The 41,234-nt window shown below is 59.1% G+C and carries 35 protein-coding genes (1 of these 35 running past the window's edge); 24 read left to right on the top strand and 11 right to left on the bottom strand.

The genetic code is table 11. The annotated features are described in order from the left end of the window. Window positions 1-1,078 (top strand): putative bifunctional diguanylate cyclase/phosphodiesterase (locus BW978_RS10760; protein ID WP_139330424.1); only part of this gene is annotated, 1,078 nt, incomplete at its 5' end. Between the two features lie 294 nt (window positions 1,079-1,372). Here BW978_RS10760 and BW978_RS10755 read toward each other — a convergent pair. Next, window positions 1,373-2,263 carry a LysR family transcriptional regulator gene (locus tag BW978_RS10755; RefSeq protein WP_076394826.1) on the bottom strand — a complete coding sequence of 297 codons (891 nt, stop codon included), beginning with the start codon at window positions 2,261-2,263 and terminating at the stop codon, window positions 1,373-1,375. A gap of 103 nt (window positions 2,264-2,366) precedes the next feature. Between BW978_RS10755 and BW978_RS10750 the strand changes: the two genes are divergently transcribed. The 6 genes from BW978_RS10750 (at window position 2,367) to BW978_RS10725 (ending at window position 7,471) form a co-directional block, all read left to right on the top strand. Continuing rightward, entirely contained in the window at window positions 2,367-3,089 is a 723-nt protein-coding gene (locus BW978_RS10750; RefSeq protein WP_076394824.1) for an SDR family oxidoreductase, read from the top strand. A gap of 46 nt (window positions 3,090-3,135) precedes the next feature. After that, entirely contained in the window at window positions 3,136-3,495 is a 360-nt protein-coding gene (locus BW978_RS10745; RefSeq protein WP_076394822.1) for an Atu4866 domain-containing protein, read from the top strand. Between the two features lie 108 nt (window positions 3,496-3,603). Then, window positions 3,604-4,107 carry a carboxymuconolactone decarboxylase family protein gene (locus BW978_RS10740; protein WP_076394820.1) on the top strand — a complete coding sequence of 168 codons (504 nt, stop codon included), beginning with the start codon at window positions 3,604-3,606 and terminating at the stop codon, window positions 4,105-4,107. Between the two features lie 76 nt (window positions 4,108-4,183). Beyond that, window positions 4,184-5,134, top strand: a complete 951-nt coding sequence (locus BW978_RS10735) for an alpha/beta hydrolase (RefSeq protein WP_076394818.1) — start codon at window positions 4,184-4,186, stop codon at window positions 5,132-5,134. Between the two features lie 349 nt (window positions 5,135-5,483). Next, window positions 5,484-6,158, top strand: coding sequence for a response regulator transcription factor (locus tag BW978_RS10730; RefSeq protein WP_076394816.1), 675 nt, complete (start codon window positions 5,484-5,486; stop codon window positions 6,156-6,158). Then, window positions 6,158-7,471, top strand: coding sequence for a sensor histidine kinase (locus tag BW978_RS10725; protein ID WP_083697556.1), 1,314 nt, complete (start codon window positions 6,158-6,160; stop codon window positions 7,469-7,471). Before BW978_RS10730 ends, BW978_RS10725 begins: the two co-directional genes overlap by 1 nt. A gap of 75 nt (window positions 7,472-7,546) precedes the next feature. Here the strand turns inward: BW978_RS10725 and BW978_RS10720 are convergent, their stop codons facing one another. The 3 genes from BW978_RS10720 to BW978_RS10705 form a co-directional block, all read right to left on the bottom strand. Next, window positions 7,547-8,227 carry a type II CAAX endopeptidase family protein gene (locus tag BW978_RS10720; RefSeq protein ID WP_076394812.1) on the bottom strand — a complete coding sequence of 227 codons (681 nt, stop codon included), beginning with the start codon at window positions 8,225-8,227 and terminating at the stop codon, window positions 7,547-7,549. 876 nt (window positions 8,228-9,103) lie between these two features. Then, entirely contained in the window at window positions 9,104-11,158 is a 2,055-nt protein-coding gene (locus BW978_RS10710; RefSeq protein ID WP_076394992.1) for a prolyl oligopeptidase family serine peptidase, read from the bottom strand. Between the two features lie 667 nt (window positions 11,159-11,825). Beyond that, on the bottom strand, window positions 11,826-12,437 hold the full coding sequence (locus BW978_RS10705) for a TetR-like C-terminal domain-containing protein (protein WP_076394808.1): 612 nt from the start codon (window positions 12,435-12,437) through the stop codon (window positions 11,826-11,828). Window positions 12,438-12,495: 58 nt separating this feature from the next. Between BW978_RS10705 and BW978_RS10700 the strand changes: the two genes are divergently transcribed. Then, window positions 12,496-12,936: a nuclear transport factor 2 family protein gene (locus tag BW978_RS10700; RefSeq protein WP_076394806.1), complete on the top strand. Its 441-nt coding sequence runs from the start codon at window positions 12,496-12,498 to the stop codon at window positions 12,934-12,936. Between the two features lie 12 nt (window positions 12,937-12,948). Continuing rightward, entirely contained in the window at window positions 12,949-13,800 is an 852-nt protein-coding gene (locus BW978_RS10695; RefSeq protein WP_076394804.1) for an NmrA family NAD(P)-binding protein, read from the top strand. Between the two features lie 204 nt (window positions 13,801-14,004). Here the strand turns inward: BW978_RS10695 and BW978_RS10690 are convergent, their stop codons facing one another. Further along, window positions 14,005-16,059: a 2Fe-2S iron-sulfur cluster-binding protein gene (locus BW978_RS10690; protein ID WP_076394802.1), complete on the bottom strand. Its 2,055-nt coding sequence runs from the start codon at window positions 16,057-16,059 to the stop codon at window positions 14,005-14,007. 45 nt (window positions 16,060-16,104) lie between these two features. Further along, window positions 16,105-16,716: a glutathione S-transferase family protein gene (locus BW978_RS10685; RefSeq protein WP_076394800.1), complete on the bottom strand. Its 612-nt coding sequence runs from the start codon at window positions 16,714-16,716 to the stop codon at window positions 16,105-16,107. Window positions 16,717-16,831: 115 nt separating this feature from the next. On the opposite strand from BW978_RS10685, the gene BW978_RS10680 reads away from it, so the two are divergent. After that, window positions 16,832-17,725 carry a LysR family transcriptional regulator gene (locus BW978_RS10680; protein ID WP_076394798.1) on the top strand — a complete coding sequence of 298 codons (894 nt, stop codon included), beginning with the start codon at window positions 16,832-16,834 and terminating at the stop codon, window positions 17,723-17,725. A gap of 94 nt (window positions 17,726-17,819) precedes the next feature. On the opposite strand, the gene BW978_RS10675 is transcribed toward BW978_RS10680, so the two are convergent. Further along, entirely contained in the window at window positions 17,820-18,869 is a 1,050-nt protein-coding gene (locus BW978_RS10675; RefSeq protein ID WP_076394796.1) for an aldo/keto reductase, read from the bottom strand. Window positions 18,870-19,074: 205 nt separating this feature from the next. On the opposite strand from BW978_RS10675, the gene BW978_RS10670 reads away from it, so the two are divergent. Continuing rightward, window positions 19,075-19,974, top strand: a complete 900-nt coding sequence (locus BW978_RS10670) for an AraC family transcriptional regulator (RefSeq protein ID WP_076394990.1) — start codon at window positions 19,075-19,077, stop codon at window positions 19,972-19,974. Here the strand turns inward: BW978_RS10670 and BW978_RS10665 are convergent. Beyond that, window positions 19,937-20,923, bottom strand: a complete 987-nt coding sequence (locus BW978_RS10665) for a LysR family transcriptional regulator (protein WP_244551926.1) — start codon at window positions 20,921-20,923, stop codon at window positions 19,937-19,939. The two genes, BW978_RS10670 and BW978_RS10665, sit on opposite strands and share 38 nt — an antisense overlap. Before the next feature lie 145 nt (window positions 20,924-21,068). Here BW978_RS10665 and BW978_RS10660 point away from each other — a divergent pair, with 145 nt between their 5' ends. From BW978_RS10660 to ggt, 4 genes are all read left to right on the top strand, one after another. After that, entirely contained in the window at window positions 21,069-21,863 is a 795-nt protein-coding gene (locus BW978_RS10660; protein ID WP_083697554.1) for an alpha/beta hydrolase fold domain-containing protein, read from the top strand. 61 nt (window positions 21,864-21,924) lie between these two features. After that, on the top strand, window positions 21,925-23,103 hold the full coding sequence (locus tag BW978_RS10655; protein ID WP_076394794.1) for an efflux RND transporter periplasmic adaptor subunit: 1,179 nt from the start codon (window positions 21,925-21,927) through the stop codon (window positions 23,101-23,103). 144 nt (window positions 23,104-23,247) lie between these two features. Beyond that, the gene (locus BW978_RS10650) at window positions 23,248-26,436 is read left to right on the top strand and encodes an efflux RND transporter permease subunit (RefSeq protein ID WP_076394792.1); all 3,189 of its coding nucleotides are present in this window, start codon (window positions 23,248-23,250) and stop codon (window positions 26,434-26,436) included. Window positions 26,437-26,913: 477 nt separating this feature from the next. Then, window positions 26,914-28,509: a gamma-glutamyltransferase gene (gene ggt / locus BW978_RS10645; protein WP_076394790.1), complete on the top strand. Its 1,596-nt coding sequence runs from the start codon at window positions 26,914-26,916 to the stop codon at window positions 28,507-28,509. A gap of 117 nt (window positions 28,510-28,626) precedes the next feature. Here ggt and BW978_RS10640 read toward each other — a convergent pair whose 3' ends face one another. Beyond that, on the bottom strand, window positions 28,627-28,905 hold the full coding sequence (locus BW978_RS10640) for an isochorismatase family protein (RefSeq protein ID WP_076394788.1): 279 nt from the start codon (window positions 28,903-28,905) through the stop codon (window positions 28,627-28,629). 171 nt (window positions 28,906-29,076) lie between these two features. On the opposite strand from BW978_RS10640, the gene BW978_RS10635 reads away from it, so the two are divergent. The 7 genes from BW978_RS10635 (at window position 29,077) to BW978_RS10605 (ending at window position 37,765) form a co-directional block, all read left to right on the top strand. Beyond that, window positions 29,077-29,808 carry a FadR/GntR family transcriptional regulator gene (locus BW978_RS10635; protein ID WP_076394786.1) on the top strand — a complete coding sequence of 244 codons (732 nt, stop codon included), beginning with the start codon at window positions 29,077-29,079 and terminating at the stop codon, window positions 29,806-29,808. 97 nt (window positions 29,809-29,905) lie between these two features. Beyond that, window positions 29,906-31,414 carry an ABC transporter substrate-binding protein gene (locus BW978_RS10630; protein WP_076394784.1) on the top strand — a complete coding sequence of 503 codons (1,509 nt, stop codon included), beginning with the start codon at window positions 29,906-29,908 and terminating at the stop codon, window positions 31,412-31,414. 70 nt (window positions 31,415-31,484) lie between these two features. After that, a complete protein-coding gene (locus BW978_RS10625) occupies window positions 31,485-32,432 on the top strand; it encodes an ABC transporter permease (RefSeq protein WP_076394986.1) in 948 nt (315 codons plus the stop codon). Beyond that, window positions 32,429-33,304, top strand: a complete 876-nt coding sequence (locus tag BW978_RS10620) for an ABC transporter permease (protein WP_076394782.1) — start codon at window positions 32,429-32,431, stop codon at window positions 33,302-33,304. Before BW978_RS10625 ends, BW978_RS10620 begins: the two co-directional genes overlap by 4 nt. Window positions 33,305-33,328: 24 nt before the next feature. Beyond that, window positions 33,329-35,113, top strand: coding sequence for a gamma-glutamyltransferase family protein (locus BW978_RS10615; RefSeq protein WP_076394780.1), 1,785 nt, complete (start codon window positions 33,329-33,331; stop codon window positions 35,111-35,113). 3 nt (window positions 35,114-35,116) lie between these two features. Then, window positions 35,117-35,875 (top strand): DUF1028 domain-containing protein, encoded by a 759-nt coding sequence (locus BW978_RS10610; protein ID WP_076394777.1) that lies wholly within the window; start codon window positions 35,117-35,119, stop codon window positions 35,873-35,875. 48 nt (window positions 35,876-35,923) lie between these two features. Continuing rightward, window positions 35,924-37,765, top strand: a complete 1,842-nt coding sequence (locus BW978_RS10605) for an ABC transporter ATP-binding protein (RefSeq protein WP_244551925.1) — start codon at window positions 35,924-35,926, stop codon at window positions 37,763-37,765. A gap of 147 nt (window positions 37,766-37,912) precedes the next feature. Here BW978_RS10605 and BW978_RS10600 read toward each other — a convergent pair whose 3' ends face one another. Continuing rightward, window positions 37,913-39,181, bottom strand: a complete 1,269-nt coding sequence (locus tag BW978_RS10600; protein WP_076394775.1) for an amidohydrolase family protein — start codon at window positions 39,179-39,181, stop codon at window positions 37,913-37,915. A gap of 79 nt (window positions 39,182-39,260) precedes the next feature. On the opposite strand from BW978_RS10600, the gene BW978_RS10595 reads away from it, so the two are divergent. After that, complete coding sequence (locus tag BW978_RS10595) at window positions 39,261-39,662, top strand: hypothetical protein (RefSeq protein WP_076394773.1); 402 nt, start codon at window positions 39,261-39,263, stop codon at window positions 39,660-39,662. Between the two features lie 20 nt (window positions 39,663-39,682). Here BW978_RS10595 and BW978_RS10590 read toward each other — a convergent pair whose 3' ends face one another. After that, entirely contained in the window at window positions 39,683-40,387 is a 705-nt protein-coding gene (locus tag BW978_RS10590; protein ID WP_076394771.1) for a GntR family transcriptional regulator, read from the bottom strand. Between the two features lie 221 nt (window positions 40,388-40,608). On the opposite strand from BW978_RS10590, the gene BW978_RS10585 reads away from it, so the two are divergent. Then, window positions 40,609-41,234 carry the 5' portion of an ABC transporter ATP-binding protein gene (locus tag BW978_RS10585; RefSeq protein ID WP_076394769.1) on the top strand. The gene runs 211 nt beyond the window's last position, so 626 of the gene's 837 nt are visible here — the first part of the coding sequence; it begins with the start codon at window positions 40,609-40,611; its stop codon lies beyond the right edge, outside the window.

The raw sequence follows: 41,234 nt of genomic DNA, 5'->3' as shown, positions 1-41,234 counted from the left end.
CCGCCTCGCCACAGGGCATGACATTGTCGCTCGGATCGGCGGCGATGAGTTTGTTCTTGTGTTGCACGAAAACAATGAGAGCTTTGACGAACGACTTCAGCGCATCAGAGCGGCAGTCGCGCAACCTGTCATTATACAAGGCATGGATTTCACGGTCAGTTGTAGCATTGGCGTCGCCTACTACCCATGGCACGGCCTTGTTGCGTCCGACCTCTTCAAGGCCGCCGATCTTGCGATGTATAAAGCCAAAGAAAACGGTCGAAACGCCGTCGAAACCTTTTCGCAGGAACTCCTCGATAGCGCACGGCAGAAGTTCCTTCGCGCCGAAGAACTACGCAAGGCGATCCAAAACGATGAATTTGTGCTTCATTTTCAGCCACAAATAGAACTGAAAACTGGCCTTTTCTCAGGCGTCGAAGCGCTCGTCAGATGGAATCATCCGCTGGAAGGTATGTTGCCTCCATCCGAGTTCATCTCTCTTGCGGAAGAAACCGGCGTTATCGTCGAGCTGGGTGAAGCAGTCCTCAGGAAAGCCTGTCACCAAGCCAAAAAATGGAGCACGAATGGTCACCCCCGCATTCCGGTGAGCGTCAACATGTCGCCGAAGCAGTTTCAGAACGCAGGTGTGATTGATCACGTGAAAACTGCACTGAACGAGAGTGGTTTGGACCCGTCGCTCCTTGAAATCGAGATTACCGAAAGTTCGGTCATGCGTGATATCGGTTCGGCCGCGGGCGTGATGAAAGAGCTGACCGAGATGGGAGTCACTTTCGCAATTGACGATTTCGGAACCGGTTACTCCTGCTTGAATATGCTGAAAAAGCTCCCGTTCTCCCGTCTGAAAATCGATAGATCGTTTATCACGAACACGCCAGACGGCGAACAAGACTGTGCCATTGTCACGGCCATCTTGAGCCTGGCGAGAAGTTTCAAGCTTCAGGTCGTGGCGGAGGGCGTTGAGACCATCGAGCAGGCGCGCTTCTTGCGTCTGGCGGGATGCGAACACGGGCAGGGCTATTTCTACAGCCGTCCCGTCTGTGACCGCGCAATTGATGCGCTTCTGGACAAGCAATATTAGGCCAATTCTGGCTAGATAGTCTATTCACAGCCCTCGTGCTGAGGCGCGCCTCGGGCGAGCCGGCATCCTCGGCGAAAAAAAGCGCTCGGCAGAGTGCCGAGGCGATGCAACTCGGGGCTGACCTCGTTCCTTTTCTTCCGCCAAACCTCGGAAGCACAATATTGCAACGCGTTAATCTGAGTTTGCTGAACCCAGTTGTAAATATTGCAATGTCCTGCAACTGGGGCACCCGCACCGTTAAGTAGGCAGGTATCGGCGCCCCGTTGCTCTCAGATCACTGATCTGGGCCATCCCCTAGCGAGGGCCACGCAGGTGCTCCACGAGAGCCCTGAGCTTCGGTGCCATATTGCGTCGGCTAGGGTAATACAGGTAGAACCCAGGAAAACGTGGGGAGAAATCTTCGAGCACCGGTACGAGTTCACCACGTGTAATTGCTGGCTTAAAGCTATCTTCCATACCAAAGCTGATGCCAGCACCGGCCACTGCGAGCTTTATCATCAGCGCCATATCGGTTGTCGTGAACGTATCCACCACCGCTACCGAAAACTCCCGCCCGTTTTCCGAGAACTCCCACCGATAAGGCGCAACATTCGCCGACCGACGCCAACCGATGCAACGGAGGCCTGCAAGCTCATTTGGGTGCTGTGGGATGCCGTGACGCTCAAGATAGGCGGGCGATGCCACAGCCAGTTGACGTTGCTCACCCGAGACCGGCACTGCGATCATATCCTGGGCGATCACCTCCCCCAGCCTCACACCGGCATCATACCCCCGCGCAACGATGTCGAACTCATCGTCGGTAACGGTAATGTGCAATTTCACCTCCGGATTCCGATCCAGGAAGGTCGCGAGGCGCGGGCCGGACAGAAAACTTTCGGCGATCGATGAGACCGCAAGATTAAGCCGTCCCCGCGGAGTAGAGCTTAGGTTCGCCGCACCGTCCAGCGCGCCTTGCACCTCAGCCAAGGCCGGCGCGGCCTCGGCATATAGTCTCTCGCCCGCTTCAGTCAGCGCGACGCTACGGGTCGTGCGATTTACAAGCGCAATACCAAGCGTCTCTTCCAGTTTGCGGATCGTTTGACTGACAGCTGAACGCGTAACGCCCATCCGATCTGCTGCGGCACGAAAACTGCGCTCTTCGGCAACGAGGGCGAAGACAGCAAGCGCGTTCAGGTCTGGTGGCATTGGTTAGTTCCTCTTCCCTCTGAGTTAAACAGAAAGCGGCTTATCGCGACAATGCGCCAAGTCTATTCTCATTTTCAACACTCAACAGCGAGGGAGAAAAGTCATGGACAAGGTTGTTCTCATCACCGGCGCCTCCAGTGGCATCGGCGTCGGGATTGCCCGCGAACTTGCCAGGGCAGGCGCGACCGTCGTGCTCGGTGCGCGTCGCACCGACCGCCTTGAGGACGTCGCCAAAGAAATTCTGTGGGCCGGCGGCAAGGTCAAGACCTGCAGGGTCGATGTGACCAATCGTGCGAATATTGTTGCTTTTGCAGATGAAGCGCGCCGGGAATTCGGCCGCATCGATGTGCTGGTGAACAACGCTGGCGTCATGCCTCTGTCGCTCATGTCGTCGCTCAAGGTCGACGAGTGGGACAGAATGGTGGACGTGAACATCAAGGGCGTACTCTACGGCATAGCTGCCGTGCTTCCGGAGATGAACGCACGCGGCTCTGGACATATCATCAACATTGCTTCTATCGGCGCGCTATCAGTATCGCCGACCGCGGCGGTGTATTGCGCGACGAAATTCGCTGTTCGGGCAATTTCCGATGGGCTTCGCCAGGAAAACGAAAAGCTGCGCGTAACCTGCATCCATCCGGGGGTCGTGGAAAGCGAGCTTGCAAACACCATAACCGACCCGGTGGCGGCTGAAGCGATGAAGTCGTATCGCGCCATTGCGCTCACACCAGATGCGATCGGCCGCGCCGTACGCTTCGCGATTGAACAGCCCGAGGATGTTGAAGTGAACGAAATGGTGGTCCGACCGACCCGGACCACATTTTGAGCAGGCGTGGAAAGCACGGCGAGACCCACCAAGCGGAGGCTATGTCATGAGGAATTTTGTCTCGGTTATCGTCCCTATCATCATCGCCAGTGCAGCCGTTTCAGGTGCACTGGCCCAAAACACAAAAGCTGAGGAAAACATGTCGGCCCATTCGACCTCCCCCCAACAACAGAACCACCCTTATGTCGGGATGTGGGTGACGGACGATGGTCGCATCCGCCACGAACTCCTACCAAATGGCCGGTACGACGAGGCCCGCGGCAGTCGCCAAAGTGCTTATCAAGGCCGTTATGTCGTCACCGGAAACCACATCGATTACTGGGACGATACCGGGTTCACCGCCGATGGAGTTTTTGTCGACGAGAACACACTTCATCACGCTGGAATGATCTTGCGCCGCCAATAACGCCCAAGACCCGCGAAGAGAGCTTCTTCCACGCTCTTCTCAGGATGCCGCCCAGGCAGGCACTTGAGCCTGCAAACCACATCAAATGAAACTGATTGGAGAACTGAAATGTCTGACGTGATCTGTTTGTCCCTTGCAGCATTTGGAACTTTCACGGTCCTTGCTACGACGCATCCAGCCCTTGCCGACACTGTCGAGGAGCGTCGCGCCAAAGGGGCGGCCGTCGTGAGCAAGCTTAACAACGGCGTACCGCAGAACAACCTGGAAAACATGCGGAGAGAGTTTCCGTTTCTAGCGGAGGCGACCGAGGCCTATGCGCTCGGTGATGTATGGTCGCGGCCAGGTCTCGATGATCGTACGAGACAGCTGGCAGCAGTGGCCACGTTCGCCGCCATGGGCATGACTGAGCTGATGACAGTGCACGCTCGGTACGCGCTGAACATCGGCGTGACGGAAGATGAGTTGAAGGAAGTCGTCTACATGATCACTGTGCCCGCCGGCTTTCCGCGAGCGATTGTCGCGTCGCAGGCATTATCTTCGCTTTTTGCTGAACGAGCGCAGGCTACCTGTAGTGTTGCTACATGCGAGACAGGAACCGCGGCGACGCCTTGATTGGTCATGGCACCATCGAAATGCCATGTCAGATCGGCAACAATGACAGGGAGCATTGATTGCAGGGAGAGAGTAGATGGTATCTGCAACGATCGGGGCAGGCATTGTCCTTGGCACCCAGGCAGAGGTGAAGGCACCAGGCCCCGATGGCCCGCTACGCGGAACGATGGTGCGTCCCACGAATGAGGCGCCGACAGTACTGATGATACCTGGTTCCGGTCCGACGGATCGGGACGGCAACAATCCGCAAGGGGTGCGTGCGGCACCCTACCGATTGCTGGCCGAAGGCCTGGCCGGGCACGGAATTGGCAGTGTCCGTATCGACAAACGGGGTATGTTCGGGAGCCAGGCTGCCGTGGGCGATCCCAACTCGGTGACAATCGACGATTATGTTCGAGATACAGCGGCCTGGATTGAAGTCATTCGCTTTCAAACTGGAATTGAGCGTGTCTGGCTTCTGGGGCATAGCGAGGGCGGCTTGGTGGCATTGGCAGCCGCCACCGTACTGGAGAATGTCTCCGGCTTGATCCTCGTCGCGACCCCGGGCCGACCTCTCGGAGACATCCTCAAGGAGCAGCTGCGCGCCAATCCAGCCATCGCACCACTTATGGACGCGGCTGATCATGCGATAGACGAGTTATCGGCAGGGCGTCGCGTTGATGCGGCAAAGATTGCCCCCGAACTTGCTCCACTTTTCAGCGCCGACGTGCAAGGATTCCTGATCAGCGCATTCTCGCTAGACCCTGCAGACTTGGCGAGCAAGATCAACAAGCCAGTCCTTATCGTCCAGGGTCAACGTGACCTTCAGGTATCGGTCGCGGATGCCGAACGGCTGCACAAAGCTGCGCCAAATTCCATATTGGTCACCCTTACGGATACCAACCATGTCCTGAAGCGAGTGACCTCAGATGATCGAAACGCCAACATCGCAACTTATCTCAGTGGGGATGTGCCATTGGTTCCAGAAGTGGTGGAGACCATAAGTCACTTTGTGAAAACTCATGACGACTTGCATTCTGAAACCTAAGCGACCGGACTGTTGCCCGACGCACGCGGACATTTCCCGCCAATCCTAGTCCGGCGGCCGTCTTCATATCGCTACGAATCGTCGCTAAAGCGCCCGTACCGCTCTCCCATGTTTTGCTGGCTGAAGGGTGGCGTTGGTCGCCGTTTTCATCCGCGTTCAATTCTCGGAAACGCGCGAGGTGGCCCAAGTTTGGCCAGACCCTGTTGGCAGGACCATGCAACTCACAATGCGCAACAAGGACCATCATGACGGCCCGGGAAAGTGATTTCCAAAAGCTCTCTGTTACGGCTTGTTGGCTGAAGAATCGCCTTCCCGAGCATGATACCGCCGACGGTCCATGGAGGTTAGAATGAGAGTACTTCTCGTTGAAGACGAGGTTCGGCTCGCAGATGCACTGGCTTCAGTCATGCGCCGCGAGCGGTTTATTGTCGATCAAGCAGACAATCTGGGGGCAGCAACGGAAGCTGCAGCAATCGGAGAGTTCGATCTGGTCCTTCTGGATCGCACATTGCCGGATGGAGAAGGGCTGAGCCTCGTGCCCCATCTGCGCGCTCGCAATCCCGGAGTTCACATTATCATCCTCAGCGCACGCAGTGCTGTCCAAGACCGTGTAGTGGGACTTGACGAAGGTGCCGATGACTATTTGGTCAAGCCGTTTTCTGTCGACGAACTCTTGGCACGCATAAGGGCAGTTCGGCGCCGCCCTGCCCAGTTACAGGGCGAGCAGATTAGAGCGGGAACCGTCATCTATGACCTGTCCAATGAGGAAGTCGAGGTGAACGGTGCTCGCATCGATCTACCTCGTCGCGAACTACGGGTTCTAGCAGCCCTCATGAAACGTCGCGGCAGAACGGTACTGCGGGAATCGCTCGAACAGGCTGTCTTCGCTTTCGATGACGAGATACAGTCTAACACACTGGACTCTCACATATCCCGGCTGCGCCGACGGCTCAAAGACTCCGGCGCTGGGATAGAGATTCACGCGATTAGAGGGGTTGGCTACCTGCTCCGGGAAGCCGCCTGATGAAACATAGCTCTCTCAAGCGAGCACTGATTATCTACCCGCTGACGTTTCACTTCATAACCTTATACATAGCTTTCGCGATCCTTGTTTCTGTCGCGATACGACTTGATAGTGGTGGTCCTTATGCTGACCAACAAATCACGTCGGTGATCGCTCAAGCAATTGCACGCGACGAGGCGGGGCGTCTTTCTATCGTTATGACGCCCGAGTTAGAGCAATTGCGTGCTAGTTCGCCAACACTCTGGTTCGTTGCGGAAGACAGCAACCGACAAACCGTGTCGCTTGGCAATGTCCCACCACTTTATCAATCGTTTGTCGGACACCTGAGCGAGCTGTCCTATGCTCAAATGCGCGATCGTGACGCTCCCTATGAACTGGCAGCAGTAATTCGCAGGGAACGAAGCGATATCGGCGAGCTTACCATTATGGGACATGGAGCACTCTCTGAACTAAGCTTCATGGTTTTGATGGCCTCGAACACCTTTGCCATTCCAATTTTTCTGATGCTCCTCCTTACGTCGTTGATTGTGACGCCCTGGATAGTGAAGCGCGCTCTAGGCGGTGTCCTTCGGGTGGCGCAGGAAGCTGAGCAAATTGATACCAACAGCCGAGGACTCAGACTTAACACCCGAAATGTACCGCGAGAAATCCTGCCCTTGATCAGCGCCGTAAACCAGGCGCTCGCCAGGCTCGATGATGGGTATGAGCGCCAGCGGCGCTTCATCGCTTCAGCGTCGCATGAATTGCGTACACCGATTGCCATCCTGCAAAGCAAGATCGAGAGCTCGACACATCAGCCAGTTCAGGAACTCGGCCAAGATGTATACCGGCTGGCAACCCTGACCGAGCAACTCCTCGACCTTGAGCGGCTCCAAGACGACAGACATTTCAAAAAGCTCGACCTTTCATCCCTTGTCAGAAATGTGGTCGGCGAACTTGCTCCGCTTGTGATCTCTAAAGGCGGAACAATCGAGGTTCAGGTGGCGCGGAGTGGAGCGTGTTTCGGCGATCGGGGAGCACTTGAGCGCGTGATCATGAACTTGGTCCAGAACGCCATCGATCATGGGGGTCGATCTGTTACCGTCAGGGTCGACGGACCTGACTTCGAGGTGGAAGATGATGGTCCAGGGATCCCCCCTGACGAGCGGGAGAGCGTATTTGAACCATTTCATCGATTGCGTCCTCGACAGACAGGTAGCGGTCTGGGCCTGAACCTCGTGAAAGAGATAGTCTCTCGGCACAGAGGCCGGATACGAGTCCGCGAGGGCTCGAAAGGGGGCGCTCTGATCCGCGTTCAATTGCCGGAAGTGTGAAGGCGACCGCAGAGCCGTTTGGCCGATCTGCGAAGCTGCGCAGGTAAAACATAACGTCAATTGAGGCATTTGGAACTAGCCAGAGAGCGCTGAGCCGACACTGTGCAAGCCATTGTAGATGGCATGAAGAACCACGCACGGCCAAACGGAACCTGACATTCGGAATATCATGCCGCACATCAAGCCCATGAAAATCGCGATGGGCAGGATTACTCCCACACCATGGGCAATGCCAAAGATCACCGAACTCAGGCCGACGCCTGCCCACGCGCCATAACGGTTGAGGGCATTCGCGATGACACCTCGAAACAGGAGCTCCTCTCCCAAAGGGGTCAGTACGGCGCCGCCAACAAACGAGAGCACGAAGGGTATGACGCCGCCCCGCGCTGCGGCATGAAGTATCGCCTGAGGATCGTTGCCGCTGCTGCCGGACAACTCTCCGAAGCCATGGAGAATGATCAGGCTTACAGCGTAGCCAAAAACTGCCAAAGCCGCGGCGATCACAAACCAATGCAGGCTGCCCGATGTCATGCCATATGCTGACAATGCGCGGCAGCGCATCAGATAGGCGACTGCAAATCCGCCGAGGCCTGCCACCCCTCCGCCATATGAACCGATCACGCCCTGCCATACAGGATCGCCGGGCGCCAGGCCGCCAACGGCAAGCGCCACCAGAACGAGAATGAACTGAAAGCATGCAATGCCGACACCCAGTTCTGCCCAAGTCGGCCGGCTCAGTGTTTTCCATTTATGCATCGCGGCTCCTGTCGAAAAGGCTCGCAAGCGACGAAGGCGCATCTTGTTTGGGGATAGAGAGTTGGCGCCACCCATGCGTGGGCGCCCTGCAAAGCGCCACCCCCAAACGAGCGCCGGCGCGACCGTCAACTCGACAATTAAGGTCATCGTGAAACCGGGATCACCAACCGACTTCGCGCAACAAGTCCGCCGGTGATCCCAACTCAGTGCTAGTAGCGAGGGCCGCATTCGCGACGGCTTGGATCACGCCGGCAGCGCTGATCCCGGGCTCGGTCGCTTATGATCTGGGCGTTGAGAGCAGTTTCGCTGGCGAGATTGGCTCTGTACGCGTTTTCCATAGATCCGCTGTCTGAGACACATCCTGCCGTAGACAACCCCATAAGGGTTACCATGAGGACGCTCTTCATTGCGTGAGTGCTTCGTAGGAGTGGTTGAAAGAACATTTGTATACCTCAGTTGTTCGACGTCTCGAACTCTAGGATTGCGAGGTCTGACGTCGAAGCTGACGATACGGTCGAAGATTGCAGCAACATGGAGCGGTCGCAAAATCGGCAAAATGCGCCTTGCCTACAGCGGTAATTCACCAAGATCAGGAGCGATGCATACTCGAAATGATTGTTTGGGTGGTCTAGCCGAATTCAGGCGGAGGCCGGCTTCCCACGCTGCCAGCCTCCAAACCTCGTCGTCCGTCTGCTGCCAATGCTTCGATAAGTTCCATGGCGGCTTTAACGCGAACTTCGCCTGGGTAGTTCTCGTTGGTGAGTACAACGACACCCATGCTCTCGCTCGGCACCACCGCGACATAAGGCCCCTGAATTGGACCGTGAGGGTGCACAACGACAAGACCTCAGAGGAGTGACACCGCTTCATCGACGTTTACCGGAGTCCAGTCCAATGCGCAGCAAAGGACCATCTGTCGGCATATTCGTCGATGATCTTCTGAGTTGGCGTGCCATCACCATGGCCGGCGTTTCGTTCCACCCTGAGCAGCTGTGGTCGCGGTCCGACTTCTGCAGCTTGAAGCGTTGCCACGTATTTCAATGAATGCGCTGGAACCACTCGGTCGTCGGTGTCTGCCGTCGTGACGAGGATGGCCGGATAATCATCTCCAGTCTTGATATTGTGAAGCGGTGAGTAAGACCGGAGGTAGTTGAAGCTGTCCTCCATCGACGGTTCTCCGAATTCAGAGACCCACAGTTTCCCTGCGGTGAAGCGATCAAAGCGCAACATATCCATAACGCCGACGCCAGGGAGCGCGACGTCGAACAAGTCGGGACGCTGATTGACGACTGCGCCGACGAGCATGCCCCCGTGCGACTCGCCGTGAATGGCAAGCCCGCCCTCACTGCTAATGCCTTCACGCTTCAAGAATTCGGCAGCAGCGATGAAATCATCGAAAACAGTCGTCTTCGACTGACCTTTGCCGGCCTCATGCCAGGCCTTTCCGTATTCGCCCCCACCGCGAATGTTGGCCACGGCATAGACGCCGCCCTCTTGAACCCAAGCGACCGCTTGTGGCGAGTAAGCCGGCAGCAGCGGAATGCCGAAGCCCCCGTAGGCGGTGAGCATCGTTGGCGCAGCAGCTTCGGCTCCGGCGCGTCGAATGATCGAAATTGGGATGAGAGCACCATCCTTGGCGGTGTAGAAGCGCTGCTCTACTTCAATATCGCCTGGCGAACGATCAGCACCAACGAAACCATCCGGCCCAGCCCACAAGGTAGCTTCGTTGGCGTTGACATCATAGCGGTAAACGGTCTTGGGAGTGACGTAATTGGTAAACGTAAAGAACGCTTCGTTGTCACCTGGGCGGCCACTGAACGTTCCCGCGCTGCCGGCTTCTGGCAAGTTTACAGCGCCAGCCGCCTTTCCATCCAGGTCATAACGCTCGACTTCAATTCTTGCGTCCACCATGTATGACAAGAGAAGTTTATCGCCGACCAGAGAGGCAAGGCGCAAATATGCACCAGATTTCTCCTCAATGAGATCGGTGAAGACCAGCTTCGGCGCGGCGAGATCTACGGTAACGATCTTTCCTCGTTCGGCTCCATCAGTCGTCAGAATATAAAGTTTCGTACCGACATTGCCAACTAACGTGGACAAATGGTCGAAGCGCTCGATCACGGGCCGCACCTGCCACTCAGAAACAGACAGGTCCACCACGGAGAGTGCGCTTCCTCCCATGAGTGCGGTTGAATAGATGGCCAAAAATCGTCCATCCGCCGTGATATCGACAGCATGGAGAAGCGGATTTTCGGCCGCAGGAGAATGGACGAGGCGATCGTCGGACTGCCGTGTGCCAAGCCGATGGAAGTAGACGGCATGGTTGACCACTTGCGCGTCAGATCGACCACTGTCGTCTGGCTCCGGGCTGCCAGAATAAAAGAAGCCGGAACCATCAGCCGCCCAGGCAATCAGGGTAAAACGGGCCCAGGCAATCTCATCGGCGAGAACTGTGCCGCTTTGCACATCAAGAACACGAATGGTACGCCAATCCGAACCGTTCTCCTGGATTGCATAGGCCACAAGCTTTCCGTCTTCGGAGGGAGCCCAGACGGCTAGCGCTTTTGTCCCATCTTCGGACCACTGGTTGGGATCCAGAATGGTTCGCTCAGCACCGTTCTCCCCGTCTCGAATGACCAGGACAGGTTGCTCGTCGAGCCCCCGCCTCCGGGTGAAGAAGTAGTCCCCTCCCCGTTTGAACGGACTCGTCAATTGCTCATGATTAAACAACGCCGCCAGACGGTCGCGGAATGCATCCCGACCAGGGAGGCTCGCGATAGGGCGACTAGATGCTGTGTTCTGTGCTTCAACCCACTGGGCGACTGCTCTATCCTCTTTGATATCGTTTTCCAGCCAACGATAGGGGTCAGCAATGGCAGTACCGAAGTACTCATCGATGACTTCGACCTCTTTGGTTTCAGGATAGGTCATCGGCATCTCCTCGTTCGAACGTCCCTGCCCCGCCGCGAGCAGAAGACAAAAAATCGTCGTGGCAAAACGGAAGCCTGCATGATGCCGGTCAGATCGGTCATGACTGTCATCAGGATCCTCACCCCTCATGGATGCTTGGCATACGGCTCGTTCAGTGCTTGCCCGCATCACCCTGCAGGCTCGGGCGCGCACGGTCGCTGACCAATTATGATTTGCCGTTCGACATCCTGACGATGTGGCTCTTGGCCGAAATCTAGCCGTCAAGTTCATGGTGACTTAAGCTCCGATTACGTAAAATCTCGGCTCAACGGATCCTGTTGTAAGCCGGGCCGCTGACGCAATTCGTTAAGCCATCGTGCGCGAACTTGAGTAGCTCTCATGATGCTCAGCTCAGACTTACAAAGGACCGAATGAAGCCAGTTTGTAGTGGGTCGCAAGCTATGGCCGAAGATTGCGAGAGCATGGAGTTTTGAAGATCGGTTCTGATTTTTGGTCGATTTCGTCGCTTGATTGCCTTGGCGCACGGATTTTGCAGGCCTGAAACCAACAGCGCATGATTCAATTCCGGCTTCATCTTCCAGGTCGGATTGACGCCAGCCTGTACGGCACCTGCTCCGGCTTTCAGCCGATGGAGGACTGAATCGTAAGCGCCAAAGGGGATGGCGGTCTAAATGGCTTGAAGGCCGGCCACCAGCCCATCGACCTGCCGCTGAATTTGTACTCGTGTAATGCGACGTCGTGTAACGATCATGCCCCAATACAGAGATGCCGGTATCATATCCATCGCGAGGTCTCGGTCGATCCCGACGGGTAGTTCGCCGCGGCCAATGGCCCGGTCGATCAGGCTCATTCCGCCGCGCCGACGCGATACGGACAGATCCTTCAACAGGGGCAGGAGCTCCGAGCCACGAGATGCCTCAGCATAAAGATCTGGAAGTATCTTGCGCACGAGGCGATGGCGCAGGGCACGCCTCAACATAAGCAGGTATGCTTGCAAGTCGTCCCTGAGTGTCCCGTAGTCGGCGACATCGGTCAGCACCATCCCGAACTTCTGCACCGCTTCGCCCGCAATCGCAACTTTGGAGGGCCACCTGCGATAGATGGCGGCTTTACCGGCTCCCGCACGCGCGGCGACGCGTTCCAAGCTGAGTGCGGCATAGCCATGAACGGCCCATTCCTCGAGAAAGGCGCTGAGGAGAGAACCCGTTACTTCGTCACGCATCACGGCCGCGCCGCTCGGACGCCGTTTACTTTTTTCGTCGATACGCTTGCGTTCCATTCATTTTATCCCATATTCGTCGGAACGGTATCGTTCCATCGAAAAGGAGTAAAGCAGAATGTCAGATTCTATCGATCAGTTTCCCAGTCTATCGGCCTTGTTGCGGCAAGCTCTGGGAGATGCCTTGGCACCAGATGCGAAAACGCTTCTTGACATGTGTGCGGAGGACGTCGTGTTCGAATTCCCCTATCATCCGCCCGGCTTCACTGAGCGTCTGGAAGGGCGAACGGCACTCGCGGAGTATCTTCCGACAGTGTCGAAACTCATTTCGATTGAGTCAATGACGCTCCATCAAGCGTTCATTTCGGCAAGGGGCGACATGGCCGCCATCGAGTTCAGCTGCAAGGGTCACTCGCCCGAGACTGGTGCCCGCTATGATCAGGATTATGTGTCAATCCTCGAGCTCAAAGACGGTCGAATTGCCCGTTATCGAGACTACTGGAACCCGCTGATCGCTCTCTCTGCAATCGAGCGCGCGCCTTCGGCTGACACGCATTGAGAGGACTTGATCATGTCAACGCAGATCCTCGTCATTGGCGGCAAGGGAAAGACGGGAAGGCTCGTCGGTCAGGACCTCCTGACCAGAGGCGTACGAACAAGAATTGCCACTCGCTCACCCACCGAGGGCGGTGATGTCGCCTTCGACTGGCAAGATCCTCGTTCAGCAGACGCAGCCTTCGACGGCGTAACTTCCGTCTATATTGTTGCGCCCACCAACAACAGCGACCACGGCACGATCGTTCCTCCCATTCTCGAAATCGCGCGAAAGCGTGGCGTCCAGCGGTTCGTCCTGCTCAGCGCATCTTCGCTTGAAGCGGGCGGGCCGATGATGGGGCAGATCCACGCCTATTTGCGCGATGAGGTTCCGGAATGGACGGTGTTGCGGCCCACTTGGTTCATGCAGAATTTTTCGGAACAGCAGCATCTCAAGACGATACTGAACGAGGATGCAATCTACTCCGCAACCGGTGCAGGTCGGGTCGGTTTTATCGATGCGGCTGACATTGCGAAGGCGGCGGTCAGCGCACTCCTGGCAGAAACGTCGTGGAACCGGGACTTTATTTTGACCGGCCCGGAAGCACTTTCCTATGCGGATTTTGCGGAAAAGATCAGCAATGCGATCGATCGGAAAATCAAGCATGTCAACCTGACGACATCCGAACTGGCTGACCGGTATGCAAGGGGTGGGCTCAACGCAGCCTATGCCAAAATCCTCGCTGAAATGGATGCCCGAATAAGCGAAGGCAGTGAGGACCGGCTTAGCGATGGCGTGTTCGATCTGACGGGACAACCCCCTACCTCGGCTGCAGAATTCATCAGTGCGCATAAAAACGCCTGGGGTCGCAAGCCTGAGCAGATTTGACGGAGCTGCGCGATCCTCCCGTCGCCCTCGTGCAAACCGATGCGCCTCCTTAAGTCGAACAAATGAATGAACCAGCGCGCCCAGCAGGAAGGATCCGAACCCATTGGGCGCGCTGGCTTCAGCCTTTGAGGCTTCAATGCTCCATCTCTTTGTTCTCATGCAATTCCAGACGCAAAGCCGCTTCGCACTTTTGCTGGAACTGCTCTAGACATCGATCTGCAGGTTACCACCCTCTGAAGGAACCGAGCAGCAGATGAGGGCTTCGCCTTCCTCGACCCGATAACTCGGCTCGAAGAGATAACTCACGTCACCCCTGATGACTTTGACCTTGCACTCGCCGCAGTTGCCGGCGCGACAGCTGTAGGATGGTGAAAGCCCGTTTTGTTCTGCAAGGTCCAGCAGGGTTCCGCTTCCCGGGCTCCAAGAGGCCTCCCTGGCAGATCGCGCAAACTCGACCTTTGTGACCTCCGTTGCGGGAGCCGGACCCGGCCGTCTGGCGGGTTTGCCGTTCACCTGATCGCGCCGCAGTGCGGCTGGACCGAATGTTTCGGCATGGATGCGATCATCGTTTACCTGCAAAGCGCGCAGCCCGGCGTACAAAGACTGCATGAAGGCTGGCGGACCACAGAGATAGAAATCGTAGTCGTCGAACGGCAGATGCGCCTTCAGCAGACTGACATCAATGCGTCCGACAGCATCATACTTCCCCTCATCCTGCACATCCGGCGCGCTCAAGACGCGGACTTGTCGAACACTGCCTTCACCGCGCTCAACCAAGGCCGCCATCTCCTGGTCGAAAGCACGCTCGGCCGATGTCCGAGAAGACCGGAAAAGCCATATCGGTCTGCGGTAGCCAGTGTGGTCACCTACGTTCACGACATGGTGCAGCATGGACAGCATCGGCGTGACGCCAATGCCGGCAGCCAGCAGAACAGCGGGTCGGTCATGCTCCATCGGATCGATGCAAAACCTGCCTCCAGGCGCAAGTGCCTCGATCTCGTCTCCGGGCTTCACGCTGTGCAGCAGCTGTGATCCCTTGCCCTCTCGTTTGACACTCAGACGATAGAACTCTTCCGAGGGTGAGCTTGATATCGTGTAGCTGCGCCGAACAAAGCTTTCCTGGTCGGCAATCCGGATTGGAAGGTGCTGGCCGGCCTTGTGCCGGATCAGTGCCTTTCCGTCTGCGGGGCTGAGATGGATCGACCTTATCGTCTCGCTTTCGACAACAACCTTGTCGACCCTCAGGCGCCTCCAGGCCTTGGCTGTTCGGGCAGCCTCCATACGCTGCTCCGCTTCGGTCCAGGTCCCCGTGATCAGACTATCGGGTGAAAATCCGTCTTCTGCGACAGTCCAGCGCAGCGGCAACGCATCGCGCCGCCACACGACCTTTTCCGGAAAGACCCGCCAAAAGCGCTCTGCACCCTCGAACCCCGCAATTTCAGAGGGATCCATGATGATTTCGACCTTGCCACTGATCTGCAGCATGCCGCCGGTGTGGTGATCAACGAACAACAGACCAGCGCGCGGGTTGACGACAAAGTTGCCGAGGGTGTTGAAAAACAGGTTACCGTTGAAGTCCGGTACGGTCAGCGCTCCATCTGCATCGATGCGCACGAAACCGGGCCGACCGCCCCGATGCGATACATCCACCTGGCGCCCCTGCCCACCCTGATCTGCAAAGGATGCGACGAAGAATGTGTCCGCGTTTGCGATGAGCGCACACGCCTCTTCGTTCAGTTCATCGGAGATGATCGCTGGTGTGGGCGTGTTTCCCGCCGGATCGCGAACGAATTCGAAATGACGGCTCTGGATGTAGCGCGGACAGTTGCCGAAACTCTGAACGACACCAACCTCGAAGCGTCCGTCGCTCTGGCGTTGAACAGTACCGTTCAGACGATTCCGGCGCCGGGTGACGAGGTCGACCCCCACCAGACCAATGGGGTCGCCGTTTTCCATCCCACGTTCGGCAGGATCGGCCCAGTCGCGTCCTGCCTCGATTGCAAGCAACAGCGGATCGGGAGAATGCAGGAAGCCTGGTCGCCCGGCGCGGATGGTTGCCCAAGGCAGGCCATCAGGATCGACAACACCGATCGCGATAAAAGGCAGAAGGGGAAAGAACTCACGATGCTGGTCTAGCAGGAAGGGCCGCAAAACTCTGCGACCGATTCCGTCCATCTGATCGACGACCCCGAGGCTCCGCTGCAATTCAAGTTCGCCTTCATGCCACGGCGAAGCGACACGTTCCGCATCTTCTGACATTGTCACCTCCGTGAATATGTCGGTCGTACCACCAGCCCGTGGTCTTCAGGCTCTCAGGCCTGCGACAGTCTTGGGAAATTCGACAAAACCGGGGAGCGCCTCGATGCGAGCCAGCCACCGGCGAACATTTTCATAAGGCATCAGGTCCACATTTCCTTCCGGCGCCCCGACGATGTAGCTGTAGAGAGCCACGTCGGCGATTGTCGGCGTGTTCGCGATCATGAACAAATGCTGCTCCAGCTCCTGCTCGATCAACGTCAATATGCGGTGGGCGCGCGCGATAACCTCCTCGGCCCGGAAATCGGCGCCGAATACGGTGATCAATCTTGCGGCACAGGGACCATAAGCAATCTCTCCGGCGGCCACCGAAAGCCACTTCTGTATCCTGGCCACAGTTTCCAGATCGTCCGGCAACCAGTCTTTGCGACCGAGCTTCGTCGCGAGATAGACGAGGATCGCGTTGGAATCATTCACGACAAACCCGTGGTCATCGAGCACGGGTACCTGGCCGAACGGGTTCAGCTTCAGGTATTCCGGGGTGCGGTGCTCTCCGTTGGCAAGGTCCACTTCGATGAGCTCGGCCTTCTGACCAAGCAGCGAGAGGAAGAGGACAGCCCGGTGGGCGTGACCCGAAAGGGGAAGATGGTAAAGCTTCATCTCAGAACTCCTGGTTTCAACAATTGCTTCAAGCTGAGCACCACCCTATTGCCTTCCACAAAATTGGAGTAGACAGAGTTCTCGATAGACAACCTCTCAATTTCTGGAAGGAAGCATGGATCGTATCGACGCAATGCGAGTCTTCATCAAAGTCGTCGAGACAGGCAGTCTGTCGGCTGCGGCCAGAGCTCTTCACGCGCCGTTGCCCACTGTCAGTCGCAAGATTTCCGACCTCGAGAAGCTGCTTGGTGTGGCCCTGCTTACGAGAACGAACCGCAACGTTGCGCTGACGGATGCGGGGCGGCAGTACTTCAGCGCGGCTCAGGATATTCTGGAGCGTGTCGAAGAGGCTGAGCGACAGGTTTCAGGCGAATATCTTACCCCCAAAGGCGATCTGAACATCACCGCTCCAATCGTCTTTGGTCGACTGCACGTGCTCCCCGTGGCCATCGATTTTCTGAAGGCCTTTCCCGAGATCAATTTGAGATTGACCCTCAACGATCGGAACAACAATTTGGCGGAGGATCATATCGACGCCGCTTTGCGTATCGGTGAGCTCGCGGATTCCAGCTTGATGGCGCTCCGTCTCGGGCTTGTGCGATACACCGTCTACGCCAGCCCAGAGTATCTGACCAAACATCCCGCACCCATCAGGCCGGCCGACCTCAATGCCCATCAATGCATTGCATTCGAAGGCGTACGATCATCGAATGCGTGGCTGTTCCGGGATGGGAAGAAGAGCCTTTCGGTAGAAATCAATCGCCGCTTGTCAGTCAATACCGCCGAGGCTGCGGTTGACGCAGCGGTTTCTGGTCTGGGGCTGACACGGGTCATGTCCTATCAAGCCAAAAGCATGGTTGAGCAAGGACTGCTGGAGCCTGTCCTGGAACAGTTTGAGCTTCCGGCGTCACCTGTGCAGTTGCTGTACCTGCCAAACGCCGTGCTTCCACTCAAGCTTCGCGCTTTCCTGGATTTCGCCGCGCCCAGGCTGCGTGCAGCGCTAAGATGACGCCGACAATAGTCCGACAACCAGCTGACGCTACAATTCTTGCCGGAAGGCTGGTTGCCCACCAGCCTTCCCTCTGGAGCTGTCAGAGGCTACGTCAGCGACGGTTGCGCTGACCCAACGAGGCGATTTGCTCACTCCGTCCGCCGTCGAAAATCTGCTGCATCCATTGTGGATAGATCGCGGCGAGATTGCTCACCGCGTCCAGTCGATCAAGATCAGACGGCTCCAGCTCGACCTTCGTCGCACCGAGATTATCTTGCAGTTGCTCGACCCGCTTCGCGCCTAGAAGCACCGTTGAAACAGACTTTCGGTGCAGCAACCAGGCCAAGGCTATCTGTGCCGGCGATGCGCCATGTGTATCCGCTATGCTGCGCAGCTCGTCGATCACGTGGTAGGCCCGGTCGCTATCGACGGGTGGGAAGGACAGCGTCGTTCGACGAGCTTGCTTGTCACCTTCGGAGTTGCGATCGAATTTGCCACTCAGCATGCCGCCTGCCAATGGGCTCCAACAGACGAGGCCCAACCCGGCGGCTGAAACAAGGGGGGCGATTTCGTGCTCGATTTCTCGTCCTGCAAGCGAATAGTAGGCCTGCACGCTTGAGAGTGGAGCAAGCCCAAGGCGCTCCGTCACTCCCATGGCCTGCGCGATCTGCCACGCAGCCCAATTGGAAACGCCAATGTAGCGCACGGCACCTTGCCGGACGAGATGGTCGAGCGCGCGCAAGCTTTCGTCCACAGGGGTCAGTGGATCGAAGCCATGCAATTGATACAGATCGACATAATCGAGTTGCATACGCTTCAGACTGGCGTGAAGGCTATCCAGGATATGCGCTCGTGACGCTCCACGGTCGTTCTGCCCCTCACCTGCTTGCCCAAATGTCTTGGTAGAGATCAAGACGTCGTGCCGTCGCACTCCGAGGTTGCGAAGTGCCGCACCGGTGATTTCCTCTGACTGGCCGTTCGAATATATGTCTGCTGTGTCGAGCAGGTTCACACCGGCATCCAAACCGCATTGAAGAATCTGGTTAGCGCCAGTCTGGTCAACCCCGCCGAGACCACCCCATTGGCTGACCCCAAAGGTCATCGTGCCGAGGCTCAATTCAGACACGAGCAAGCCCGTTCGTCCCAACATGTTGTAGCGCATCTCATCTCTCCTTCGGCGCGGCAGGAGTTGCGCGCCGTTCGGAAAACTATTCGGATGCGACCTAAAGGCAGTAGCACGTTTCAATCGTATGATTGCACAATCCTCTCTCGTCGGCGAGTTTCTGATTGCCCAATGAGAGCGGCTGGCCTAGCCAAGGATCCTCTCTTCAAAACAGCCCTGCGCAGCGGCTTTGGTATTGTTTAAGATGATCGAGCATTTGCGACAGTCTCTTGTGAATGGTTTCAACCGCTGGGCAGCGAACGAGGGCGCGACCTCGACGCAGGTGCCTGGACTTACGTTCCACCGTCACACATCACCGACGCCCCCTCATATCGGCATGATGCAAGCCAGCCTGTCTCTCGTCATTTCAGGCCGGAAGCGCGTTGTGCTTGGCGGCAACACCTACGACTACGGCAGCACGCACTTCCTCCTCACGTCAATTGATCTTCCAGTGGCAGCTTGGGTCACGCAGGCCAGTGTGGGCGAGCCCTATCTCGGAATCTTGCTGAAGATAGATCTCAGCGTTGTTCGCGCCTTGATATCCGAGATCCCGCACGAGACGCGTGGTGAGGCTCCGCTTCTCGGGATCGCCAGCTCAGCTGTAACCCCTGATCTCCTCGAAGCATTGTCCCGCTTGTGCCGGTTGACGGAGCGACCGGACGAAATCGGCCTCTTTGCGCAGCCGATACAACGAGAGATAATCTATCGTTTGATCATGAGCCCCGTCGGTCAACGGCTCGTTACCCTGGCTTCGATGGAGGGAGCCTCAAGCCGGATCGTCCGGGCGCTCGACTGGCTCAAGCAGCACTTCCGCGAACGTCAATCCATCAATGACCTCGCCGATATCGCTCACATGGGCGTGTCGACGTTTCATCGGCATTTCAAAGAAGTAACCGGCGTGAGCCCCGTGCAATATCGCAAGCGTCTGCAACTCAACGAAGCGCGCCGCCTGATGATTGTGTCCGGACTTGACGCAGCATCATCAGCCTATGATGTCGGTTACGAAAGTGCTGCCCAATTCAGCCGCGAGTACCGTCGAGAGTTCGGCCAGTCGCCTATTGCCGACATTATCCGTTTGCAGAGCGCGGGTCCGTTTGGAGCTTGACCGACCGAGCCCCCCCTGCCAACTGGCCCAAATGCGCCTGCGCCTCTTCGTTCTGGGCTTTCTGCAGTTTCGTCGCCAACCAGTCGACGAACACACGTACTTTGTTGCTCAAATGTCGCGTCTGCGGATAGACGATGTACAAGGGTATTGGATCACGCTGCCAATCGGGCAAAATCTCGATCAGCTCGCCGCGATCAACATAGTCGCGAACGGTAAAGGCGATTGCCTGGGCCACACCGATTCCCGCGACAGCTGCGGCCATGTAACTCCGGAACTCGTTGACCGAAATCACGTAGTCGAGCCTGACCTCGACCTTCTCTTCTCCCCGCCGGAATTCCAGCGGAAAAACACGCCCCTCATACGCCTTCATGTATCCGACGCCGAAATGTTCGTTGTCTAGATCCCGCGGATGACGGGGAATGCCCATACGTTCGAGGTAGATGGGTGCAGCATAGGTCCGCAATTCGAGATCCGCCACCTTGCGTGCGACGAGCGATTGATCGGTCGGCGTCCCTGCCCTCAGCGCACAGTCGATATTCTCGGCAACGTAGTCGACGATCCGGTCGCCGATGTCGAACTCCAGCTGGATTTTCGGGTAGCGCGTGTGGAAATCACACAGCGCCGGCATGATGATGCGGTCCGCGAAGGCCCCGGACAAGGCAACGCGCACCTTTCCGGATGGCTGCGCCTGGGAGCTGGAGAGGCTGCCGTCGAGTTCGTCCAATTCGGAGAGGATCCGCGCGGCCCGTTCATAGTAGAGCGCACCATCGGTCGTTACCACCACCCGACGGGTCGTCCGATTGAGTAGCTTCGTCGCCAGATGCGCTTCCAGCGCCTGGACAGCGGTCGTGACCGTGGTCTTGGGCATTTTCAGAGACGTTGCCGCCTTCGAGAAATTGCCGGTCTCGACCACTCTGGTGAAGACGCGCATGGCCGATAGCTGATCCATGAATTCGGTACGCCTTATAAAAGAGGCTCATTATTCCGCAGATCGGAACAGAGCTCTCAGAAATGGATGCCTTGTGCGCAATGACAGGACAATACTATAAATAGGTTATGAACGAAAGCAATTTCCAGAAGCGGCGAGCAGGTCCATGACCAGGATTTGGCAAAAGGCCGAGGACGCAGAGACGCGGTTTCCCCTACCGTTCCGCATCTACGAGGGATGCGGCAACGGCAAGCCCCGACCGCTGGTCCTCTACCTGTCTGGTCACGCCTTCGGGTCGGCCCCGGCGCGATCGACCGATGCCCCTGCCGCCCTGGCCATGGCGGCGGCTGGAGCACTGGTGGTCGAGGCCGATTGTGGGGGACCATCGCAAAACAGGTTTCCCGGAACCCTGGAGCGCGGGTTCGAAGCCTTGAAATATCTGTTCGCCAAACGGAAGCGTTTTGCGAACCTCCGCTCTCCGGTGCTGGTCGCCGGAGACGAAGCCGGTGGAAACGTGGCCGCGAGCCTGGCGCTCAAGGCGCGTGACGCCATGCCGGGCGAGCTCGCGGGGCAGGTTCTCCTGTCTCCCATGCTGGATCCCCGCATGGTGACGGTGTCGTTTCGCCGGGCGGACGATATCGGCCTGCGGGAACGTTGGGCGGACGGTTGGGGTCACTACCTGGCCCTCGCCTGCTACGGCCAGCATCCTTACGCCGCACCGTGTCTCTGCTCACGGCTGGCGGGTGTGGCGCCGGCACTTGTCGTGACATCGGATGACGATCCGCTGCGCGACGAAAGCCTCGACTATGCGGAACGGCTGCGAACTGCAGGCGTGCCCGTAAAAACCCGGTCCTTAGCCGACAATCTCGGCTGGACCGGAATTTATGACGGCAAGGATGGCGAATGGCATTCGCACTTCTCGACCGAATTCTCGCAGTTCCTCGGAGAACTGCCAGTCTGACGGCGGGCCTCAAGCCCGCTCCCAACATATAGCGGTTCAAGGCGAACCGAAGGAGACGATCATGACCGCAAGGATCAGGAGCGCAGCCCTGTGGGGTTCTGCGATGGCAACGGCTTTGGCCATAACCGGCGCCGTATTGTATTTTGAACCCTCCTGGGACGCCCAGGCGGCCTCGACCGAGGTTGCAGCGGCACCGCCAGCCGTGCCGGTGACAGTGACCACAGTCCAACCCCATCCGGTGCATATTTGGCGCGAAGTCTCCGGACGCTTCGAGGCGGTAGACAGGGTCGAACTCCGGTCCCGCGTCGCCGGCGCCATCCAGGCGGTGCACTTCCGCGAAGGCGGGCTCGTCAATCAGGGCGATCTCCTGTTCACGATTGACCCCGAGCCCTACCGCGCCGTCGTTGACCGCGCTCGCGGTGCCGTCGCATCGGCCGAAGCGAGACTGACCCTCGCGACGACCGAACTCGATCGCGGCACGGCTCTGCTTGCCCGCAACACGATTTCCGAGAGCGAAGTCGCACAGCGAAAGAGTACAAAAGCCTCGACCGAGGCGGAACTCCAGTCTGCAAAGGCAGCCTTGAAACTCGCCGAGCTCGATCTTGCCTATACCGAAATCCGGGCTCCGATTGCAGGCCGCATCGGCACCCTCGACGTCACGGTCGGCAACCTCGTCGCTGCCGGCCCCTCGTCTCCGTCGCTCGTCACCCTCGTCTCGGTCGATCCGATCTATGCAAGCTTCACCATCGATGAAGACCATCTACGCGAAGTGCTCTCGACGCTGCCGGCCAATGATGCAGGCCTGCTCCTGGAGCAGATCCCGGTGGAAGTAGACGCAAGCGCCGATGCAGCACCCATCCCAGGGCGGCTGCAGCTGATCAACAACGAGATCGACGCATCGACAGGAACGATCCGCGTTCGCACCGTTTTCGACAACCCCGGCGGTCGCCTCATCCCCGGCCAGTTCGCCCGAATCCGGCTGGGCCAGGCAGAAGCACAGGAGCGCCTGACGATCAGCGAACGTGCCGTGGGCACCGACCAGGACAAGAAATTCGTCTTCGTCGTCGCAACCGACAACACGGTCAGCTATCGGCAGATCCAACTGGGGGCTGCGGTCGATGGTCAGCGCGTCGTCGAAACCGGCCTGGAAGCCGGAGACCGCATTGTCGTCAGCGGCCTGCAGCGCATTCGTCCAGGAGCGGTGGTCGCACCGCAGGAACAGACGGCGTTGAAGAACTGATCCGCCGGGTGCCGGCAGCGGCCCGCTCCATGCCTTCGGCATAAAGCGGCGCCAGCACCTCGGCTCCACACATGAAACCTAAGTCGCCTCCCGCAATCTTCGTTGCGGGATCGCTCCTCCCTTGTCTGCCTTATGGGGCCTCAGATGAATTTCTCCCGCTTTTTCGTCGACCGGCCGGTCTTTGCCGCCGTGCTTTCGATCCTCATTCTTGTCGCTGGCCTGATTGGCCTCAGGGCCCTTCCGATTTCGGAGTATCCAGAGGTCGTGCCGCCGTCTGTCGTCGTGCGTGCCGTCTATCCGGGCGCCAACCCGACCGTGATTTCGCAAACGGTGGCAACGCCACTGGAAGAGCAGATCAACGGCGTCGAAAACATGCTCTACATGTCGAGCCAGGCAACCTCCGACGGCGTGCTCACCCTCACTGTCACCTTCCGTCTCGGCACCGATCCGGACAAGGCTCAGCAACTGGTGCAGAACCGCGTCGCCCAGGCCGAGCCGCGACTGCCGGCAGAAGTCCGGGCGCTCGGTGTGACAACGGTCAAGAGCTCACCCGATCTGATGATGGTGGTGCATCTCGTCTCGACCGGTGATCGCTACGACCTGACCTATCTGCGCAATTACGCAACGCTGAACGTCAAGGACAGGCTGGCCCGCATCGAAGGCGTCGGCCAGGTCCAGGTCTTCGGTGCCGGCGACTATTCCATGCGCATCTGGCTCGATCCGCAAAAGGTGGCGGAGCACGGTCTGGCAGCAAGCGACATCACCAGCGCCATCGCCCAGCAGAACGTCCAGGCCGCCGCCGGCACGATCGGCGCCTCGCCGTCGCTTGAAGGCGTCGATCTGCAATTGAACGTCAATGCACGGGGCCGCCTTCAGACCCCGGAGGAATTCGGTGCGATCGTCGTGAAGTCCGGTCCGAACGGTGAGATCACCCGACTTGCCGATCTCGCACGCATCGAGCTGGGGGCCGCGGAATACTCGCTTCGTTCGCTTCTCGACGGTGAGCCCGCCGTCGCCATTCCGATCTTCCAGGCGCCTGGCTCCAACGCCATTGCCATATCCGATGCCGTGCAGCAGACGATGGCCGATCTGCAGCAGGCGATGCCTGACGGTGTGCGCTTCGAGATTGTCTACGACACGACGGAATTCGTGCGGGCCTCGATTGACAAGGTCGTCGATACGCTGCTCGAAGCGATTGCGCTCGTTGTGCTCGTGGTCATCCTGTTCCTGCAGACCTGGCGTGCCTCGATCATCCCCTTGATCGCTGTCCCGGTCTCGATCGTCGGCACCTTCGCGGTCATGTATGCCTTCGGCTTCTCGATCAACGCCCTGACACTGTTCGGCCTGGTGCTGGCGATCGGGATCGTGGTCGATGACGCGATCGTCGTCGTGGAGAATGTCGAGCGCAACATCGAAAACGGGCTCTCCCCCCGCGAGGCCACGTACCGCGCCATGAGAGAAGTCTCAGGACCAATCATCGCGATTGCGCTGGTACTCGTCGCGGTCTTTGTGCCGCTCGCCTTCATCACCGGGCTTTCGGGCCAGTTCTATCGTCAGTTCGCCCTGACGATTGCGATATCGACGGTCATCTCGGCGATCAATTCGCTGACCCTGTCGCCGGCGCTGGCGGCTCTGCTGCTCAAGGACCATCGCGCGCCTAAGGACCGGCTCACCCGCATCATGGATAGTCTCCTCGGCTGGTTCTTCCGGGGCTTCAACCGCGCCTTTGGAGCCGCGTCCAACGGCTATGGCCGCACGGTCGGCGGCCTGCTTGGCCGCAAGAGCCTGGTGATGGTGATCTATCTCGCGCTGGTCGCCGCAACATACGGCATGTTCACCACGGTACCCGGCGGTTTCGTGCCAGCACAGGACAAGCAGTATCTCATCGGTTTTGCCCAATTGCCGGATGGCGCAACGCTCGACCGCACGGAAGAGGTCATCCGCCGAATGAGCGATATCGCGTTGCAGGAGCCGGGTGTGAAAAATGCGCTCGCATTCCCGGGCCTGTCGATCAACGGCTTCACCATCGGCTCCAATGCCGGGATCGTCTTTGCTGTTCTCGACGACTTCGAGGAGCGTAAAGATCCGTCCCTGTCAGGTGGCGCGATCGCCATGGCCCTCAATCAAAAGTTCGCAGCCATCGATGGCGCCTTCATCGCCATGTTCCCGCCGCCACCCGTCAACGGCCTCGGCTCGACCGGCGGCTTCAAACTGCAGATCGAGGACCGGGCCGGCTTTGGCTATGAGACGCTCGACGAAACGACAAAGGCAGTCCTCGCCAAAGCCTATCAGACACCAGAGCTTGCGGGCATCTTCTCAAGCTTCCAGGTCAACGTTCCGCAGCTGTTTGCCGATCTCGACCGGGTCAAGGCACAGCAGCTCGGCGTCTCCGTGACTGACGTCTTCCAGACGCTGCAGATCTATCTGGGCTCGCTCTATGTCAACGACTTCAACGCCTTTGGCCGTACCTACAGCGTGCGCGTCCAGGCCGATGCTCAGTATCGCGCCAAGCCGGAAGACATCGGCCAGTTGAAGGTGCGCTCGGCAAGCGGCGAGATGATCCCGCTCTCCGCCCTCCTGAAGGTCGAAACGTCAACGGGCCCCGAACGCACCACACGTTACAACGGCTTCCTGGCCGCCGATATCAATGGTGGCCCCGCCCCTGGCTTTTCTTCAGGCCAGGCACAGGTGGCGATGGAAAAAATCCTGGAGGAAACCATGCCCGCCGGTATCGATTTCGAATGGACGGATCTGACCTACCAGCAGATCCTGGCAGGCAATTCGAGCATCATCGTATTCCCGCTTGCACTCCTGCTCGTCTATTTGGTGTTGGCGGCGCAATACGAGAGCCTGACCCTGCCGCTATCGATCATCATGATCGTGCCGATGGGCGTGCTCGCGGCTCTGGTGGGTGTCTGGTACACGGGCGGGGATAACAACATCTTCACGCAGATCGGCCTGGTGGTGCTGGTCGGTCTGTCTGCCAAGAATGCGATCCTGATCGTCGAATTTGCGCGAGAGCTCGAGTTCGAGGGCCGGACGCCGCTCCAGGCAGCAGTAGAAGCCAGCCGCCTGCGACTCCGACCGATCCTGATGACCTCGATGGCCTTCATCATGGGCGTAATCCCGCTCGTCGTGTCGACAGGCGCGGGTGCGGAGATGCGCTCCGCCATGGGTGTCGCCGTCTTCTCAGGCATGATCGGCGTTACGCTGTTCGGGATCTTCATGACGCCGGTCTTCTATCTGCTGGCACGCTCGCTTTCCGGTAATAGGCCGCTGCGTCAGCACACCATCGGGGAAATCGAGGAGATCCCCGTCTCGCCATCTGGCTGAGTGCCTTGCATCTTTGTCGGGCTACCGGTTTGTCTGGTGTGTAAGCTGGGCCAATCGTTGAAACACTGCCGATTGGCTTGAGGCGTCTCAGCTTTGGCGCCCTGAAGTCGATTAGGGTCCACAAAGAGGAGCCGAACCCTTGCCATGTAGGCTAAGCCGCGAGGGGCAGGTTGGTTGGATGACAACCCCGAGGCATCCGTTTGGGGGGTATGCATTGGATGCAAAGGATATCGATCCGGACCGAGCGATTGAGGAAATCGCTCATTTCCGGAGCGGATTGATAGGCCTGAGGTTCGCCATCTAGGTTTAGGCTGGGGCTATCGCTTTCTGCGGGTGGCCGCATCGCGGCCCGTGCAATCTATCTTTTCATCGACTTTCTGATCGTCCGGGCACTAGCCTTCCTGCAGATCCTCATGACACCATACGGATCCCGCGGTTGAAGCCGTGGCACAAGAACATGCGAGGAGACTGCCAAGGATGCGCAATTTCGAGAAGCCGACGCGGTCGGTGGCTGTGTCTGCCAAGGCCATGGCTGCGACTTCCCACCCCTATGCCACGCTCACGGCCATCAACATCCTGCAGGCCGGTGGCAATGCCATGGATGCAGCGATTGCCGCCTGCGCCGTGCAATGCGTGGTGGAACCGGGATCCACCGGCATTGGCGGCGATTGTTTTGCGTTGTACGCTCCAAAGGGCGGCGCAGAGGTCGTCGCCTACAATGGTTCAGGCCGCACGCCCAAGGCGCTGACGATCGAATGGTTCGAAGAGCGCGGCTTGACCGAAGTCCCGCGCCAGTCCCCATCCGCCGTCACCATCCCCGGCGCCATTGACGCCTGGACCCGACTGCATGCCGACCACGGGCGCTTATCCTTCGCCGAGGTTCTTGCACCCGCCATTCGCTATGCCGAAGAGGGCTACGCCATCTCGCCGCGCGTCCATCGCGACTGGAAGAGAGAAGAGGAGCTTCTCGCCGCAGATAAGGCAGCAGCTGAGATCTTCTTACCCGGCGGCCGCGCACCGCGTATCGGAGAAACGCACCGCCAGCCGAAGCTTGCCGCAACGCTCCGCAAGATTGCCGCCGAAGGCCGCGACGGCTTCTACAAGGGCTCCGTCGCCGAAGACATGGTGGCCCATCTCAACGCCCATGGCGGCCTCCACACACTAGAGGATTTTGCGGCAGCCCAGGGCGAGTACGTGACCCCGGTTACCACCGATTTCCGCGGCTACACCGTCCACGAATGCCCGCCGAACGGCCAGGGCATCATTGCGCTGCTGATCCTCAACATCCTCTCCTGCTTCGACAACACGCTGGAACCGCACTCCGCCGATCGACTGCATCTGGAAATCGAGGCCACTCGCCTCGCCTATGCCGCGCGCGACGCCTGGATCGCCGATCCGGCAAAGGCCAGCGTGCCGATCGATGAACTCCTTTCGGCCGACTTCGCGCGCGGACTGGCCGAGAAGATCGACCTGACCCGGGCGCTGACCGAACTGCCGGATTTCGAGATGCCGCTGCATCGCGACACGGTCTACATTTCGATCGTTGATGAAGAGCGCAATGCGGTTAGCTTCATCAACTCGATCTTCGACAGCTTCGGCACCGGCCTCGTTGCGCCGGGCTCGGGCGTCATCCTCCACAACCGTGGTCAAAGCTTCTCGCTCAAGCGCGGTCATCCCAACATGATCGCGCCGGAAAAGCGTCCGCTGCACACGATCATTCCCGGCATGGTGACACGCGACGGCCGCACGGAAATGTCCTTCGGCGTTATGGGCGGCTACTATCAGGCCATGGGCCATGCCCATCTGATTTCGAAGGTGGTCGACTACGACATGGACATGCAGGATGCGATCGACCTGCCTCGTCTTATCCCCGTCGGCGGCAAGGTCCCGCGCGTTGAAGCCGAGCACACTGTCTCAGCGGAGACCGTGGCCGAACTCACCCGCCGTGGTTTTGAGATCGTGCCGGCTGAAGATCCGATCGGCGGCGCGCAGGTCGTGCGGATCGACTGGGAGAACGGCACCCTGACGGGCGCATCTGAATCGCGCAAGGATGGGATTGCTCTGGGCTATTGAGAGCCCCAGGCCATCTGATACCAAGTGTCATCATCCGCAACGGATCGCAGAATACCATAAGGCCGGGGATACCCCCGGCCTTCTTCATGCCTCAGCCGCTGAGAAACTCATGCGCGCTCACGACAGTCGCATAGGCAAATGCAAGAGCCACGATGAAAGACGCATGGACGTCGGTGGCGGAGACGTCCTGCCGCCAAACTCCAGATCACGAGTTGTGACGGCATCATGGACGACGATCACGCCATAGCCGAGGTCGGATGCGGCACGCGCCAGCGCATCGAGGCACATATGGCTCATCGCGCTAACGACCATGAGGTTCGTCACACCCTCAGCATCGAGGATCAACTTGAGTTCGGCTCCCAGGAAGCCTTCGATGTTCGCCTTGCAGGATGCCATTCCGTGAGCTTCGGCCGGCTTTCCTCGAGATCCCCTCCGAGTCTAAGCCCCCGTCTTTTTCGCATCATCCTGCCGCATTATTGAGCACTTTCATATCTGCACAAAAAGCAGCTTGACGAGCGGCGGATTTCGACGTTCACTGAACCAATCGCTAATTGGTTCGAACCTTTCATGTCAGAGATATCACCCCAGGAAAACTCCAATTATGCCCTGGAAAGGCTACGGGAGCTTCTTCGTCACGGCGACGTCGGTTCGGATGGAAAACTGCCAACCGAACGGACACTCTGCGAAAAGCTCGGCTTGAGCCGCAGGGCGATCCGTCGCGCGCTCGAAGTCCTGGAGGCCGAGGGCGCGATCTGGCGCAAGCAGGGTTCGGGCACGTTTGCCGGTCAGAAACCTGACGAATGGAGCGACCGACTAGAGACCATCGTCGCCGGAACCAATTTCATGGAGATCATGGAAGTGCGACTGCGCATCGAGCCGCAACTCGCACAACTGGCTGCCCTTCGCGCCAAGGGCAGCGACATCGACCGCATGCGCGAGCTCGCCCAGAAGATCCTCGGCAGCGAGGATGCCGATGCCAAGGAACTCTGGGACGGCGCACTACACCGCCAGATCGCGCAGGCCGCCGGCAACCAGCTTTTCCTGTCCATCTTCGACGTGATCAACCGGGTGCGTCAGGACGACGCCTGGCAGTCGATCCGCGAGCGCGCCCGCAGCAACACAAACACCATGAGCCTGTCGAACGCGCAGCATGCCGCGATCATAGACGCGATTGCCTCACGCGATCCGGCGAAGGCCGGCGAAGCCATGCGTCAGCACCTTCTGATGCTGCAGGAGCGGCTGATCCGCCAAACATCCATGGACCATCTGGAGGGCGACCCGCTGGGCGAGGTTTCCTGACAGACGCATTCCGGCGAGCGCCGGCCAGACCTGAACGCCGGAGCCATAACCGGCGACACCCATGAAAACAGAGAACCAGACCAGAGGATTTTCGACCATGAAGATAATGTCGCGTTTATCCACCATTCTCCTGGCGAGCGCCATGCTTGCCGGCCCCGCACTGTCTGCCGAACTGCGCATCGGCCTGCAGGACGACGCCGACGTGCTCGACCCTGCCCAGTCGCGGACCTTTGTCGGCCGCATCGTCTACACGGCAATGTGCGACAAGCTTGTCGACGTTTCACCAGACCTGAAGATCGTGCCGCAACTTGCGACCGAATGGGCCTGGTCCGCCGATGGCAAGGAACTGACCATGAAGCTGCGCGAAGGCGTCAAGTTTCATGACGACACACCACTCGATGCTGCCGCCGTCGTTGCCACCATTGAGCGCAACATGACGATGCCGGAATCGCGTCGCAAGAGCGAGCTGAGCTCGGTCTCAAAGGTGGAAGCCACCAGCGACTACGAAGTCAAATTCACGCTTAAGGCGCCCGATGTCACGCTCCTCGCGCAGCTCTCGGACCGCGCCGGAATGATCGTCTCACCGAAGGCTGCCACCGAACTGGGTGCCAATTTTGGTTCCGCCCCGGTCTGCGCCGGACCGTTCAAATTCGTCGAACGCATCCAGCAGGATCGCATCGTGCTCGAAAAGTTCGCCGACTACTGGGACAAGGATAAGGTCTTCATCGACAAGGTGACCTACCTGCCGATCCCCGACACCACGGTGCGGCTGGCCAACCTGCGCTCCGGCGAACTCGATATGATCGAGCGACTGGCCGCAACCGATGCGGCATCCGTCAAGGCTGACGACAGCCTCACCTATGCCGACGTCGTCAATATTGGCTACATGGCGCTCTATGTGAACATCGCCAATGGCGCGCTTGCCGACAACCCGTTCGGCAAGGACAAGCGCCTGCGCCAGGCCTTCTCGCTCGCTATCGACCGCGAAGCGCTGAACCAGGTCGTTTATGAAGGCACAGCCGTCGGCGGTAATCAGCCGTTCCCGCCGAACAGCCCGTGGTTCAACAAGGAACTGCCAGTTCCGGCCCGCGACCTCGAAAAGGCAAAGGCCCTGATCAAGGAAGCTGGTTTCGAGCGGGTGCCGATCGAAATGCAGATCCCCAACAATCCGGTTGCTGCCCAGATGATGCAGATCGTCCAGGCCATGGTGGCCGAGGCCGGCTTCGATGTCAGCCTGAAGACCACCGAGTTTGCCACGCTGCTCAGCGAACAGACGGCCGGCAACTATCAGCTCAGCCGCTCCGATTGGTCCGGCCGCGTCGACCCTGACGGCAACCTGCACCAGTTCGTCACCTGCGAGGGCGGGATCAACGACACCAAATACTGCAACCCTGAAGTCGATACGCTCCTCAACGAAGCCCGCGCTTCAACCGACGATGCCGTCCGCAAGCAGAAATACGATGCCGCCGGCAAGATCCTCAACGACGACCTGCCGGTGATCTATCTCGGCCACCAGTCGTGGATTTGGGCCACGAAGAAAGAAGTCACCGGCTTCGTTCCGTCGCCCGATGGCATGATCCGCCTGCTCGGCGTCAAGAAGGGCTGATCCGCCTCGATCTCTCCTGCGGAGCGCATGGCGCTCCGCAGGCACCCGCTGAAATCAGGACCGGATGTTCATGCATATCTACATCGGAAAACGGCTGTTGGTCGCCATACCGACGCTTCTGATCGTGTCGATCTTTGTCTTCTCGCTGCAGAAGCTGCTGCCGGGCGATCCGATCCTCGCCATGGCCGGCGAAGAGCGTGACCCGCAGGTGATTGAATTCCTGCGAGATAAATATCGTCTGAACGACCCTGTGATCTACCAATACGGCTACTGGATCGCCAACGTGCTGCAGGGTGATTTTGGCATATCGCTGCGCACCAACCAGCCCGTACTGGAACTGATCGGCGAGAAACTACCCGTCACGATCCAGCTGGCGATCATGTCGATGATCTTCGCCTTTGTCATCGGCGTTCCCATGGGCATTCTGGCTGCCGTCAAGAAGAACACCGTCATCGACTATATCGCCAATATCGTCGCACTGTCCGGTCTCTCCATCCCGAATTTCTGGCTCGGCATCATGCTGATCCTGCTGGTCTCGGTTAAACTCGGCTGGCTGCCGGCTTCGGGCTATGAATCGATCTTTGTCGATCCGGTGCGCTCGATCGAAACCATGATCATGCCGGCCTTCGTGCTCGGCACAGCACTCGCCGCGACCTTGATGCGCCACACCCGATCGGCCATGTTGAGCGTGATGAAGTCCGACTACATCCGCACGGCGCGCGCCAAGGGCTTGTCCGAACGGGTCGTCATTCTCAGCCACACATTCCGCAACGCGCTGCTGCCGATCGTGACGCTCAGCGCCCTTCTGTTCGGCGAGCTTCTCGCCGGCGCGGTACTGACCGAGCAGATCTTCACCATTCCGGGTTTTGGCAAGCTGATCGTCGATGCCGTGTTCAACCGCGATTATGCGGTGGTTCAGGGTGTCGTGCTGTGCACCGCCGTCGGCTTCATCCTGATGAACCTCGTGGCAGACGTGCTCTATGTCATCCTCAATCCGCGCATGAGGGCCAGCCTATGACGACGCTTAATCCGACTGTGGCAGCGAGCGTTCCGGCCAAAAGCGGCAACCGGGCATGGCGCAAGCTGAAAGCCAATCGCAGCGCGCTTGTGGGGCTCTGCATCATTCTGTTCTTCGCGATCCTGGCCTTGTCGGCACCGCTTCTGCCAATCCCCGATCCGCTGGCCACCAGCTGGACCGCCATCCGCAAGGCGCCATCTGCTGAGCACTGGATGGGAACGGACGACATCGGCCGCGATATCCTGTCCCGGATGATCTGGGGCGCACAGGCTTCGCTAATGGCCGGCATATTTTCGGTTGCCATCTCGATCGTCATCGGCGTGCCTTTCGGCCTGATTGCCGGCTATTTCGGCGGCTGGGTCGATCAGGTCATCTCGCGCATCACCGAGGCATTCCTCGCCCTGCCCTTCCTGATCATGGCGATCGCGCTGGCAGCCTTCCTCGGCCCCAGCCTCACCAATGCGATGATCGCCATCGGGCTCTCGGCCATGCCGGTCTTCGTGCGGCTGACCCGCGGCCAGGTTCTGGCCGTCAAGACGGAAGATTATGTCGAAGGCGCCCGCTCGATCGGCCTTGGCCATCTCGACATCATGCTGCGTTACATTCTGCCCAACATCACAGCACCCATCATCGTTCAGGCCACGCTGACAGTGGCAACCGCCATCATTGCCGAAGCGAGCCTATCCTTCCTTGGGCTTGGCCAGCAGCCTCCCGCGCCAAGCTGGGGTTCGATGCTCAATGTCGCGAAGAATTTCCTCGATCAGGCACCCTGGATGGCCATGTGGCCGGGGGCGGCGATCTTCCTGGTCGTGATCGGCTTCAATCTGCTCGGCGATGGTCTGCGCGATGCGCTCGACCCCCGGGAATCCTGACGAATACCTGCGAAGGAACATTGCATGACTGAGTTTACCACCCGCCCGGAGATCCTCGGCACATTCGGTGTCGTCACCTCCACCCACTGGATCGCCTCTGCCGTCGGCATGAGCATTCTGGAAAAAGGCGGCAATGCTTTCGATGCGGCGGTCGCGACCGGCTTTGTGCTGCAGATCCTGGAGCCGCATCTTGTGGGCCCGGGCGGCGACATGCCGGCGCTGATCTATTCGGCGAAGACCGGCAAGGTCGAGGTAATCTGCGCGCAGGGGCCTGCCCCGGCCGGCGCGACCATCGAGCACTATACGTGCGAGGGGCTGTCGATTATCCCTGGCGATGGCTTGCTCGCCACCGTCATTCCCGGCGCCTTCGACGGCTGGATGCTGATGCTGCGGAACTATGGCACGATGACCGTGCGCGAGGTGCTGGAACCGGCCATCCACTATGCCAGAGATGGCCACCCGATGCTGCCGCGCGTCTCGGCCACGATTAAGGGCCTGGCCGAGTTCTTCGAGAAGGAATGGCCGACGTCCTACGAGACCTGGCTGCCGGGCGGCGTGGCGCCCGAACCGCATGCGCTGTTTTGCAATCCGGTTCTTGCCGCCACATACACCCGCATCATCAATGAGGCAGAATGCGCGACCGGTCGCGAAAACCAAATCGATGCGGCCCGCGACGCCTTCTACCGGGGCTTCGTCGCCGAGGCGATCGAGGACTATCTGAAGACCGCCGACGTGATGGATGCCAGCGGCAGCCGCCACAAGGGCGTGTTGACCGCTGACGACATGGCCGGCTGGTCGGCCACGGTAGAAGCACCGCAAACGTTCGACTATCACGGCTGGACCATCGCCAAGACAAGACCATGGGGCCAGGGGCCGGTGCTGCTGCAATCACTGGCGCTTCTGAAGGGTTTTGATGTCGCGGCCATGGACCCGCTGGGTCCGGATTTCGTCCACACCGTTGTTGAGACCATGAAGCTCGCCTATGCCGACCGCGAGGTCTATTACGGGGACCCGGCCTTTGCCAGCGTGCCGATGGAGCAACTGTTGTCGGATGCCTACAATGACGCGCGCCGCAAGCTGATCGGCACCACCGGGTCCATGGATCTGCGTCCAGGCCGATTGCCGGGTTTCGAAACCCAGCATGACCTGACCATGGAGATGCTTGCATCCATGTCCGGCACGGGCGCTGTCTACGAGCCGACCATGTCGCATCTGACGGAAAAGCGAGGCGACACCGTCCACATCGATGTCATCGACCGCGAGGGCAACATGGTATCGGTCACGCCATCAGGCGGCTGGCTGCAATCCTCGCCGATCATTCCCGGCCTCGGCTTCTGCCTCAATTCCCGCGCCCAGATGTTCTGGCTGAAGCCGGGTCTTCCGACTTCGCTGGCCCCTGGCAAGCGCCCGCGCACCACGCTGACACCATCGATCGCGCTCTATGAAGGCCGCCCGACCCTGGCTTTTGGAACGCCTGGCGGCGACCAGCAGGACCAGTGGCAGCTGTCCTTCTTCCTCCGCTATGTGCATCACAAGCAGAACCTGCAGGCGGCGATCGACATGCCGCTCTTCCACACCGCGCATTTCCCCGGCTCCTTCTATCCGCGCACCAGCCAGCCGGGCAATGTGATGATCGAAAGCTCGATCGGCGCAGAGACCATCAAGGCGCTGAAGGCCATGGGACACGACATCACGCCGGCTGATCCCTGGACCGTCGGCCGACTGACCGCCGCACGCCGCGATGCTGACGGTTTGCTACGAGCAGCCGCGACGCCAAGGCTCATGCAAGCTTATGCGATCGGGAGATAATTCATGACCTGGTCAATCGTTGCACGGGATCCTGAAACCGGACATCTCGGCATCGCCGTCGCCAGCCGCTTTTTCGCGGTCGGCGCCATCGTACCCTCCATGCGCGGGGGAATCGGCGCCATTGCCACTCAAGCATTCATCAGCCCGCTCTACGGCACCGACGGCTTGATGCTATTAGCCGATGGCCAGTCACCCGAGTCGATCATCGCAACTCTGACCGATCGCGACGATGGGTGCCAACAACGACAAATGCATCTGATTGACGGGCAAGGCCGGAACGCTGCCTTCACAGGTCAAAAATGCATCGACTGGGCCGGGCACATCATTGATGACGATGTATCGGTCGCCGGGAACATGCTGGTGGGCCCCAATGTCATTGCCGAGACCTTGCGGGTCTACAAGGAGACCGAAGGTACGCCCCTCCCCGAACGGCTTTTGGCGGCGATGGATGCCGGCGAGGCGGCCGGTGGCGACAAACGGGGACGGCAGTCGGCAGCCCTCAAAATCTGCCGCGACCAGGACTATCCGTGGCTCGACATCCGCGCCGACGACCATCCCGATCCGCTGGGTGAGTTGCGACGGCTTTATGCCGTGGCTCAGGAGCGTTTCCTGCATGTCGTGGAAACCATGCCGACACGCGCCAATCCGCATGGCCTGACTGATCGCCGCCTGATCGACGAGAAGATTGCCGCCCTTGAAGCGGCCCGCATCGCTGATGGCCGCCCCTCGCCTTCCTTTGCCACGCCCCTGAAGCCTGCCTGAACGCGACTGCATCAGAACAGCACCTTTCAAGGATCGGATCCGGAAACCATGAACGCCATGACGACAGCCGCCGCCAAACTTGAGACACCCGCCGTTCTCTCGGTCGAGAATCTGACGACGTCCTTTCTCGTCGACGGTCAGTGGCGGACAGTCGTGCGCAATATTTCCTTCGACGTGAAACCCGGAGAAACCGTCGCTATTGTCGGCGAATCCGGCTCCGGCAAGAGCGTCACCTCGCTGTCGATCATGCGCCTTCTGGCCCGTGCACAAAGTCGCGTCGAGGGACGCATCTGGCTGAACAGGCATGACATTCTGTCGCTGGCTGAAAAGGATATGCAAGCTGTCCGTGGCAATGCGGCGGCAATGATTTTCCAGGAGCCGATGACCAGCCTCAATCCGATCTTCACGATCGGACGGCAAATCTCGGAAGTGTTGACGCGGCACAAGGGCATGACGAGAAGCGAAGCCCGTGCCGAGACGATCCGTATGCTGGACAAGGTGCGCATTCCCAATGCGGCCAACCGCTTCGACGATTATCCGCATCAGTTTTCCGGCGGCATGCGACAACGCGTGATGATTGCCATGGCGCTGGCTTCCCGCCCGAATCTGTTGATCGCCGACGAACCGACAACGGCGCTTGACGTGACAATCCAGGGCCAGATTCTTGACCTGATTAAAGAGCTGCAAGAGGAAGAGGGCATGTCCGTTCTCTTCATCACCCACGACATGGGCGTGGTGGCTGAGATCGCCGACCGCACCATCGTCATGCTGCGTGGCGACGTGGTCGAGCAAGGACCAACGGCCGAGGTTTTCCACCGCGGCGAGCACCCCTATACGCGTGCATTGCTTGCCGCTGTGCCAAAGCTCGGCTCGATGCAGGATCATGCCTGGCCGCTGCGATTTCCAATCATCGATATCGGTTCGGGTCTGGCAAACGAGCCGACCGAAGTGGCGAACACTGTGGATGTCGGCAAGACGCCAGTGCTCGCGGTCAAGAACCTGGTGACACGCTTCCCGATCCGCAGCGGTCTCTTCGGTCGGCAAACCGGTGCGGTTCATGCGGTTGAGGGGGTTTCGTTCGACCTCTTCCAGGGAGAGACCCTGTCCATCGTCGGCGAAAGCGGTTGCGGCAAGTCGACCACCGGACGTTCCATCACGCGTCTCGTCGAGCCCGAGAGTGGGGAAGTTCATCTCGACGGCTACAATGTCCTCTCACTCGACCAGCCAAGCCTGCGCGCGATGCGCCGCAGCGTGCAGATGATCTTTCAGGACCCGTTTTCGAGTCTGAACCCGCGCATGACGGTGGGTGCCGCGATTGCCGAACCCTACCTCAAGCACCGCCTCGGCACGCGGCAGGAAGCTCAGGCCAAAGTCGCCGATCTTTTGCGCAAAGTTGGCCTTACCCCGGAGATGATGGATCGTTATCCGCATGAGTTTTCGGGCGGCCAGCGCCAACGCATCGCGATCGCCCGCGCTCTATCGCTTAATCCGAAAGTCATCGTGGCCGACGAAAGCGTGTCGGCGCTTGATGTCTCGATCAAGGCACAGGTGTGCAACTTGCTGATGGACCTGCAGGAAGAATTCAATCTCGCCTTCCTGTTCATTAGCCATGACATGGCTGTAGTCGAGCGGATCAGCCACCGGGTTGCTGTCATGTATCTAGGCGAAATCGTCGAGATCGGCCCCCGCGCCGCGATCTTCGACAACCCGCAGCATGACTACACAAAAAAGCTGTTGGCAGCCGTGCCGGTTCCCGATCCCGAGCGCCGTGGCCTGAGACGCAGCGCGGCCATCGACGAATTGAAAAGCCCGGTGCGGCCTACCGGCTATACGCCGCCCCGCCGCGAGTACCGCGAAGTCAGCAAGGGGCATTTCGTGCAGCTGTCTTGAGCAGCAAGGGCGACGCCCATTATCACATGGGCCCTTCCTGACTGCCTACACGGCAGTCAGGGGGGCTCTCCGGAAACTCCGAGGCTCGGCTTGAACGAGCTGCGCTGGGATCCTCGACCGCGCCGGCGGTAGCGTGCGCCAACAATTTTAGACTGTGGGATCGCCGCTCGCCGACCATGACAGAATTTCGGCCCGGCGCTCGAAGGTCTTCCTGCCTTTCTTGAAACCCATCAAGACGGGAGCAATGCTGCCGAAAGCCTCGTCTTCATCTGTCGCATCGTGAACGATCAGGTCTGCGAAGTGGCCGGGCGCAAGGCCGTAGCCGTCGATACGCATCAGACGGGCGGCGTCTTGCGTGATCAAACCCAGGCATTGGGAGAAGCCTTCGGGTCCAATGTGCATGAGATTTGCGTAGAGATTGGCCATACGCAGCAAGGAGCAATCGCCGTAAGGCGTGAAGGGATTCATGACGTTATTCGTCGCAATAGATGTCGTGATGCCTAGCTCAGCCAACACATGCACGGGCGCCACTCCGCGCGGCGCACGAAACCCCTTGTCGCGCCCGTTGAGATAGAGATCTGTCGAAGGCAGGGCCGTGACCGCAACGCCGGCGGCCCTTAACAGGGCTACATGCCGCTCGAATGCCGTCTCCTCCATTGCGGCCAGTTTGGTGACATGGCCGATCGCCACCCGCCCCTGCCAACCCCTGGCTTCCGTCAAGCGACAGATGTCATCCATATGGGTCCAGCTCGGATCGAGATCGAAATCAAGGTGGAAATCGAGATCGACGTCATGGCTCACTGCCATGTCAAACAGACGCTCCATATGCGCAGCAGGGTCGCTGTCCGTATAGGGACATCCGCCGAGGAGATCCGCGCCACTGTCCAGCGCTCTCTCAAGCAGCGCCTCGGTACCGGGATCATTAAACAGGCCCTCCTGCGGAAAGACACAGATAGAAAGGTCGATGGCGAAGGCATAGTCGCGCTTCAGGCGCTGGATCGCAGCAAGGCTTCGCAGACCCACACGCGGATCGATCTCCACATGCGTGCGCATATGCATGGTGCCTTGCAGGATAGCCATTTCGATGGTTCGGGCACCACGGCGATAGACATCTTCTTCCGTGAAGTCCTGCTTCAGCCGCGACACTGCCGCAACGGCGCCTTTCAACCCTCCCCCAACACCCCTGCAGCATGCAAGAAGACAGGATTTGTCCAGATGGACATGGGTGTCGACGAAACCCGGCAAAACGAGACGGCCACCGACATCCTCTACTAGATGAGCCTTAGCTTCGCCGCGCTGCGCAACAGGAATGATCGCGGCAATGCGCCCATCACGGATGCCGATGTCCGTCAGGGCCACGCTCCCCTGCAGGGCAGCGTTGCGGATAAGGGTATCGAAGGCGGGAATGGAACTCATGCTTGAAGCCAAAATAGGAATTGAATAGAGTAACTGTATGCAGTTTAATGTCGATCATGGCAACAGACGGGGATAAAAAATGAACGACATTGCGCAGCGCGACCTGCAGGCAGTCAAAGATTACCTGGAGGCCTCCATGGCGCCAGACCCCGTACGGGCAGCCCGATATGTCGATGCAAGCTTCGTCTGCAGGTTCACAGGCAACCGGGTGTTCGATAGCCCAAGCGGTCCCACAGGCTTCAACGCCTCCCGCTACAAATGGGTAAAGAAGCGCATCGAGCGCTATGACGTTGTGCCCGGCGACGGTGAGACGATCATCTACAGCCTCGGCTACCTCTACGGTGAATGGCCGGATGGCCGAGGCTTCGACAACAATCGCTATGTCGACCGCTTCGTCGTGCGCCACGGGCTCATCGTCGAGACCGACGTGTGGAACGACAGCGCCGAATGGATCCTCGACCCCTCCTGCGCTCGACAATGAGATCGCCGCTTAAGACAGTTTCAATCGGCGTAGGGCGCAAGGATATTCATCAGATCTCGGCTTCTGGCGCCTGAGCTTTGCAACAGCGCCCGGGATGCGACAGCCTCCAGATGTTCATCCATCAACGTGCAGGCCCGCTCGGCGGGTCCCTGCTGGATGGCGTCGATCAACTCCAGATGCTCGCTGACGGCGCAGTCGGAGGAATGAGGACGCGCAAAGGCGGACAGGGACAGGCCGGCGCGGTAGCAGATCTCAGTCACGTAGCGAATGAGTATTGGCTTGCCAGTCATCTCCGCAAGCCGGACATGGAATTCTGTCGCGAGGCGGATTGATGTGCCTTCTGCGCCATGGCGCGCTTCATGCTCTGCCTCAACGATCGCCTTCAACTGTTTGACTTGCGTGTCCGTCAGCTTACCCGCGAGATGACGCACCACCTGACGTTCAAGGTCGACCCGGATGTCGAAAATGTCTCTGGCATCCTCGAAGGAAGGTGTCGCCACGACGGCGATCCGATTACGCCTCAGATCCACCAGACCTTCGGCTGCCAGCTGACCAAGCGCGTGCCTGGCGATCGTGCGGCTGACACCAAAACGTTCACCAAGTGCATCTTCGGGCAACCGGTCGCCCGGCAAAAGCGCGCGTTCGATGATGGCCGTGCGCAGAGCATGGCAAATGCCCTGGACGCGATCGATTTCGCTCCGCGGCCGACGCTTCTCAGATGCCATGACAAGTTCCCTTCATGCCGCTCTGGATAATCCACCGACGCCGCTTTTTCAACTCGCATCAATGCCGCGACAGCAAGCAAACTGCACAAATTAATTGCATGCACTTTTCGTATGGACATTTCGTGTCGTTGAAACCGCCTTGATTCCTACCTTCCGTCTCCCGTGTGCCCGTCTGGCACGCCCATTGCATACACCTCTCGCAGCAACTGAAGGTGAGGTGCATGATCGATTATTCAGAAACGAGAGACAGACATCCTGTGGCGGTAGAGCTGTCGCAGGCGGCTGTATCCTTTGGCCGCGGAGAAAGAGCAGTTGCGGCCTTGCAGGAAACGAGCCTCAAGATTGCCGAGGGCGAGTTCCTCGCGCTCGTCGGCCCGTCCGGCTGCGGCAAGTCTACTATTCTGAAACTGGCCTCCGGCCTGTTGCAGCCGAGCAGCGGTGCGGTGATCGTCGGCGGCAAGGAAGTCAGCGCCAAGGCTCTGCGCATCGGCATGGCCTTCCAGAACCCAACGCTCCTTCCCTGGCTGACCATCGAACGCAACGTCATGCTGCCTTTGAAGATCGTGCGCCCGTTCCGCTCGCAGTACCGCTCCAAGAAGAATACGGAGTACCGCGATCGCGTCCACACCCTTCTGGCGGACGTCGGGCTACAGCGCTTCGCAAACCACTACCCCTGGCAGCTGTCCGGGGGCATGTTGCAGCGCGCCAATCTTTGTCGTGCCCTGGTCCATGAACCGAGCCTTCTCCTGCTCGACGAACCCTTCGGGGCGCTCGACCAGTTCACCCGCGAGGAGCTCTGGGCGACGATGCAGTCGCTCTGGATGAAGCGCAAACCGACGGTTCTGCT

The organism is Rhizobium sp. RU33A, assembly GCF_900156055.1.
GTDB lineage: Bacteria > Pseudomonadota > Alphaproteobacteria > Rhizobiales > Rhizobiaceae > Allorhizobium.
This window is presented reverse-complemented; position numbering and strand designations above follow the sequence as displayed.

Excerpts from the sequence above, each read along its gene's own strand:
- BW978_RS10690 (WP_076394802.1), bottom strand. The coding sequence starts at position 16,059 with ATGTCAGAAGATGCGGAACGTGTCGCTTCGCCGTGGCATGAAGGCGAA.
- BW978_RS10710 (WP_076394992.1), bottom strand. The coding sequence starts at position 11,158 with ATGACCTATCCTGAAACCAAAGAGGTCGAAGTCATCGATGAGTACTTC.
- BW978_RS10725 (WP_083697556.1), top strand. The coding sequence starts at position 6,158 with ATGAAACATAGCTCTCTCAAGCGAGCACTGATTATCTACCCGCTGACG.
- BW978_RS10625 (WP_076394986.1), top strand. The coding sequence starts at position 31,485 with ATGCATATCTACATCGGAAAACGGCTGTTGGTCGCCATACCGACGCTT.
- BW978_RS10590 (WP_076394771.1), bottom strand. The coding sequence starts at position 40,387 with ATGGCATCTGAGAAGCGTCGGCCGCGGAGCGAAATCGATCGCGTCCAG.
- BW978_RS10680 (WP_076394798.1), top strand. The coding sequence starts at position 16,832 with ATGGATCGTATCGACGCAATGCGAGTCTTCATCAAAGTCGTCGAGACA.
- BW978_RS10610 (WP_076394777.1), top strand. The coding sequence starts at position 35,117 with ATGACCTGGTCAATCGTTGCACGGGATCCTGAAACCGGACATCTCGGC.
- BW978_RS10650 (WP_076394792.1), top strand. The coding sequence starts at position 23,248 with ATGAATTTCTCCCGCTTTTTCGTCGACCGGCCGGTCTTTGCCGCCGTG.
- BW978_RS10665 (WP_244551926.1), bottom strand. The coding sequence starts at position 20,923 with ATGGATCAGCTATCGGCCATGCGCGTCTTCACCAGAGTGGTCGAGACC.
- BW978_RS10735 (WP_076394818.1), top strand. The coding sequence starts at position 4,184 with ATGGTATCTGCAACGATCGGGGCAGGCATTGTCCTTGGCACCCAGGCA.
- BW978_RS10630 (WP_076394784.1), top strand. The coding sequence starts at position 29,906 with ATGAAGATAATGTCGCGTTTATCCACCATTCTCCTGGCGAGCGCCATG.
- BW978_RS10655 (WP_076394794.1), top strand. The coding sequence starts at position 21,925 with ATGACCGCAAGGATCAGGAGCGCAGCCCTGTGGGGTTCTGCGATGGCA.
- BW978_RS10605 (WP_244551925.1), top strand. The coding sequence starts at position 35,924 with ATGAACGCCATGACGACAGCCGCCGCCAAACTTGAGACACCCGCCGTT.
- BW978_RS10700 (WP_076394806.1), top strand. The coding sequence starts at position 12,496 with ATGTCAGATTCTATCGATCAGTTTCCCAGTCTATCGGCCTTGTTGCGG.
- BW978_RS10600 (WP_076394775.1), bottom strand. The coding sequence starts at position 39,181 with ATGAGTTCCATTCCCGCCTTCGATACCCTTATCCGCAACGCTGCCCTG.
- BW978_RS10635 (WP_076394786.1), top strand. The coding sequence starts at position 29,077 with ATGTCAGAGATATCACCCCAGGAAAACTCCAATTATGCCCTGGAAAGG.
- BW978_RS10740 (WP_076394820.1), top strand. The coding sequence starts at position 3,604 with ATGTCTGACGTGATCTGTTTGTCCCTTGCAGCATTTGGAACTTTCACG.
- BW978_RS10730 (WP_076394816.1), top strand. The coding sequence starts at position 5,484 with ATGAGAGTACTTCTCGTTGAAGACGAGGTTCGGCTCGCAGATGCACTG.
- BW978_RS10660 (WP_083697554.1), top strand. The coding sequence starts at position 21,069 with ATGACCAGGATTTGGCAAAAGGCCGAGGACGCAGAGACGCGGTTTCCC.
- BW978_RS10750 (WP_076394824.1), top strand. The coding sequence starts at position 2,367 with ATGGACAAGGTTGTTCTCATCACCGGCGCCTCCAGTGGCATCGGCGTC.
- BW978_RS10695 (WP_076394804.1), top strand. The coding sequence starts at position 12,949 with ATGTCAACGCAGATCCTCGTCATTGGCGGCAAGGGAAAGACGGGAAGG.
- BW978_RS10720 (WP_076394812.1), bottom strand. The coding sequence starts at position 8,227 with ATGCATAAATGGAAAACACTGAGCCGGCCGACTTGGGCAGAACTGGGT.
- BW978_RS10640 (WP_076394788.1), bottom strand. The coding sequence starts at position 28,905 with ATGGCATCCTGCAAGGCGAACATCGAAGGCTTCCTGGGAGCCGAACTC.
- ggt (WP_076394790.1), top strand. The coding sequence starts at position 26,914 with ATGCGCAATTTCGAGAAGCCGACGCGGTCGGTGGCTGTGTCTGCCAAG.
- BW978_RS10705 (WP_076394808.1), bottom strand. The coding sequence starts at position 12,437 with ATGGAACGCAAGCGTATCGACGAAAAAAGTAAACGGCGTCCGAGCGGC.
- BW978_RS10755 (WP_076394826.1), bottom strand. The coding sequence starts at position 2,263 with ATGCCACCAGACCTGAACGCGCTTGCTGTCTTCGCCCTCGTTGCCGAA.
- BW978_RS10675 (WP_076394796.1), bottom strand. The coding sequence starts at position 18,869 with ATGCGCTACAACATGTTGGGACGAACGGGCTTGCTCGTGTCTGAATTG.
- BW978_RS10595 (WP_076394773.1), top strand. The coding sequence starts at position 39,261 with ATGAACGACATTGCGCAGCGCGACCTGCAGGCAGTCAAAGATTACCTG.
- BW978_RS10615 (WP_076394780.1), top strand. The coding sequence starts at position 33,329 with ATGACTGAGTTTACCACCCGCCCGGAGATCCTCGGCACATTCGGTGTC.
- BW978_RS10620 (WP_076394782.1), top strand. The coding sequence starts at position 32,429 with ATGACGACGCTTAATCCGACTGTGGCAGCGAGCGTTCCGGCCAAAAGC.
- BW978_RS10670 (WP_076394990.1), top strand. The coding sequence starts at position 19,075 with ATGATCGAGCATTTGCGACAGTCTCTTGTGAATGGTTTCAACCGCTGG.
- BW978_RS10685 (WP_076394800.1), bottom strand. The coding sequence starts at position 16,716 with ATGAAGCTTTACCATCTTCCCCTTTCGGGTCACGCCCACCGGGCTGTC.
- BW978_RS10745 (WP_076394822.1), top strand. The coding sequence starts at position 3,136 with ATGAGGAATTTTGTCTCGGTTATCGTCCCTATCATCATCGCCAGTGCA.